Source organism: Pseudomonas sp. NFACC25 (assembly GCF_900100935.1).
Taxonomy (GTDB): Bacteria; Pseudomonadota; Gammaproteobacteria; order Pseudomonadales; family Pseudomonadaceae; genus Aquipseudomonas; species Aquipseudomonas marginalis.
Genome location: NZ_FMUC01000008.1, coordinates 56,123 through 110,344, shown reverse-complemented (window position 1 = coordinate 110,344; position 54,222 = coordinate 56,123). Strand labels below are relative to the sequence as shown.

Here is a 54,222-nt window from a genome sequence, read left to right as displayed (position 1 = left end):
TGATCCCCACATGCTTGAGCTGCGGCGGCAAGGTGCGCTTGGACAGGTACCAGGCGATCGTCGCCGGCATCAGGATCTTCATGAATTCCGACGGCTGGAAGCGAATCACCCCCGGAATATTGATCCAGCGGGTCGCGCCCATGGCGTTGTGGCCCATGACGTCCACCACCACCAGCAGCAACACCCCGGCCACATAGCCAAGCGGCACCCAGCGCGCCATGAAACGCGGCTCCAGCTGGGCGATCACCACCATGGACAGCAGGCCCAGGCCAAACGACGAAGCCTGCTTGATCAGCAAGTCCCAGTTCTTGCCGCTGGCCGAATACAGCACGAACAGGCTGCCGGCCGCCAGGGTCAGCAGCAGGATCAGCAACGGGCCATCAATGTGCATGCGCTGCAACAAAGTCGCGCGGCGACGCATCACATCCTCGCTGGAGAGGATGCGGTCAAAATTACTCTTCACTGGCCGTAACCTCGGGGGTTGAAGGGGGGCCGCCATATTCGGGCTTGAGCCTGCCGTCGTCGGCCAGCAACCAGGCGTCCATCACCTGGCGTACTACAGGCGCCGCCACACCGGAGCCGGACTCGCCGTTCTCGACCATCACCGCCACCACGATTTTCGGGTCGTCGGCCGGGGCAAAGCCCACAAACAAGGCGTGGTCGCGGTGGCGTTCCTGGACCTTGGAGCGGTCGTATTTCTCGCCCTGCTTGATCGCCACCACCTGGGCGGTACCACTCTTGCCGGCGATACGGTATTGCGCACCGATCGCCGCCTTGCGCGCGGTCCCGCGTGCACCGTGCATCACCTGTTGCATGCCGTGGTTGACCTTGGTCCAGTCGGACGGATCGCGCAGTACGATGTCGGGGATCGGGTTTTCATCCACAGGCTTTTCGCCTTCGATGGTCCGGGCCAGGTGCGGGCGGTTCCAGATGCCTTTGTTGGCCACCAGCGCCGTGGCCTGGGCCAGTTGCAAAGGCGTGGCCTGCATATAGCCCTGGCCGATGCCGAGGATCAGGGTTTCGCCCGGGAACCATGCCTGGCGGCGGGTCGCACGCTTCCACTCCCGCGATGGCATCAGGCCAGGGGACTCTTCGAACATATCCAGGGAGACTTTCTGACCGAGGCCGAACTTGCCCATGTAGGCGGACAAGCGGTCGATCCCCAGCTTGTGGGCCAGGTCGTAAAAATAGGTGTCGTTGGAACGCATGATCGCGGTATCCAGGTCGACATAGCCGTCACCGGTACGGTTCCAGTTGCGGTATTTGTGGTCGTAGTTGGGCAGCATGTAGTAGCCCGGGTCGAATACCCGGCTGGAAGCCGTGACCACACCCGCATCCAGGCCGGCAATCGCCACCGCCGGCTTGATCGTCGAACCCGGCGGGTACAGGCCGCGCAACACACGGTTGAACAGCGGCCGGTCGATGGAGTCGCGCAACTCGGCGTAGGCCTTGAAGCTGATCCCGGTCACGAACAGGTTGGGGTCGAAGCTCGGCTGGCTGACCATGGCCAGCACTTCGCCGGTCTTCGGGTCCAACGCCACCACTGCACCACGCCGGCCGCCCAGGGCCATCTCGGCCGCTTCCTGCAGCTTGATGTCCAGGCTCAGCACAATGTCCTTGCCCGGCACCGGGTCGGTACGCTTGAGCACCCGCAGCACACGGCCGCGAGCGTTGGTCTCGACTTCTTCGTAACCCACCTGGCCGTGCAGTTCGGGCTCGTAGAAACGCTCGATGCCGGTCTTGCCGATATGGTGGGTGCCGCTGTAATTGACGGGATCGAGGCTTTTCAGCTCTTTCTCGTTGATCCGCCCCATATAGCCGACGGAGTGGGCAAAGTGCGGCCCTTGGGGATAGTGGCGTACCAGCTGCGCCACCACTTCCACACCCGGCAGGCGGAACTGGTTCACCGCGATCCGCGCAATCTGCTCTTCGGTCAGCTCGAACAGGATCGGCACCGGTTCGAAAGGCCGACGCCCCTGCTTCATGCGTTTCTCGAAGATCACCCGGTCTTCCGGGGTCAACTGCAGCACCTCGACGATGACATCGAGGACCTGCTGCCAATCGCCGGAACGCTCACGGGTCATGCTCAGGCTGAAGCTGGGCCGGTTATCCGCCACCACCACGCCATTACGGTCGAAGATCAGCCCACGGGTCGGCGGAATCGGCTGCACATGCACGCGGTTGTTTTCCGACAGCGTGGAGTGGTAGTCGTACTGGATCACCTGCAGGAAATACAGGCGCGCAATCAGCACCCCGATCAGCGCCACCACCATGATCGCGCCAAACACCACCCGCGCGCGTACCAGACGTGCGTCTTTCTCGTGGTCCTTGATGCGGATCGGCTGGGTCATCGGGAGAGGCGCAGATTATTTGTGATAAGGGTGCCCGGACAGAACTGTCCAGGCGCGATACAGCTGTTCACCGATCAGGATCCTTACCAACGGGTGCGGCAGCGTCAGCGCCGACAGCGACCAGCGCTGGTCCGCCCGCGCGCAGACTTCCGGCGCCAGCCCTTCGGGGCCGCCGACCATGAAGTTGACGGTGCGCGAGTCCAGGCGCCAGCGATCCAGTTCCACCGCCAGTTGCTCGGTGCTCCAGGGTTTGCCGTGCACTTCGAGGGTGACGATGCGCTCGTTGGGGCCGACCTTGGCCAGCATGGCTTCGCCTTCCTGACGGATGAAGCGCGCCACGTCGGCATTCTTGCCCCGGGTGTTGAGCGGTATCTCCACCAGTTCCAGCGACAGCTCGGCGGGCAGACGCTTGCCATACTCGTGCCAGCCTTCTTCCACCCACTTGGGCATGCGTGAACCGACAGCAATCAGACGCAGGCGCACAGCCGTTCCTTATTCCTGGTCTTTGTTGAGCTTGTCGAAGTGCGCGTGGCCCACTTCCGGGCTGTGGTGCTTGCCATCGGCGGCACGGCTCTGCTCGGCGCCTTTCCACAGACGCTCCAGGTCGTAGAACTGACGGGCATTGCTGGTCATCATGTGAACGATCACGTCGTCCATGTCCAGCAGCACCCAGTCGCTGTCGCCCTTGCCTTCTTCACCCAGTGGCTTCACGCCTTGGGCTTTGACGGCTTCGCGAACCTTGTCCAGCATCGCGCCGATCTGGCGGTTGGAGGTACCGGTGGCGATGATCATGAAGTCGGTGATGCTCTGCTTGTCGCGTACGTCCAGGACCTGGATGTCCTGGGCCTTCACGTCTTCCAGGGCGGCAACGGCGACTTTCACCAGCTCTTCGCCAGCCAGTTCCGGGCCAACATGGGCTTCAACCGGCAGCGGGGCGCTTTTGAACGTACCTTTGCGTTTTACTTTGCTTACGTCTTTGTTCGTCATAAAAAACTCGTTTTGCTCATATGTTCGGGCGCTCGCTGCACGAGTGTTCGTGCGTTCAAGCGCGCCTTTTCAGTTCGACGCACGGTAAAGCCCGTGCGCATCGATGTAGGCCAGGACCGCGTCAGGCACCAGGAAACGTACCGACTTCCCGCTGGCCAGCAGTTGACGGATCTGGGTGGCGGACACCGCAAGCGGGGTCTGCCAGACGAATGCAATATTCCCGTTCGGCCCGGTCAGGGCCAAGGGGTCACTTACCGACCGCGCGGCCAGCAGGTTGCGCAAGGCATCCGGCGGTTCGCTGTCGGCATCCGGGCGTTGCAAAACCAGGATGTGGCAGTGCTGGAGGAGTTCCTCCCAGCGATGCCAAGAGGGCAGGCCGCAAAATGCGTCCCAGCCCAAAAGCAGAAACAACTGGTCATCCGCGGCCAACTCAACGCGCATCAGCTCCAGGGTGTCGACAGTGTAGGACGGTTTATCGCGCTTGAGCTCACGATCATCCACCACCAGCGGCGGTATGCCTTCTACGGCCAGGCGCACCATTTCCAGGCGCTGCTGCGGCGACACCTGCGGGGTGTCGCGATGGGGCGGCCGGAAGTTAGGGATCAGGCGCAGCTCATCCAGCGCCAAGGCATCCGCGACTTCCAGGGCACTGCGCAAATGGCCGATGTGCACGGGGTCGAAGGTACCGCCGAGCAGCCCGATGCGTTTAGCCATCAAGTGCGCACATGACCGTCGCCGAACACCACGTACTTCTCGCTGGTCAGGCCTTCCAGGCCAACCGGGCCGCGTGCGTGGAGCTTGTCGGTGGAGATGCCGATCTCCGCCCCCAGGCCGTACTCGAAGCCGTCGGCAAAGCGCGTCGAGGCGTTGATCATCACCGAAGCGGAATCCACTTCGGTGAGGAAACGCCGGGCATCGCTGAAATGCTCGGAGACAATGGCGTCGGTGTGCTTGGAGCCGTACGTGTTGATGTGTTCGATGGCCTGGTCCAGGTCGTCGACGATGCGGATCGACAGGATCGGCGCCGTGTACTCGGTGTACCAGTCCTGCTCGGTGGCTTCGATCACGTCCGCGCCCAACAGCGCACGGGTGCGTTCGCAACCGCGCAGCTCCACGCCCTTGTCACGGTAGATGGCAGCCAGCGGCGGCAGCACGCGCTCGGCAATGCCGACGTGCACCAGCAGGGTTTCCATGGTGTTGCACGGCGCGTAGCGGTGGGTCTTGGCGTTGTCGGCGATGCGGATCGCCTTGTCGATGTCGGCGGCGATGTCGATATACACGTGGCAGACGCCGTCCAGGTGCTTGATCACTGGCACCTTGGCATCGCGGCTGACGCGCTCGATCAGGCTCTTGCCACCGCGCGGCACGATCACGTCGACGAATTCCGGCATGGTGATCAGCGCGCCGACAGCGGCGCGGTCGGTGGTTTCCACCACTTGCACCACTTCGGCCGGCAACTCGGCCACGGCCAGGCCCTGCTGGATGCAGGCGGCGATGGCGCGGTTGGAATTGATCGCCTCGGAACCGCCACGCAGGATGGTGGCATTGCCCGACTTGAGGCACAGGCTCGCGGCGTCGATGGTCACGTTCGGGCGCGACTCATAGATGATGCCGATCACGCCCAGGGGCACGCGCATCTTGCCGACCTGGATGCCGGACGGCAGGTAACGCATATCGCGAATTTCACCGATGGGGTCAGGCAGCTTGGCCACCTGACGCAACCCTTCGATCATGTCGTCGATACGTGCCGGCGTCAGCGCCAGGCGGTCCAGCAGGGCGGGCTCGAGGCCATTGGCGCGGCCGTTGGCCAGGTCCAGTTCGTTGGCGGCAGTCAGCTCGGAGCGCGAAGCGTCCAGAGCATCGGCGGCGGCCAGCAGGGCACGGTTCTTCTGCGCGGTGCTCGCACGGGCGATCAACCGCGAGGCCTGACGGGCAGCGCGACCCAGGCGGGTCATGTAGTCAAGAACGGACTCAGTCATGGTCAGGGAGTCTTGGCAAAGAGGAAAGCGGCAGATTATAGCTGTGACGCCGCCCGACTGACAGCGGTGAGGGGCGGATGGTCGAAATGAACTGTAAAAACCTGGGGTTCAGCCGTAATTAAGGTGGGAGTTGTTATTATTCCGTCACATTTAGCCGTATTAACCCCAGGCCACCATGCCCAGTTCTTCGCCCCAACTCCCCGCCAGCGCCCTGCCCGACAGCTTCTTCGACCGTGACGCGCAAATACTCGCGCGAGATTTGCTTGGAAAAGTCATCCGCCATCGCGTCGGCGATAGCTGGCTTTCGGCGCGAATTATTGAAACCGAAGCCTATTACGTGGCCGAAAAAGGCAGCCACGCCTCACTCGGCTACACAGAAAAGCGTAAGGCTTTGTTTCTGGATGGCGGGCATATCTATATGTACTACGCCCGTGGCGGCGATTCGCTGAACTTCAGCGCGCAGGGGCCGGGCAATGCCGTGCTGATCAAATCGGCCTATCCCTGGGTCGATGAAACCTCCGGACCCGCCAGCCTGGCGCAGATGCTGCTGAACAACCCGAATGCCGACGGCAGCCCGCGCTCGTCGCAAAAGCTGTGTGCCGGCCAGACGTTGCTGTGCAAGGCGCTGGGCCTGAAGGTGCCGATGTGGGATGCCAAGCGCTTTGATCAAGAATTGCTCTATGTGGAAGACGTCGGCCAGACACCGACACAGATCATCCAGACCACCCGCCTGGGCATCCCCAGCGGCCGTGACGAGCACTTGATGTACCGCTTCGTCGATGCCGGCTATGCGCCCTACTGCACGCGGAACCCGCTGCGCCGGGGCCAGGTCGAAGGCCGCGACTATTTCCTGATTTGAATCTGTGGCGATGGAGTAACGATTTATGGGCCAATGGCTCGATGGCATTACCGGCTGGCTGACCCTCAACCCGCAATGGCTGGCGGCGGCGGTGTTTATCGTCGCGTGCGTGGAATGCCTGGCCATTGCCGGGCTGATCGTGCCGGGCACGGTACTGCTGTTTGCCATTGCGGCAATGGCTGGCAGCGGCGCCTTGTCCCTGAGTGAAACCCTGCTGCTGGGATTCCTGGGAGGCTTGTTGGGCGACGGGGTTTCCTACTTCCTCGGCCGACACTTCCATCAGAACATCCGCCGCCTGCCCGGCCTGCGCCACCACCCGGAATGGATGAACGGCGCGGAAACCTACTTTCACAAATACGGCATCGCCAGTCTGCTGGTGGGACGTTTCATCGGGCCATTGCGGCCGATGCTGCCGATGGTGGCCGGGATGTGCGACATGCCGTTCCCGCGTTTCGCCCTGGTCAGCCTTCTGGCGGCAGCCGGTTGGTCGGTCGCCTACCTGCTGCCGGGCTGGGCAACCGGCGCTGCGTTCCGCCTGCCATTGCCGGAAGGGTTCTGGCCTGAGGCGGGGGTTGTTACAGCCTGCCTGGCAGCCATGCTGGGACTGAGCCTGCACACCAGCGTGCGCGGCCATCGTCGCGCGACCTTGTGGATAGGGGGCGCCAGCCTGACATTATTGATCGCTCTGTTTATCGGCTATACCCACCTGGATGACTTTGACCAGGGCCTGAGCGCGCTGGTACAGGAACATCGCAGCCCCTGGCTGGACCAGACCATGGTGATGGTGACCCAATTGGGTGAGTTCAAGAAAATGTTCTTCGCCAGCGCCGTATTCACCGCGCTGCTGCTACTGGCGCGGCAATGGCGTCATGCCATGTTTGTCGGTGCAACACTGGCCGGGGCGGCGGTGATCAATACCGGGACCAAACTGTTTTTCGCCCGTGGCCGCCCGGAAATCCTCACCGACCCATTGACCAGCTTCAGCATGCCCAGCGGCCACGCCTCCGGTGCGTTTGCGTTTTTCCTGGCGTTGGCGGTGCTGGCCGGTCGCGGACAACCCACGCGCCTGCGCCTGACCTGGATGTTGCTGGGCTGTATTCCTGCGGCCTTCATCGCGCTGTCACGGGTCTACCTTGGCGCCCATTGGCCCACCGACATCCTGGCTGGCACGCTGCTGGCAATGACCGTGTGTGCATTCAGCCTCACCGTCTGCCAGTACCGCAGCCCTTTGCCGCCGATGCCGCAGAAGGCCTGGTGGCTGGTATTACCCGCTGTGGTGGCGGTGCTCGGCTTCATTGCCTTTACCGGCACCCCACACGCGCTGCTCAGGTATGCCTACTGACCCTGGGTCGGGCCGAGCCAATGGATTGGCGCGGCGCGGCGTTCAACACAACGCTCACGTCGCTCCAGCATCATCTCATCGGCGATTTCCGCGGCGCGTTCAGCGATGTATTCCGGGCCCCGCTTGGCATCCAGCGGCAGCAGCTGCACGGCAATACTGACAAAAAAAACGTCCCAGGCGGCCTGTTCCGATTGCGCTAGCCGAATCATGTTCACCCCCAATCATTGTTGTGTGATCGGTGACTATTTCAGGCGACGCGCAGGGAACAACGAGGAAACCTCTGAAAACCGCGCAGGACAGATCCGAGGCTCAGGCAAACAACTCACCCTGAAGCTCATCGAGCAGCATCTGGATCGCATCCAGCCGCTGCTGCGGGTCGTCGAGTTGCAGCAGGTCGATCTTGTCGGCCTCAGTGAACGGCAAGAGATAAGCCAGTTGATTGCCCAAGGCTTGCTGGCCATCGGCGTGAGTGTCCATGTCCAGCGACGCGACCATCGGGTGTTCGGCCAGGGCCTGGAGCAAGGCCAGCAGGTCGGCATCCTCTTCTTCCAGCGCCTGGTCCGGCAGTTCTTCCAGCCATTGCACCTCGGCCACCAGCAATTGGTCCTTCTGCACGCCGGCGTCTCGCACGCGGAAGCGCCGCCCGCCTTCGACGCGAATCCCCAGCAGGCCGTTGTCCTGCTGCTTGAAGTCGCGAATCAACGCTTCGCAGCCGATCAAGGCATAGCCATCCGGGGCCATGCCCACCTCCTTGCCATCGAGGATGCACACCACGCCGAAGCTTTCGCCCTTTTTCATGCAGCGGCTGATCATGTCCAGGTAGCGCGCCTCGAACAGTTGCAGGTCGAGGATGCAGCCAGGGAACAGCACGGTATTGAGGGGGAACAGCGCCAGACTCATAAAGGCTTCCTTAAACCCGGTTTAAACAATCACTGACACGGCCAGCGGCAGGAACACCGCTGTGGCTACGCCCATCAGACTCATGGCCAGCGCCGCAAAGGCGCCACACTCTTCGCTTTCCTGCAGGGCCACCGAGGTGCCGACGGCGTGTGCGGTCATGCCCAGCGCCATGCCGCGCGCCTCGGGGCTGTGCACCCCAAGACGCGAGAGTAACGCCGGGCCAACCATCGCGCCCACCACCCCGGTAATCAGCACAAACACCGCCGCCAAGGCTGCCACACCGCCGATCTGTTCGGCCACCAGCATGGCAATCGGCGAGGTCACCGACTTCGGCGCCATGGTCATCAACATCCTGTGTTCGGCGCCGAACCACCAGCCCAGCAGTACGCACAGGCCGGTGGCCAACACGCCGCCTATCACCAGCGTAGTAAAAATCGGCCAGAACAATTGCCGAATCCGCCGCAGGTTCAGATAGAGCGGCACCGCCAGGGCCACCGTCGCCGGGCCCAGCAGGATCCCCATGATCTCCGTGCTCTTGCGGTACTCGGCGTAGCTCAGGCCGCACGTGAGCAACACGCCGATCACCAGCAGCATGGAGACCAGCACCGGTTGCAGGAAAATCCAGCGGGTTTTCTCGAAACCCGCCAGCACCAGCTGATAGGCGCCCAGGGTGATCCCGATACCGAACAGCGGGTGATGAATCACCGCCGTCCATGCGCCGTGCCAGTCGAAGATCATTGATCCTGCTCCTTGCGCTTGACCATGCGTTCCATCAACAGCCCGACAAAGCCCATGGCGATCACCAGCGACAACACCAGTGCACCGACGATGGCCCAGAAATCGGCGGCAATATCCCTGGCATACACCATCACCCCCACCGCCGGCGGCACCAGCAGCAACGGCAAGTAGCGCAGCAGGCTGCTGGCCGCCAGGCTCAGGGGCTCGCCGACTTCGCCACGCCAGATCAGGAACCCGAGCATCAACAGCAGGCCGATGATCGGCCCCGGCAGTACCGGCAGCAGCAAATGATTGATCGCCGTGCCGATCAATTGAAACAGCACCAGCCATGTCAGACCGCGTAACAGCATCCGTCCTCTCCCCCCTCAAGACCCGCCCGCATTATAAGCATGCCCGTCCTATGCTCCGGCATTCGCCAAAAGCATGGTGGGTTGACCGGGCTGGTTGGCCATGATGATCTACATTGGTTCTCTGTACCCCATAACAACAGCACCGATGAACCAAGGAGAGACGCAATGCCCTATGTACCCGTAGCGCAGCTCAAAGATTATGTCGGCAAGGAACTGGGACGTTCCGAATGGCTCACCATCGACCAGGCACGTATCAACCTGTTCGCCGAGGCCACTGGCGATCATCAGTTCATCCACGTCGACCCGGTCAAGGCCGCGCAAACCCCGTTCGGCAGCACCATTGCCCACGGTTTCCTGTCGCTGTCGCTGATGCCCAAGTTGATGGAAGACATCCTGATCGTGCCCGAAGGCCTGAAGATGGCCGTCAACTATGGCCTGGACAGCGTGCGCTTTATCCAGCCGGTGAAAGTCAATTCCAAGGTGCGCCTGAACGTGACCCTCACCGACGTCACCGAGAAAAAGCCCGGCCAATGGCTGCTCAAGGCCACCGCCACCCTGGAAATCGATGGCCAGGAAAAACCCGCTTACGTCGCCGAGTCGTTGTCGCTCTACTTCGTGTAAGCCCATCCCTGTGGCGAGCCACTGAAACTCGCCACAGGGTATGTAAATTTATGTATGAATCTCGCAGCTGCGGCATACTCGGCGCTCAATTATCCGGATCCCGCTATGCGCCCACTCGCTCCCCTTGCCCTTGCCCTGTTGCTCACCGCTTGCGGAGACGGCGAATCGCTGTTGCCGCCCGATGCGCGCCTGCCCGATGGCGGTCGTTACCGGGGCGATGTGGTCAATGGTCTGCTGCAAGGCCAGGGCCGCGTGGATTATCCCAACGGCAGCTGGTACGCCGGGCAGTTCGACAAAGGCCAGTGGCACGGCCAGGGCGAATGGCATGGCAGCAACGGCGAAGTCTATAAAGGCCAGTTCCAGCAAGGTCTGTTCGATGGCCAGGGCAGCCTGACCACGGCCGGCAGCCACTATGTGGGCGGGTTCAAGAACGGTCGGCGCAACGGCGAAGGCACCCTCAAAGAAGGGCAGATGACCTATCGCGGCGAATTCAAGGACGACCAGTATTCCGGCCTCGGCCGCCTGGAACTGGCGGATGGCAGCCAGTATCAGGGCCAGTTCGCCCACGGCAAGCCGAACGGTGAAGGCCAGCGCAATGACGACAGCGGCAACCAATTCAGCGGCCACTTCGTCGACGGCCAGCTGGAGGGCAACGGTACATTCAACAGCGCCGACGGCGACATCTATGTCGGCCAGTTCAAGCAGAACCAGCTCAACGGCAAGGGCCGTTATGAAAACGCCGATGGCGACGTGTGGATCGGCCAGTTCAAGGAAGGCGCACTCAGCGGCAAGGGCGAGTTGATCGGCGTCGACGGCAGCCACTACGTCGGCCAGTTCAGCGACTGGCGCTTTACCGGCGAAGGCCGCCTGAACCTGACCGACGGCAGCTTCTATATCGGCGGCTTCGACAGCGACAACTATCAAGGTCGCGGCACCCTGGTACTCACCGACGGCACGGTGCAGGCCGGTACCTGGGTCAACGGCATGCGCGTGCGTGATGCCGACGGCAAGCTGTTGCCCGACCCGCTGGAAATCGGCGTACTGGCCCAGGGCCGCCTGCTGGACACCGCCCTCGCCGCCGTGCCCGCCTCCACCTCGGCCGTGGAGCTGTACACCCTGGCCGTGGCCGGCGACGGTAAACAAAGCGTGTTCCTGCGCGAAGCCGATTACGTCAGCAATATGCTCGCCACCCGCTTCGGCGCCCGTGGGCAGATCCGCCTGGTCAACCACCGCGACCATATCGCCGACCGGCCACTGGCCACCCGCGAAAGCCTGCGCCGGGCCGTGCAGACCCTGGCCGAGCGCACCGGGCCGGAAGACCTGGTGTTTATCTACATGACCAGCCACGGCACCCACGAACACGAACTGGTGCTGGACCAACCGCGCATGGAACTGGCCGACCTGCCCGCCGATGAACTGGCCGCCGTGCTCGCGCCGCTGAAAAACCGCGACAAGATCGTGGTGATTTCAGCCTGCTACTCCGGCGGCTTCATCCCGGCGCTCAAAGACGAACGCACCCTGATCATGACCGCCTCGCGCGCCGACCGCGTGTCCTTCGGCTGTTCTGAAGAGGCCGACTTCACCTACTTCGGCGACGCCCTCTTCGCCCAAGCCTTCAACCAGACCGACGATCTGCAGCAAGCCTTCAAGCTGGCGCAGCTGCATGTGAGCGAACGCGAACAGGCAGACAACTTCGAAGCGTCCGAACCGCAGATCTGGGCCCCCAAAGGCGTGATCGCCCATTGGCAATTATTACGCAAGCAGCAGGCACGAAAGGCGCTGGAAAGCGTCTCAATGAATAGCAAGGAAGCCAAAGGCAACTAAGCTGTAACGTGTAACAAGGGGGGAAACACCATGTACCTGACACCTCAGCATATCCTGCTCGCTGGCGCCTCTGGCCTGACCGGCGAACACCTGCTCGACCGCCTGCTCAACGAACCCACCGTGACCCGCGTGCTGGCGCCCAGCCGCAAGCCACTGGCCGAGCATCCGCACCTGGAAAACCCGGTGGGCGACCCGGCGGTGTTCCTGCCGCAACTGAGCGGCCAGGTGGATATTGCCTTCTGCTGCCTGGGTACCACCATCAAGAAAGCCGGTTCGGAAGAAGCTTTTCGTGCCGTCGACCTGGATATGGTCGTAGCCTTTGCCAAGCGCGCGCGGGAGATGGGCGCGCGGCACCTGATCGTGATCAGTGCGATTGGCGCCGATCCGAAATCCTCGGTGTTCTACAACCGGGTCAAAGGGGAAATGGAACAGGCACTCAAGGCCCAGGACTGGCCGCAATTGACCATCGTGCGGCCTTCGTTGCTGCTGGGGGAACGGCTGGAGCCCCGCTTGGCCGAGCAACTGGCCGGGCCGCTGTCACGGTTGATTCCGGGGAAATACCACGGCATTGAAGTCTGCGAACTGGCCCGGGCCATGTGGCGCCTGGCGCTGGAAGAGCAGGACGGGGTGCGGGTGGTGGAGTCGGATGAACTGCGCAAGCTCGGTAAGTAACGCCTCCCACATTAGTTTTGTGGTGCCCAGGTCAGCGCTAGAGCCCGCCCGTGGCGTTAAATCCCACACCGAGCACCGTCAACACTGACAGCGGCAATAAAAGCGTGTCGAGCAACGCGCTGGCCGGCAGGTCGACGCCGGGATAGCTGGGCGCCTCGGCACCGAACCGGTCCTTGGCGCAGCAACCTCCGTTCATTGCATACAAATCCAATCGCGTGCCGGCATACACCACCGGCGCGCCGGGCTGCGCGGCGTCCAGGGTACGCGCGGTGGCGCAGCCGGCCAGTTGCAGCGCCAGTATCACCAACAGCGCCTTATTCATCGCTGCTCAAATGGTGTTCGCCCCAACGCGGCAGCATGTCCTGGGGGATATTCAACAGGTTGAGAATGCGCGCCACCACGAAATCCACCAGGTCATCGATGGTCTGCGGCTGGTGATAGAAGCCGGGCGACGCCGGCAGGATGGTCACCCCCAGGTTCGACAGCTTGAGCATGTGCTCCAGATGAATGCTCGAGTACGGCGCCTCACGCGGCACCAGGATCAACTGGCGGCGCTCCTTCAACGTCACGTCGGCGGCGCGTTCGATCAGGTTGTTGCAAGCGCCGGTGGCAATCGCCGACAGCGTACCGGTGGAGCACGGCACCACGACCATTGCCGCCGGCGCACCGGAGCCCGAAGCCACCGGCGACATCCAGTCTTCCTTGCCGTAGACCTTGATCTGCCCCGCCGCCGCACCGGTGTACTCGGTGAGGAAGGCTTGCATCATCTGCACCTTGGCTGGCAGCGCGACATCAGTCTCGGTGGCCATCACCAACTGCGCGGCCTTGGAGATCAGAAAGTGCACCTCGCGGTCTTCACGCACCAGGCAATCGAGCAGGCGCAAGCCATAGGGCGCGCCGGATGCGCCGGTCATCGCCAGGGTGACGCGCTCCGGGCCACTCATTTCAGGGCCTCGGCCAGTTTGCCGTGCAAGCCGCCGAAGCCGCCGTTGCTCATCACCACCACATGGGTGCCAGGCTTGGCCTGGTGCTTGACGAACGCAATGATGCCCTCGATGGAATCACAGACTTTCGACGGCACCGTGCATTGCGCCGCAATCGCCGGCAGGTCCCAGCCGAGATTGGCCGGGGCATACCACACCACCTGGTCGGCATCGTTAACGCTTTCCGGCAGGCCGTCGCGGTGTGCGCCGAGCTTCATGGAGTTTGAACGCGGCTCGACAATCGCAATGATCGGGGCATCGCCAACACGTTTGCGCAGGCCGTCGAGGGTGGTAGCAATGGCCGTTGGGTGGTGGGCAAAGTCGTCGTAGATAGTAATCCCATTCACGTCGGCGACCTTTTCCATACGGCGCTTCACGCTCTTGAATGCGCTCAACGCAGCAATGCCCATGGACGGCACCACGCCCACATGCCGCGCGGCCGCCAGGGTCACAAGGGCATTGGCGACGTTGTGCTGGCCAGTCATGTCCCACTCGACGATGCCTTGGGCCTCGCCTTCAAACAGCACTTCAAACCGGGAACCGTCTTCACTGAGCAACTTCACCTGCCATTGCCCGCCCGCACCGGTGGTTTGCACCGGGGTCCAGCAGCCCATCTCGATCACGCGTTGCAAGGCCGGCTCGGTGGTCGGGTGGATGACCAGGCCTTCGCTCGGAATGGTGCGTACCAAATGGTGGAACTGCCGCTCGATGGCCGCCAGGTCGGGGAAGATGTCGGCGTGATCGAACTCAAGGTTGTTGAGGATCGCGGTGCGTGGACGGTAGTGGACGAACTTGGAGCGCTTGTCGAAGAACGCACTGTCGTACTCGTCGGCTTCGATCACGAAGAACGGCGTATCACCCAGGCGCGCCGACACCGAGAAGTTCTGCGGCACGCCGCCGATCAGGAAGCCCGGGCTCATGCCCGCGTGTTCCAGCACCCAGGCGAGCATGCTGCTGGTGGTGGTCTTGCCGTGGGTGCCGGCGACGGCCAATACCCAGCGACCTTGCAGCACATGGTCGGCCAGCCACTGTGGGCCGGACACGTAAGGCAAGCCTTTGTTGAGGACGTATTCGACCGCCGGATTGCCCCGGGACATGGCATTGCCGATCACCACCAGGTCCGGCACCGGGTCGAATTGCGCCGGGTCGTAACCCTGGGTCAGCTCAATGCCCTGGGCCTCGAGTTGCGTGCTCATGGGTGGGTAAACATTGGCATCGGAGCCCGTTACGTGATGGCCCAGTTCTTTGGCCAGAACCGCCATCGAACCCATGAAGGTGCCGCAGATACCAAGAATATGAATGTGCATAGTCGACCTCGTAAACATCGAGGCAGGTTAGCGCAGGGGGGCGAAAATCGCACTCTTTAGCTGTAGGACCGATCTATGGCACAGCCCGTGCAATACCGTGCCGGCGCAGCTTTCTATACAGCGTGTTACGGCTGACACCCAGCTGCTCCGCCGTGTGGGTCATGTGCCAGCGCTGTTGCTCCAGGGCCGTGAGCAGGGCGAGTCGCTCGGCGTCGCCCAGGGGCGAGTCGGCAAGCCTGGCCTCGGCCACTGCTTGCGGCCGTGCCTGGCGAATCAACGCGGGCAAATCCTCAAGGCCGACCCGCCCGTCGTCGCACAGCGCCGCCAGCGTACGCAACACCGTGCGCAGTTGCCGGACGTTGCCGGGCCAGGGGTAGGTCAGCAGCGCCGAGCGCGCCGCCGGGTCGAGTTGTAGACTCTGCCCGCCCGCCTCCTGCGCCAGCAGGAAATCCAGCAACTGAGGCTTATCGCTGCGTTCACGCAACGCTGGCAAACCGACTTCCAGGCCATTGAGGCGGTAATACAGGTCTTCCCGAAAACTTCCGTCCTGCACGCGCTCCAGCAAATTTCGGTGAGTCGCGCTGATAATTCTGACATCAACCGCCTGGGGCTCACCGCCGATGGGCACCACCATGCGGTCCTCCAGCACCCTTAACAGGCGCGTCTGCAGCGCCAACGGCATATCGCCGATTTCATCGAGGAACAGCGTGCCGCCGTCGGCCTGTTGCAACTTGCCCTGCATGCCGTCCTTGCGCGCGCCGGTAAAGCTGCCGCCGCGATAGCCGAACAGTTCGCTTTCGATCAGGCTTTCCGGGATGGCGGCGCAGTTGAGGGCAACGAACGCCTTGTCGGCACGCTGGCTGGCGTGATGCACCGCCTTGGCGAAGGCCTCTTTGCCGGAGCCGGTTTCGCCGTTGATCAGCAAGGGCACATCGCGCTCGAATACCCGCAGCGCTTTGCGGAAGTCACTCTGCAGCGCCGGGTCGCCGAGGCAGATACCGGCCAGGCGCACGGGCTCAGGCTTGGCGATGGGCGCAGGCACACTGCGCGATTGACCACGCAAGGCCGCGAACAAGTGCCGGCCATCCCGCGTGCGCAATGGCCAACTGGCGGTGGCATTGGCACTGGCGCGACCGAGCAGTTGGTCCAGGGAACACTCGAACAACGCCTCCACCGGTTGCCCCAGCAACCCGCCACGCACCTGCCCCAGCAGGTTGAGTGCGCTCTGGTTGACGGCACAAATCCGCCCTTCGCCGTCAAACGCCAACAACCCTTCGCTGAACAGGCCCACCGACTCGGCCTGCAGGTGAAAGCGCAGCAGCCAATGGTTTTCGAAGTGACGCAGGAAGTAGCAACTCTCGATCATCTTCGCCGACAGGTTGACCAGCGCCATGGTGTGGAACTGGCTCTGGCGCGACACCTCCTCCCGGGCCGACGACACGTCCAGCACCGCCAAGAGGTTGCCGTGGGGGTCGAACACCGGGCTCGCCGAACAGGTCAGCCCGGTGTGGCGCCCACGAAAATGTTCATCGCGATGAATGGTCAACGACTGGCGTTCCACCAGGCAGGTGCCGATGCCGTTGGTGCCCTCGCACGCTTCGCTCCAATCGGCACCGAGCCACAGCCCGGCGCGTTCGAAAATCTTGCGCTCGGACGGCGCTGTGACACAGTTGAGGATCACCCCACGGGCATCGGTCAGCAGCACCGCATGGCCAGCGCCCGACAGCTGCTGGTGCAGGCTGTTCATCTCGCTGCCGGCGATATGCAGCACCTGTTGCAGGCGTTCGCGGCTTTCCAGCAGGCGGCCGTGCTCAAGCACCGTAGGGGCGATGGTCTGGGCAGGATCGAGGTGGTAGTCCTCCAGGCAGCGCAGCCAGGAGCGGGCGATGGACGGGTCGCTCGACGGGTCGCGCCCACGGGCCACAGTGAGGACTTGCTGGGCATGGCGACTGAAATGATCGTTGTGCATGTTCTTATTATTCTCCCTGCGTGAGAACCACCAGCATCCCCCAGGCACCCAGCCAATGCAATCCCGGACCGACCCGTCGGTCACGGCCTGTACCGTTTATGGCACAAACTGTCACAGCGCCTGTGCCAGCCGTGTCACAGCAACGCCTTGCAACAAACCCCAAGCCCTTGATTTTCCTGGCCTGCAAAGCAGTGGCCCAACCTTTGCTCTACGCTTTATCAAGCGCTTGCGCGCTGCACTCCAATAAACATAAAAGCCAGGAGATACCCACCATGCGTTACGCACACCCCGGTACTGAAGGCGCGATCGTTTCGTTCAAGGCCAAGTACGGCAACTACATTGGTGGCGAATTCGTTGCCCCGGTCGATGGCAACTATTTCACCAACACCTCGCCGGTCAACGGCAAGCCTATCGCCGAATTCCCGCGCTCCACTGCCAAAGACATCGACAAGGCGCTGGACGCCGCCCACGCTGCCGCTGACGCCTGGGGCAAGACCTCGGCCCAGGACCGCTCGCTGGTACTGCTGAAAATCGCCGACCGCATCGAACAGAACCTCGAACTGCTGGCCATCACCGAAACCTGGGACAACGGCAAGGCCGTGCGTGAAACCCTCAACGCCGACATCCCGCTGGCCGCCGACCACTTCCGCTACTTCGCCGGTTGCATCCGCGCCCAGGAAGGCACCAGCGCCGAGATCAACGAACACACCGCGTCCTATCACTTCCACGAGCCGCTGGGCGTGGTCGGCCAGATCATCCCGTGGAACTTCCCGCTGCTGATGGCCGCGTGGAAACTCGCCCCGGCCCTGGCCGCCGGCAACTGTGTGGTGCTCAAGCCTGCCGAGCAAACACCGCTGGGCATCAACGTGCTGCTGGAAGTCATCGGCGACCTGCTGCCACCGGGCGTGCTGAACGTGGTGCACGGCTTCGGCAAGGAAGCCGGCGAAGCCCTGGCCACCAGCAAGCGTATCGCCAAGATCGCCTTCACCGGCTCCACCCCGGTGGGCTCGCACATCATGCATGCGGCGGCCGAGAACATCATTCCGTCCACCGTCGAGCTGGGCGGCAAGTCGCCGAACATCTTCTTCGCCGACATCATGAAAGCCGAACCGTCGTTCATCGAGAAAGCCGCCGAAGGCCTGGTGCTGGCGTTCTTCAACCAGGGCGAAGTGTGCACCTGCCCATCCCGCGCGCTGGTGGAAGAGTCGATCTACGACGATTTCATGAAAGTAGTGATGAAGAAAGTCGAGCAGATCAAGCGCGGCGACCCGCTGGACACCGACACCATGGTCGGCGCCCAGGCGTCCGAGCAGCAGTTCGACAAGATCCTGTCCTACCTGGAAATCGCCAAGGGCGAAGGCGCGCAATTGCTCACCGGCGGCAAGGTCGAGCAACTCACCGGCGATATGGCCGGCGGCTATTACATCCAGCCGACCCTGCTCAAGGGCACCAATGAAATGCGCGTGTTCCAGGAAGAAATCTTCGGCCCGGTGGTGAGCATCACCACCTTCAAGGACGAAGCCGAAGCCCTGGCGATTGCCAACGACACCGAGTTCGGCCTGGGCGCCGGTGTGTGGACCCGCGACATCAACCGCGCCTACCGCATGGGCCGCGCGATCAAGGCGGGCCGCGTGTGGACCAACTGCTACCACCTGTACCCGGCGCATGCCGCGTTTGGCGGTTACAAGAAGTCCGGCGTGGGCCGTGAGACGCACAAGATGATGTTGGATCATTACCAGCAGACCAAGAACCTGCTGGTGAGTTACGACATTAATCCGCTGGGTTTCTTCTAACTAACCCCTCCTCCCACAGTTGAAATGCACTCAAATGTGGGAGGGGCTTGCCCTCTCCCACACTTAGCTCTCCACAAGTACTTGCCAATTGCATTCGGCACACAGAGGCCGAGTTAAAAAACAATAACAATGAAAGGTACTTTCCCATGCCTAGCGAACCGACTGGATCTTCTGTCGACTTCGAAAAAGTCGACTCCCAATACTTCCAACAACGCGAACTGAAAAAAGGCGCCGCCGGCTGGGTCCTGCTGGTTGGCCTTGGCGTTGCCTACGTGATCTCCGGCGACTACGCCGGCTGGAACTTCGGCCTGGCCCAGGGTGGCTGGGGCGGGATGTTCCTCGCCACATTGCTGATGGCCACCATGTACCTGTGCATGTGCTTTTCCCTGGCCGAACTGTCTTCCATGATCCCCACCGCCGGCGGTGGCTACGGTTTTGCCCGCAGTGCCTTCGGGCCCTGGGGCGGGTTCCTGACGGGCACCGCCATCCTGATCGAATACGCCATCGCCCCCGCCGCCATCGCGGTATTTATCGGCGCCTATTGCGAGTCGCTGTTCGGCATCGGCGGCTGGATGATCTACCTGGCGTTCTACATCATCTTTATCGGCATCCATATCTTTGGCGTCGGCGAAGCCTTGAAGCTGATGTTCGTGATCACCGCCATTGCCGCGATTGCGCTGGGCGTGTTCCTGGTGTCGATGGTGCCGCACTTCAATGTCGCCAACCTGCTGGATATTCCGGTGACCGAGGCCAAGGGCGCCAGCACCTTCCTGCCATTTGGCTATGTCGGCGTGTGGGCGGCGATCCCTTATGCGATCTGGTTTTTCCTCGCCGTAGAGGGCGTGCCCCTGGCCGCCGAAGAAACCAAGAACCCCAAGCGCGACCTGCCCCGGGGCCTGATCGGCGCCATTGTGGTGCTGACCAGCTTTGCCCTGTTGATCCTGGTGATCGCACCGGGCGGCGCGGGCACCTACGCGCTGGTCAAATCCGGTAACCCGCTGGTGGAAGCGCTGGCGCTGTCCTATGGCGGTTCGACCTGGATGGGCAGTTTCGTCAACCTGGTCGGCCTGGCCGGCTTGATCGCGAGCTTTTTCTCGATTATCTACGCCTATTCGCGGCAGATCTTCGCCTTGTCCCGTGCCGGCTACCTGCCGCGCAAACTGTCCCAGACCAACAAGAGCAAGGCACCGGTACTGGCGCTGGTGATCCCCGGCATTATCGGTTTCGGCCTGTCGCTGACCGGCCAAGGGGATTTGTTGATTCTTGTGGCCGTGTTTGGCGCGACCATTTCCTACGTGCTGATGATGGCCGCGCACATCACCCTGCGCATCCGTCGCCCCAAAATGGACCGGCCTTATCGCACGCCAGGTGGCATCTTCACCTCCGGTGTCGCCCTGGTACTGGCCTGCGTGGCCGTGGTGGCGGGCTTTCTGGTGGATCCACGGGTGGTGATTGGCGCCGCGATCATCTATGGAGTATTAATTGCTTACTTTGCTTTCTACAGCCGGCATCACTTGGTAGCAGGCACGCCCGAAGAAGAATTCGCCGCGATCCAGGCCGCAGAGGCCGCCTTGCACTAACTGCCGTAAACCTCGACGCGGGTTCTCTCCTGCCCGCGTCGTCAAGGAGACACTGTATGGCAAGCTTTTCCCACGCGGTGGGTGCACAGACCTACCGCTTCGACAGCCTCAAGGACGTGATGGCCAAGGCCAGCCCCGCCCGCTCCGGGGACTTTCTCGCCGGCGTCGCCGCGCAGAACGACGGTGAGCGGGTGGCGGCGCAAATGGCCTTGGCCAATATTCCGCTCAAGCACTTCCTCGAAGAAGCGCTGATCCCCTATGAAAGCGATGAAGTCACGCGGCTGATCATCGACACCCACGACAAGCAGGCTTTCGCCGTGGTCAGCCACCTGACCGTCGGCGGCCTGCGCGACTGGCTGCTGAGTGACGCCGCCGATGAACAATCCCTACGCGCATTGGCGCCGGGGCTGACACCTGAAATGGCAGCGGCGGTGTCGAAGATCATGCGCGTGCAGGACCTGGTCCTGGTGGCGCAGAAGATCCGGGTGGTCACCCGGTTTCGCGGCACCCTGGGCCTGCGCGGACGCCTGTCGACCCGCCTGCAACCCAACCACCCGACCGACGAGCCGGCGGGTATCGCTGCGAGCATTCTCGACGGCCTGCTCTACGGCAACGGCGACGCCATGATCGGCATCAACCCGGCCACCGACAGCATCGCCTCGATCTGCGCCATGCTGGAGATGCTCGACGCAATCATCCAGCGCTACGAAATCCCCACCCAGGCCTGTGTACTGACCCACGTCACCACGTCCATCGAAGCCATCAACCGCGGCGTGCCGCTGGACCTGGTGTTCCAGTCGATTGCCGGCACCGAGGCGGCCAACGCCAGTTTCGGCATCAGCCTGAGCGTGCTGCAGGAAGGTTACGAGGCGGGCTTGAGCCTGAACCGGGGCACCTTGGGCCAGAACCTGATGTATTTCGAAACCGGCCAGGGCAGCGCCTTGTCGGCCAACGCGCATTTTGGCGTCGACCAGCAAACCTGCGAAACCCGCGCCTATGCGGTGGCCCGGCATTTCAAGCCGTTTCTGGTCAACACCGTGGTCGGTTTTATCGGCCCCGAGTACCTGTACAACGGCAAGCAGATCATCCGCGCCGGCCTTGAAGACCACTTCTGCGGCAAGCTGCTGGGCGTGCCCATGGGCTGCGACATCTGCTACACCAACCACGCCGAAGCCGACCAGGACGACATGGACACCCTGCTGACCCTGCTGGGTGTCGCAGGGATCAACTTCATCATGGGCATCCCCGGCTCCGACGACATCATGCTCAACTACCAGACCACCTCGTTCCACGACGCCTTGTACGCTCGCCAGACATTGGGTTTAAAGCCGGCGCCGGAGTTTGAACAGTGGCTGGCCAAAATGGGCATCTTTACGCAAGCCGACGGCAAGGTGCGCTTCGGCAACAGCCTGCCACCGGCGTTTCGCCACGCCCTGGCGCAACTGGGATGAAGGAGCCGCCTGTGCAACTCGACCTGCCTGAAAACCCGTGGCTGGAACTGCGCCGCCTGACCCCGGCGCGAATTGCCCTGGGCCGCACCGGCACCAGCATTCCCACCAACGCCCAACTTGATTTCCAATTTGCCCACGCCCAGGCACGGGACGCGGTGCACCTGCCCTTCGACCACGGCGGCCTGAGCAGTCAGTTGGCCGAGCGTGGGCGCGATAGCCTGTTGCTGCACAGCGCGGCAACCGACCGGCACAGCTATCTGCAACGTCCGGATCTGGGGCGGCGTTTGAGTGACGAATCGGCCCAAAGCCTGCGGGATTACGCGGCTGCGCATCCGGGCGGCATGGACCTGGCGGTCGTGGTGGCGGACGGTCTGTCGGCGCTGGCAGTGCATAAACATACGTTGCCGTTTCTGACGCGCATGGAAGAACAGACCCACGCCGAAGGGTGGTCCTTGTCGCCGGTGATCCTGGTGGAACAGGGCCGCGTGGCGGTCGCGGATGAAATCGGGCAACTGCTCGGCGCCAAGATGGTGGTGATCCTCATCGGTGAACGGCCGGGGCTCAGTTCGCCGGACAGTTTGGGGCTGTACTTCACCTACAACCCCAAGGTCGGCCTCACCGATGCCTATCGCAACTGCATCTCCAATGTACGTTTGGAAGGCCTGAGCTATGGCATGGCGGCCCATCGCCTGCTGTACTTGATGCGAGAGGCGTGTCGCCGGCAGCTGTCGGGGGTCAACCTGAAGGACGAGGCGCAGGTTCAGACCCTTGAATCCGACAACCCGGACCTGATGAAGGGCAATTTCCTGCTCAGCCCACCCACCGACTGATCCCGGCACGATTGCGCTTTTTCGCGCCTTTAGGCAGCATCAAGTCACGGCCGCTCGTGTGGTCATACCCCATTTGGAAGTTGAGGCCTGGCATGCGGATTACTCAAGCGACCCTGGAACACCTGGACCTGTTGACCCCGTTGTTTGTCAAGTACCGCGAGTTCTACGGGGCCCTGCCCTTTCCGGATTCGTCACGGGCCTTCCTGGAAAAGCGCCTGCGCCGCAAGGAGTCGGTGATCTACCTGGCCCTCGCCGATGACGACGACAAACGCGTGCTCGGGTTTTGCCAGCTTTACCCGAGCTTTTCCTCGCTGTCGCTTAAACGCGTGTGGATCCTCAACGACATCTATGTGGCCGAAGACGCGCGCCGGCAACTGGTGGCGGATAACCTGATGCGCACGGCGAAGAAGATGGCCAAGGAAACCCACGCGGTGCGGCTGCGGGTATCGACCAGCAGTGATAACCAGGTGGCGCAGAAGACGTACGAGTCCATCGGGTTTCGTGAAGACACCGAGTTCAAGAACTATACCTTGCCGATCAGCGAAGACTGACGCCCTGACACCATGGACACCTTGTGGGAGGGGGCTTGCCCCCGATAGCGGTTTGTCAGTCAGACTATTTATAACTGACACACCGCTTTCGCGAGCAAGCCCGCTCCCACATTGAATTTCTGGCGATCTTCAGACCTCACGCCACGACATCCCCCGCTACAAAACCAACAGGCTTTTCACCTCTCAATCCGTATAATGCGGACCTTTCAGGGTTGTAAGAAACACTACATAAACGTGTAGCCTTATTACCCGAGCTTCCGCACAGGCCTGCCGAGTCGGGCCGTTCACACAGGTGCCATCCATGGATTTCAACCCGCTCGACCTTATCCTGCATCTCGACGTGTACCTCGACATGCTGGTAACCAACTACGGTCCGTGGATATACGCCATTCTGTTCCTGGTCATCTTTTGCGAAACCGGCCTGGTGGTCATGCCGTTCCTGCCGGGTGATTCGCTGCTGTTTATCGCCGGTGCGGTCGCTGCAGGCGGCGGCATGGACCCGGTATTGCTGGGCGGGCTGCTGATGCTGGCGGCAATCCTCGGCGACAGTACCAATTACGTGATCGGGCGAACGGCGGGAGAACGCCTGTTCAGCAACCCGAACTCGAAAATCTTCCGCCGCGACTACCTGCAAAAAACCCACGACTTCTACGACAGGCACGGCGGCAAGACCGTGACCCTGGCGCGCTTCCTGCCGATCCTGCGCACCTTTGCGCCGTTCGTTGCCGGCATCGCGAAAATGCCCTATGCACGCTTCTTCGGTTTCAGCGTGCTGGGCACCATCCTCTGGGTCGGCGGCCTGGTGACCCTGGGCTACTTCTTCGGCAACGTGCCATTTATCAAGAAAAACCTCTCGCTGCTGGTGGTGTTCATCATCCTGCTGTCGCTGGTGCCGATGATCATTGGCGTGTTCCGCAGCCGCTTTGGTCGCACGTCTTCAGAAGCCAAGTCGCAGTAACCCGCCATGTGGTCCCTCAGTGCCTGGCGGCGCCGGCGCCTGCTGGCCAAGCACCCGATTGCCGATGACACCTGGCAGCGGGTGCGCGACCACCTGACCTTCCTCGACGGCATCAGTGCCGAGCAGGACCAGTGGCTGCGCGAAGCCTGCGTGGTGTTCCTCGCCGAAAAACACCTCACCGCACTGCCCGGCGTCGAGCTGCACCAGGAACAACGCCTGCTGCTCGCCGCCCAGGCGCAATTGCCGTTGATGAACCTGGGCGACCTCGACTGGTACCAGGGTTTCCATGAAATCGTGCTGTACCCCGACGACTTCCTCAGCCCCCAGCGCCATCGCGACAGCAGCGGCATCGAACACGAGTGGGACGGCGAACACAGCGGCGAAGCCTGGCAGCAAGGCCCGGTGATCCTTGCCTGGCCCGGCGTACTGGCCAGCGGTCAGTGGGAAGGCTACAACCTGGTGATCCACGAACTGGCCCACAAGCTCGACATGCTCAACGGCGACGCCAACGGCCTGCCGCCGCTGCACCACGACATGCGCGTGCGGGAGTGGGCCAGCGTGATGCAGGGTGCTTATGACGACCTCAATCGCCAGCTGGACGCCAACCCCGATGCAGAGACGGAGATAGACCCCTACGCGGCGGAAAACCCGGCGGAGTTCTTTGCGGTCACCAGCGAATATTTTTTCAGCGCCCCGGATTTACTCGTCAACAGTTATCCACAGGTGTACGCCCAACTCAGCCGCTTTTACCGCCAGGATCCCTTGGCCCGCCTGACCCGACTGCAAGCGCACGACCCGCGTTATCAGCCACAAGGCGAATGACCGTACGACGTCTGGCGCATGGCATCGCCGTCAGAATATGCCTATAATCGCCGCCACTTTTAGGCCAATCCGGCCATGTCATATGGCCAACTACGGGGGCAACGCCCAATGAGCTACAGCAAGATTCCGGCTGGCAAAGACCTGCCGAACGACATCTACGTCGCCATCGAGATTCCGGCCAACCACGCGCCGATCAAATACGAAATCGACAAAGACAGCGACTGCCTGTTCGTTGACCGTTTCATGGCCACCCCGATGTTCTACCCGGCCAACTACGGTTTTATCCCGAACACCCTGGCCGACGACGGCGACCCCCTCGACGTGCTGGTCGTAACCCCTTACCCGGTTACCCCAGGCTCGGTCATCCGCGCTCGCCCGGTCGGCATCCTGAACATGACCGACGACGGTGGTGGCGATGCCAAAGTGATCGCCGTGCCACACGACAAGCTGTCCCAGCTGTACGTGGACGTGAAGGAATACACCGACCTGCCGCCACTGCTGCTGGAACAGATCAAGCACTTCTTCGAGAACTACAAAGACCTCGAAAAAGGCAAATGGGTGAAGATCGACGGTTGGGGCAACGCAGACGCCGCCCGCGCCGAAATCATGAAGTCGGTCGCTGCCTACAAAGGCTGATACCTGCTACTCATTGCCTCGGCAATTGAAAAAGCCCCGATTATTCGGGGCTTTTTTTGTGGGAAAAATTAAACGACCAGTTCAATGCTTTATAAACTTAGTTTAACCACAGTTCAAATCCGAACTAACAAGCTACAACTAAGCAAAAACCTACAGGCCTAACTCAACGCATGGTTTATTTGATGTGTTTTCTCGGCCAGTAAACTCTGCGTTTATGAATACATCAGGTGATCGCTTAAAAGCGCTATTACGGGAAGTTCATCTTTCCGCCTCCGACTTCGCCAAGAACCGTGGTGTCACGCCTCAACACGTGAACAACTGGTTCAAACGCGGTGTACCCATGGGCCGACTCAACGAGATCGCAGAACTGCTGTGCATCTCCAGCCGTTGGCTACGCACCGGCGAAGGCCCCAAACACCCACCGGCCAACTTCCTGCTGGAAGGCCCCGGCACCAGGAAAGGACTCCCCGCCCGCGAAGAAACTGGCAAATACCTCACAGGCCCCGCCTGCCGCCCGGAAAAAATCGACGTGGAGATCCCCCTCCACCCCACCTTCACCTCAACCGAACGCATCCGCGTTTCCCTGCACACCCTCGAAACCCTCAACGTCAACCCCGACCGCGCGCTGGGCGCCTACATGGTCGACAACAGCATGATCGACATCATCCAACAAGGCGCCACCCTCGCCATCGACAAAGGCCGCACCCAAATCATCGACGGCGAAATCTACGCGGTCGAACACGACGGAATGCTCCGCATCAAATACCTCTACAACCGCCCTGGAGGTGGCTTGCGCATGCGCAGCCACAATGCCGGTGAACATCCGGACGAATACCTGACCCACGAACAACGGTTTGAGCAGAACTTCCAGATCGTGGGGTGGGTGTTCTGGTGGTCTACCCTCAATAACCGCCGCCCACCCGTGCCGCTGGATGAGCATCTTTTGGGCTGGGAAGGCTCTAAATCGGATCCGGAGGTGGGCAACTGAGGTGAATGTGGGTATCATGCGCCGCACATTTGGCAGGGGGTGGCTTTGCGCTATCCACCCTGCTCGGCGATGCGGAGGATTTCCCGCAGATGCCCCTACTATTCAGCCCGACGCAATGTGGGCTGAGCGATTTGAAGGCTGCTGAGGTTTGTCAAAAACAAGCTGAGGCGGTCACAGAGAAGCCGGCCACAAGCCGGCTTTTTAATGCTCACAAAAACCACAAACCAAATTTATCCAACAGCTGTTGGATCATTGAATAGCCAAAGCGGGCAAGACTATCGCCTCGCCTGTCTCTCAGCGGCACTATCTATGCTGCATGCCCCTGGAGCACGATCCGCCACCAACTGCGTCATGTCTACAATAAAGGCAATACGGCCACCCAAGGCGCACCATCGATTCAATGCGCACTGAGAGATCAGCCCTGCTGGCCCTTTAAGCGCCAGCCTCAATCCAATATCAAATGCGGCAAAAACCGGCTCGAATCCTTGGTAATCAAACTATTATCCTCCCGCACCCCAATTCCCGCCGCTTGGTCCCCAATCACCCAAGACCCAATCAACGTGTAGCTGTCCCCAAACCGCGGCAACGGCGCAAACTCCTGGAGAATAAACGGCGCATCCGTGTAGGGTCCGTCCTCTTTCACGATCAGCCCATCAGCCGTTTGCAACTCGATGTTCGCCCCTTCCCGCGAGAAGAATGGCTTGCGCACCCAGCCCTTTGGTACGGCTTTACCCGGTTCGGTATCCAGGTGGGCCGCGAGCAGATTCGGGTGGCCTTTGTTGAATTCCCACAGCAGCGGCAGGATGCCTTTATTGGAAATGATGGATTTCCAGGCAGGCTCGAAAAACTGGGTGTCGCTCTCGGCAATCGCGGCGCCGAAGGGTTCGTGGAAGATGAATTCCCAGGCGTGCAGTTTGAACAGGTGGGGAATCCAGCGGTCCTGGAGATCGACGAAGCGGCCTTCGCTGGTCAGGCCGATGTCTTCGATGTCGATGTGGCGTGATTCGATGCCGACTTTTTCCGCGACGAGGCGCAGGTAGTCGGTGGTGCCTTTGTCTTCGACCGAGTCTTTCATCGAGGCGAAGTAGAACGGCTGGTTGATCTGCAGTTGGGCGAAGGCCTGGTGCAGTTTGGTGTCGATGCTGTTGAACTGGTCGGCATGCTTGGGCAGCAGGCCGCGTTCGATGCATTGCTCCAGCCAGCCCCACTGGAACGCCGCGGCCTCGTAGAGGCTGGTCGGTGTGTCGTAGTTGAGTTCCAGCAGCTTGGCGGGGCCGGTGCCGTTGTAGGAGAAGTCCATGCGCCCGTACAGGTGCGGGTGGCCTTCGAGCCATGAGGTTTTGATCATGTCGAAGAAGGGCGCGGGGATGCTCAGGCGTTCGAGCAGTTCTTCGCTCTGGACCACGCGGGCGACGAGGTCCATGCACATGTCATGGATCTCGGTGGTCGGGTCTTCGAGGTCGTGCTCGATTTGCTTGAGCGTGAACTGGTAATAAGCGCGCTCGTCCCAGTAGGGTTCGTTGTCGATGGTATGGAACAGAAAGCCGAGGTTTTCAGCCGTCTGTTTCCAGTCATGACGCTCTGCGCAATGGATTTTCTTCATGGCCCGGTTTCCTTAACTGCTCGACCCGCCGCCGCCCCAGCCGCTGCGTGCGCTGGCCTTGCTGCCGAAGCCGCCACGGGAGGTGGCCGACGCTACGGAGCTCGACTGGCTGGAGGTGCGCAGCGTGTTGGTGTAATTGCTGCTGCCGTACCGGGCTTGATTCGAGCGGCCAAACGTCGCGCCACTGGAGACGCGCTGGTTGAGCGTGGAGTTGCCGTAGTTACCGCGATCATCGCGATAGCGATACACCGGCTCGGAGCGGTAGCTGTTGCGATTACTGCTCAGCATGTTGCCGATCAGCAGACCGGTCAGCAGGCTGCTGGTGGAGAAGCCGGAGCCGCCGCTTGCCTGAGCGTTGCCCGCCTGGGCGTTGGCCGCGTCGACCTGGGATTGTGTCACCTGGCCTTCGGCGGTCAGTTCGAAACCGCCCAGCTTGGGAATGAACTGGCCATTGGAGTCCAGTTGGCACCAGCCGGCGACAAAGTCGGCATCGCAATCGGCCTGGCTGGCGTATACCGGGGCGATGCGGCGATGCTCGGCCATGGCCGTCATGTAGGCATCCGAACAGACGTCCACCGGAAGCTTTTCATCGGCACATTGCTGCACCGACTGGAAGTTGTACTTCTTCTGCAAATCGTAGGTTTTTTCCGTCGGCCCGCAACCGGATATCGCCATGGCGACCGACGCTGCCAGCGAAAGCTGGACGTACTTGCTTCGTTTCATCGGGAGCTCCGTGCGCAATCAGTTCTGGGTAGGTGTCATGCAGGCGGCATTCAACATGCCGACGCTGATGGCCACCGCCGCCACGTAGATGCCCGCTGCAAGCTCGCCTCTCTTGATGCGCTCGGAAGTGCCCTTGAGCACGAGACTGGTGAGCAGAAACGCCAGGAGTTGGACGACGGCTGCGATCACCGCCCAGACGACGAAGTCGAGGATGCTGATCGAGTAGGCAATCACGTTGCTGGCCGGAATGGCGAAACCGACGATGGCGCCGCCCAGGGCGACCGCTGCGGAAACGTTGCCCGCCCGGATCAGCTCGAACTCCTTGTGCGGGGTGACGCGGGTGTAGATGAACTGGAACAGCGCAAACAGTACGGCAGCCCCCAGGATGTAGGTGACAAACCCGAGCACGGCGGCTTTGTTCAGGGAGATGGAGAGAGCTTCTAGCATGGACTTCTTCCTTTTTTAGAGCGCATTCAAGTCGGTTGTGTACAGCGAAATGCCCAGGGAGGTGCTCAGGCTGACGGTGCCTTCAGCGTCTTCTTCGACAGAGAACAGCAGAAACTCGCGGCGATCGGTCAGGCCGGTGTCACGGGCATATAGCATCGAGCGGTGTTCGACGCTGTAGGAGTCCTCGGGGTTTATCACGTGCTCGCTCATGGCCACCAATTCTGTCTGGCCAGCCTCGCTGCCCCACACGCGCGTGTATTCGACGCCGTTGTGGGTGTAGGTCGGCAACCCGATCGGACTCTGCGGCCCCGCCAGCCGGCGCAATTCAGCTTCGCTGCTGATAGTGACGTAGCTCAGGTAGTTGAACAGGATCACAGACTCGACCTGCCCGGCGATGTCGCCCGTGGTGTGCACCTGCAGCCAGTAATCCTCGTCGTTCATGTAGTAGCGCGACAGCCAGGTCGACTGCCCGAGGTCAACGGTGCCGTTACTCCAGATTTCCTGGGAGCCGGGGATAACCACCGTGGTCTTCCCGTCGAGCAACAACTTCAGGGTCGTGTCGAATATCACGCCTTTGCCCGGTGCCAGGCCAAGCGGCCCGGTGGTCGGCAGCGGTTCGGCAGCGCCTTTCGAGTGTGTATTCGCTTGCGGGGCCTCAAGCCCCATCAACTGTTTAAACCATCCCATTGGAGATTTCCTTGAGGCGGGTGGAGGCAATGTAGAAGAGCTCGCCGCCTTCAACGCGCGTGGCACTGGGCGGGTTGATCGACGGTTGCGGGGCACCTTTGGCGCGATAGCCGATGAGGGTGGCGTTGTGGCGCTCTTTCATCTGGGTGTACAGATCGCCGAACGTGGCTTCAAACGCCTCGGGCAATCTCATCAGGTATTGGGTGGCGCCCTGCCCCACGCACAGCAGCTCATTAATGACCACCGACGAGCCCGGGTCCTGAGAGGCGCGCACCAGCATTTCGATGGCCATGCTTGAGGTGCATTCCAGGCTGGGGGCGTAGGAACTGGCCAGGGCGGCGATCTCACTTGCATTGAAGTGGGCGACCACGTGCCCGACCGGATTCAATTGATTCACCGCCAGCACGGTGGCCAGCGTCAGATCGTCAGACGGGGTTCGCACCAGCACACGCTCGGCACCGGGCACACCGGCACGCAGCAACAGCGCTGTGGAGGACAAGCTCTCACCACGGATAAAGGCCGCCTTGCCCGGCATCGGGTTTTCTTCAAGGGTGCAATCGCAGATGACGATCAGGTTGTCGTTCGAGGTTTCGTCTTGCAGCAACAACTCGATGACCCGTTCACTGGACGCGCCCTCCCAGCCAATGAGCACGGTATGGCCGATTTTGCCGGTGAAATCGCCTTTGCCCTTCATGCCTTTTCTCCATGCATCGATGACAGTGCTGGTGGTTTTGCCGATCGCCGCCGTCAGCAGCGCAATGCCCCCGAGCATGACCCAGGTCGCCACGAACAAGCGTCCCAAAGAGGTCTGCGGCGATAGATCGCCATAGCCGACGGTCAGCGTGGTGGTGAGATAGAAGTAAACGAACGTGGCGGGCGCGGTGAGGTGTTGTTCGCCCAGAACCACCAGGCCCAGATAAGCCGTGCTCAGGTGTACCGCCAAGGCAACGACCAGGCCCGCCCAGCCAAAGCGGTGAAAGAGGGACGCGGCGTACCTGCGCAACAAAAGAAAAATCGGCATTGCGTCCCTGACTCCCTGGGTGCTCAAGTGCGTTCAGCCGGCATTAAACCTGCTGCGTGGTTGAGAGAGAAGTACCTTGGCGGCAATAAATCCGGCGAAGGCACCAAACAGATGCCCTTCGAAGGAAACGCCTTGGCGAGGCAGGAAGCCAAGGACCAGTCCGCCATACAGTACCGCCACCACACCGGCCGTGATCAGGTTGCTCCAGCTCCTGTGGAACCAGGCGCGAGACAACAGGTAGGCCCATAACCCGAATACCCAGCCGCTGGCCCCCACGTGCACACCCGCAAAACCGAACAGCCAGACCAGCGAACCGCCCAGCAGGATAATGATCGCGCTGACGGTCACAAACCGATTGAGTCCTTCGATCATCACCAGGCTGCCCAGGATCACAAAGGCAATCAGGTTGGCGCTCAGGTGGGCAAACGACCCGTGCAAAAACGGTGAGGTGAGGATGCCGGGCAGGCCCTGCAGCGTTCTCGGGATCAGGCCGAACGCCATGAGGCTGTAACCGGTAGCGGCATTGAGCAGTTGCAGCGCGACCATGAACAGCGCCAGGCCTGCGATTGTCTTGAAACCCTTCAGGGCATCCATCCTGACCTCGAGGTAAAAAAGAAGGGCAGACACTGCCCTTCCTGCGGCGACGTTGCTTACTCGGCCGATTTTTGCTTCAGACGCTCCAGAATCGCATTGGCGCTGCCTTCGTTCGGCGTGATGCCGGCGTCGCGCAGCTTGCGCTCCAGGTCGGTCCCGGTCGATGCATCTGCCAGTTCATCCTGGGCTTGCAGTTCAGCGGCGCGTTGCTGCTGCTTGGCCTGCAAGCGATTCAGCGTACCGACGGCGGTTTCCAGCTTGCCGTTGGCACCGCCGCTGGCGATGGAAGCGCTGACCTGGGCCTTCTGTACGCTGTCGCGCGCCTTGGCCATGTCCACTTGCTGGCGCAGGCTTTTGATCCGGCTTTCGGCCTTGGTGATGTCCTTGCGCATGCCTTCCGCATAGCCACCGAACTCGGTGGCTTGCTTATGCTCGACATCCCGCTCGTTGGTCAGGGTCGAGATGGCTTCGGCGACTTCCAGGGCGAGGTCTTCACGATTGGCCTGCAGGGCAGCCACGGCCTTGGACTCCAGGTCCTTGATCTTGGCGTCGTACTCGTTGACGCGATCAGTCGCCAGTTTGTGCTTGGCCATGATGCTCACCAGCTCACGCTTGGCGTTGGCCAGCGCGGTGTCGGCATCGCGGATTTCCTGATCGAGGATGCGCAGGGCCTGTTGGTCGACGATCGATTCGCCGACTTCGTTGGCACCGCCACGCAGCGCGGTGAACAATTTGCTCCAGATGGACTGAGTCATTGGATACTCCCGAATACTTAATTGAAGAAACGTTCGAAGGCTTCGCTGGCGCGCTGCACGTTGTCGACCAGGGTTTTCACCTCGGTGACGATATTGGTCAGGCTGGAATCGGAGCTCAATGCACCGAACATGTTGTAGACCACTTGCCCGTTAGGCATGGACTCGATGCCGATTGAGGACAGCGGGAACATTTCCCGGCTGCGCAACACCGCGTCATTGAATTTTGCGACATCGTTGATGGACTCGACATCGACCAGCACGGTGTCGACGATGATCTGCTCGCCCACCACCGCGATGTAAATCGGCAGGCCACCGAAGTCGTTCATTTCCAGCTTGATGCTGGACTCGGAGCCTTGAACCAGAGAAAGCGTAATGTCCTTGGACACCACGTCATCCAGGGCCTGAAGAGCGGTGAAGAGGCGATCGATATTCCAGTTGGTACCTGCGCTCATGAAATTCTCCGACATGAATGAGCCAGCCAGAATCGGCTGGCGAAGCTGTTTCTCCATCTGCTTGAGCAGGCTTCGGTTTTCGGGAAGCACCCAAGTCTCGTGTTTCACATAGCCGGCGGCCGCCAGGCCTGCACGCATCTGCTTCATGTAAAAGCTCGATGGCTTTTTGGCGGACGGCTTCAAGCGCTCTCCCTTGAGGCTTGCTGAATCGGTATCGGGCCCTCTAGGCGGACTCGATGGAGAGCTGCTTTCCATGGTACTGACCTCGCTGTGAAAAACTCACGCGTGAGAAAATCTACAGGCATTTTTTGCCACACTCAATAGCTCACGCGTGAGATTTTTTGACTTACTTTTTCGATCATCAAAAGGACAAATCCTGCTGACAACCCATGAATTGTCTCCTTTTAGTTGACGGTATTACCCATTCCAGCCGATTTATCCCCCAGCATCCACCCATTAATCTGTGCCCATGTTGAACGCAACGCCCAACCAACCTGAACAAAAAAGGATTCAACCATGAGCACTCCAACCTACAACCGCTTGAACAAAGACGACGCCGTAGTCCTGCTGGTCGACCACCAGACCGGCCTGATTTCCCTGGTGCAGGACTTCTCGCCCAACGAGTTCAAGAACAACGTGCTGGCCCTGGCCGACCTGGCCAAGTTCTTCAACCTGCCGACCATCCTCACCACCAGCTTCGAACAAGGCCCCAACGGCCCGCTGGTACCGGAGTTGAAAGAGATGTTCCCGGACGCGCCGTACATCGCCCGCCCCGGCCAGATCAATGCCTGGGACAACGAAGACTTCGTCAAGGCAATCAAGGCCACCGGCCGCAAGCAGATCATCATCGCCGGCGTGGTCACGGATGTATGCGTAGCGTTCCCGACCTTGTCGGCGCTGGCGGAAGGGTTTGAGGTGTTTGTGGTGACCGATGCCTCCGGCACGTTCAACACCACGGTGCAGCAGGCGGCGTGGAGCCGGATGACGCAGGCCGGTGCACAGTTGATGAATTGGTTTTCGGTAGCCTGTGAGCTGCACCGCGACTGGCGCAACGATATCGAAGGCCTGGGGAATTTGTTGTCCCAGCGCATTCCTAACTATCGCAACTTGATGAATGGGTATGCGGCGCTGACGGCTCATCAGAAGTAAGTCAGCCGAGATTCGCGATAAGCCTGCCCTGAAAAGCAGGCTTTCGTTATTCAACCGAGCGTCCAACTCGAGTGGTTCCTTAAAACCCTGTTACGCAGCGTGGAGCAGGTATCCAAGGCGACAGCGACGCGACACCTGGCGGACCTGCTGGAAAAAAACTGCCTGGTCCGTCTCCCCGGAGGCGGCCGCAGCACGCGTTATCAGGTCAATACAGGGGGCGAGTGACACTCCACTCATTTGCCCGCTCATTTGCCCAGAATCCCCATGTCTGCTAGTGTCGCGCCGGTTTACCGTCTACCGGAATAGCCGCCATGGCCCGCAAAAAAGTTGCACTCGATTTCGAACAATCCCTCGCCGACCTGCAAACATTGGTCGAGCGTCTGGAGAACGGCGAGTTGTCGCTGGAGGACTCGCTGACGGCGTTTGAGCAAGGCATCGGCCTGACCCGTGACTGCCAGAGCGCGTTGGCGCAGGCGGAGCAGAAGGTCCAGGTATTGCTGGAGCGTGACGGAGAGTTGGCCGAAGAACCTTTCGACGCGGAACAGCCGGAATGATCGACGCGTATCAGGCCAGTAGCCAAGCCCGGGTGAATGCGGCGCTGGAGCCCTTGTTTGTTGCGCCAAGCCCGGAAATGAAGCGTCTGTATGAAGCCATGCGCTACAGCGTGATGAATGGCGGCAAGCGCGTGCGCCCGTTGCTGGCGTATGCGGCCTGTGAAGCGCTGGGCGCGCCGGCCGAGCAGGCCAACGGTGCCGCCTGTGCGGTCGAGCTGATTCACGCCTATTCCCTGGTACACGACGATTTGCCGGCCATGGACGACGACGATCTGCGTCGCGGCCAGCCCACCACCCATAAAGCCTTTGATGAAGCCTATGCGATCCTCGCCGGCGATGGCTTGCAGAGCCTGGCGTTCAGCGCGTTGCTGGACCCACGCCTGAGCAGCGTCAACGCCGAGATCCGCCTGCGCATGGTCACCGCACTGGCCCTGGCTGCCGGCCCTGCGGGCATGGTGGGCGGGCAGGCGATCGACATGGGTTCGGTCAGCGTCAAGCTGGATCAAAAAGCCCTTGAGCACATGCACCGCCACAAGACCGGCGCACTGATCGAAGCCGCCGTGCACTTGGGCGCCCTGGCCAGCGGGCGTGCCGAAACCGCGCAATTGGCGGCCCTGCAGACCTATTCCCGGGCCATTGGCCTGGCGTTCCAGGTGCAGGACGACATTCTCGACGTGGAAAGCGATACCGCCACCCTGGGCAAACGCCAGGGCGCCGATATCGCACGGGACAAACCGACTTATCCTGCGCTGCTCGGGCTGCAAGCCGCCAAGGGCTACGCCGTGGAACTACGCGATCAAGCGTTGGACGCCCTGCGACCTTTCGACGCGGCGGCCGAGCCGCTGCGTGACCTGGCGCGGTATATCGTCGAACGCCGCCACTGATTACGGCGGCCATTGCAGCCGCATATCGGCCAAGTTCGGCGCTCTGCGTGGGCAGTTTGCGATGCTTGAGGTAAACTGCCGCCTCTTCTATACCTATAACGATTCGCCTGATGCCCACGACGTTTCAAGAGATTCCCCGCAAGCGCCCGTCCACGCCCCTGCTCGACCGTGCTGCCACGCCGGACGGCCTGCGTCGTCTGGGTGAAGCCGAGCTGGAAACCCTGGCCGATGAGTTGCGCCTGGAATTGCTCTACACGGTCGGCCAGACCGGTGGGCATTTCGGTGCCGGCCTGGGCGTCATCGAGCTGACCATCGCGTTGCACTACGTGTTCGACACCCCGGATGACCGGCTGGTGTGGGACGTGGGCCATCAGGCGTATCCGCACAAGATCCTCACGGGCCGTCGCGAGCGCATGGGCACGCTGCGCCAGAAGGACGGCGTTGCCGCCTTCCCGCGCCGCGCCGAAAGCGAGTACGACACCTTTGGCGTCGGCCACTCCAGTACCTCGATCAGCGCAGCGCTGGGCATGGCGATTGCCGCCCGCCTGCAAGGCAGCGACCGCAAGGCAATCGCCGTGATCGGTGATGGCGCGCTGACTGCCGGCATGGCCTTCGAAGCGCTGAACCATGCGCCGGAAGTGAACGCCAACATGCTGGTGATCCTCAACGACAACGACATGTCGATCTCGCGCAATGTCGGTGGTCTGTCCAATTACCTGGCCAAGATTCTCTCCAGCCGCACCTACGCCAGCATGCGTGAAGGCAGCAAGAAGGTGCTCTCGCGCCTGCCTGGCGCCTGGGAAATTGCCCGGCGCACCGAAGAATATGCCAAGGGCATGCTGGTCCCCGGCACGCTGTTCGAAGAGCTGGGCTGGAACTACATCGGCCCCATCGACGGCCATGACCTGCCCACGCTGATCGCCACGCTGCGCAATATGCGTGACCTCAAGGGCCCGCAGTTCCTGCACATCGTCACCAAGAAAGGCAAAGGCTTCGCGCCGGCGGAAGTCGACCCGATCGGCTACCACGCGATCACCAAGCTGGAACCCCTGGACGCCCCCGCCGCTGCGCCGAAAAAAGCCAGCGGGCCGAAGTACTCCGGTGTGTTCGGCGAATGGCTGTGTGACATGGCCGCCGTCGACCCACGCCTGGTGGGCATTACCCCGGCGATGAAGGAAGGCTCCGACCTGGTGGCGTTCAGCGAGCGTTTCCCGCTGCGCTATTTCGACGTGGCCATTGCCGAGCAGCACGCGGTGACCTTCGCCGCCGGCATGGCCTGTGAAGGCGCCAAGCCTGTCGTGGCGATCTACTCCACCTTCCTGCAGCGCGGTTATGATCAGTTGGTGCATGACGTCGCGGTGCAGAACCTCGACGTGCTGTTTGCCATCGACCGCGCCGGTCTAGTCGGTGAAGACGGCCCGACTCACGCGGGCAGCTTCGACCTGTCATACTTGCGTTGCATCCCCGGCATGCTGGTGATGACGCCGAGCGACGAAAACGAACTGCGCAAGATGCTCAGCACCGGCCACCTGTATAACGGCCCGGCCGCCGTACGTTACCCACGGGGCAACGGCCCCAACGCGCTGATCGAGAAGGATCTGGAGCCTATCGAAATCGGCAAGGGCATTGTGCGTCGCCAGGGCAGCAGGACCGCGTTCCTCGTGTTTGGCGTGCAACTGGCCGAAGCCCTCAAGGTGGCCGAGAAGATCGACGCCACCGTGGTCGACATGCGCTTCGTCAAGCCGCTGGATGAAGCCCTGGTGCGCGACATCGCCGACAGTCATGAGCTGCTGGTGACCGTCGAGGAAAACGCCATCATGGGCGGTGCCGGTGCGGCGGTCAGTGAGTTCCTGGCGCGGGAAAACATCCTCAGGTCGGTGCTGCACTTGGGCTTGCCGGATACCTACGTCGAACACGCCAAGCCGGCGCAGATGCTGGCTGAATGCGGGCTGGATGAAGCAGGGATCGAGGCTTCGGTGCGCGAGCGCCTGGCGCTGCTGGCCCTGTAGAAACCGGAACCAAAATGTGGGAGGGGGCTTGCCCCCGATAGCGGTGGATCAGTTACAGCTACTGAGACTGACACACTGCAATCGGGGGCAAGCCCCCTCCCACATTTGATTGTGCCATCTTCAAACGCTATGGACAGCCCATGAAACACCTGTACCTTGCCTTGCCGCTTCTTTTGCCCTCCCCTGAATTGCTCGCCGACACCCGCGACAACGCCCTGAAACTCCCCGACGTCGTCATCAGCGCCAACCGCCAGGTCCAGGCACGCAACGACAGCAGCGCCGCCAACACCGTATTCACCCGCGACGACATCGACCGCCTGCAACCCACCAGCCTCACCGACCTGCTCAGCCGTGTGCCCGGCGTACAAGTCGCCCCCTCCGGTGGCCGTGGCAGTTTGCCGGGCATCTACCTGCGGGGCACCAAGTCCGCCCAAAGCCTGGTGTTGGTCGACGGCCAGCGCATCGCCAACACCACCTCCGGCGACAGCGGCCTGCAATACCTCAGCGTCGACCAGATTGAGCGGGTGGAAGTGCTGCGCGGCTCGCGCTCGGTGATCTACGGCAGCGACGCGATCGGCGGCGTGATCCAGGTATTCACCCGGCGCAATGCCGCGCAAGGCGTGCAACCGCGGGTGAAACTCGGGTTCGGCAGCCACAACACCTGGGAGCGCAGCCTTGGCCTTTCGGGCGGTGACACACAGACGCGCTTCAACCTGGGCGCGAGCCTGGATGACACGGCCGGCATCAACTCAACCCGCCAGTCGTTCCCCAGCGACGGCGACCATGATGCTTATCGCAACCAGTCCGTGAGCCTGAACCTCAGCCACTCCTTCAGCGATGAACTGGAGGTGGGCTTCAATCTGTTGGATAACCGTGGCAAGTCGGAGTACGACAACAGCTTCGGCCGCTACGCCGCCGCCACCGGGCAAACCGTCGGCCAGAAACCCTACACCGACTACGCCGTGAGCAGCGCCAGCGGCTATGTCGACGCCACGCTCAATGAGCACTGGCAATCGCGCCTGGAGCTGGGCCACAGCGAGAATCGCGACACCAAGCGCGACACCCTCAGCGATGATTTCAGCGTATTCAACACCTACCGCGACTCGGTCAACTGGCAGAACGACCTGACCCTGGACGATCAAAACAACCTGATCCTCGGCGGCGACTGGTGCGAAGACCGCTTCCACGGCTCCACCACCTTTACCGAAAACAGCCGCTGGAACCGCGCCGCCTTTGTGCAGCATCGCTTTCACAGCGCGTGGTTTTCCACCGAACTGGGCCTGCGTCACGACCAGAACCAGCAGTTCGGCGGGCAGAACAGCTGGAGCGGCACCCTGACCTTGCCGGTCAACCCCGACAATGACCTGCTGCTGAGCTACAGCGAAAGCTTCCGCGCGCCGACCTTCAACGACCTCTATTATCCGGACACGAAGTACAGCAACCCCCACCTGCAGCCCGAAACATCAAAGAGCTACGAACTGCAGTGGCGCAGCCAGTTGAGTGACAGCACGCGCCTGGAAGCTTCGCTGTACCGCACTGATTTGAGCGATGCGATCATTCTCGACCAAACCGGCAAGCCGCAGAATGTGGCGTCGGCACGCATCAACGGTGTTGAGGCGGCGCTCAAGCAGGACCTGTTCGGCTGGCAAGGCAACCTCGGGCTGTCGATCATCGACCCCCGCGACCGCGACAGTGGCCACACCCTGGCCCGCCGGGCGCGGCGGACGTTGAGCCTGGACCTCGACCGGCAATTCGACCAGGTGGGCGTGGGCGCCAGTTGGCAGGCGATCAGCCACAGCTATGACGATGAAGCCAACACCCAGCGCCTGGGCGGCTATGGGTTGCTCGGGCTGCGCGGGAGTTGGGCGGTGACGCGGGAAGTAGGGCTGTCGCTGAAGGTCGACAACCTGCTGGACAAGTCTTATGCGCGGGCGCGCTACAGCTACAACGATCCGGCATTCGTCAACAATCACGATTACCGTGAAGAAGGCCGGATGTGGATGTTTGGCGTGACCTGGACACCTGAAATCTGATTGTGGCCTGGACCGGCCTCAGCGGCTCGGAGCAATCACCTGACACAGCCGCGCCAGCGCTTCCAGCATCTGCCCGCTGGGCCGTTCCAGGCCTTTGTCCGGAACCAGTCGCACCCGCGCGGCCATGGTTGGCCAGACCTTCCAGGCTTCCTTCTGAGCCTGATCGCCCACCAGGATCATCTCGGGATTGCGCTGCAATACCGCCTCGATGCTGACCTGCGGCGCGGGCAGCTTCAGGTCGTCAAACACATTGCGCGCACCGCACACGCTCAGCGCGTCGCTGATGATCTGGCCGCCGCCCACGGTGTACAGCGGCTGGTTCCACACCTGGTAGAACACCCGCAACGGTTCGGCCCGCTGATAACGCTGACGCAACTGCGCCAGGCGCTGGCGCAGGTGCGCGGCCAATTGCCGGCCGGCGTCGGCACGGCCCAATTGCTCCGCGATAGCCTGGACCTGGGTGGTGAGTTGTTCGAGGCTATGGGGTTCGGCGACGTACACCGGGATATTCAGGCGCTGCAGCTGCTCGCGCTGGGCGGGGCCGACGCTGCCGGGCCAGAGCAGGATCAGGTCGGGCTTGAGGCTCAGCAGGCGCTCCATGTCCAACTGCCCATAACGCCCAACCGACGGCACCTTCGCCAGCGCCGCTGGCCGCTCACCGCCATCGAGCACGCCCACCAGCAGGTCGGCAGCACCCAGCTCAGCCACGGTTTCAGAAAGTGAAGGCGCCAGACTGACGACACGTTCGACCGCCAGGCCCTGGGCACTGAATGCCAGCAGCAGCATCGCCAGCCAGCGGCGCATCATCCCAACTGACGCGGGATGCGGTAGAGGTAAAACAACACCGTCGTCGACAGCGCCAACAGGAAAAGCGGCACCGCTTCCAGCCCGACGAACACCGCCAGTGCGCCCACCCAGGCCGGCACGGCCGCCACCATCAAGGCCGTGCGCCGACGCGCCGCCAGGGTGATCCAGGCAGCCGGTTCTTCAGCGGTATCGAGGGCTTTGGAGGTGGCGATCAGGGCGTGTTTATAGCCGTTGAAGTAGCGCAGGCTGAGGAACATCGACGCCACGCCGGCGATAAAGAACGGCATGGCCAGCACTGGCAGCAAGGGCTCGGCCTGGCCAAACACCAGGTTGATCACGAACAGCGGGAGCAGCGCCAGGGCCAGATACTGCCACCAGCTGAAGGACAGTCGCCGTTTCACCTGGCCACGGGTCACGCGCGGTCGACCTCGCCTTGATGCTCATTGCCCATCATGTGGTCGAGCTTGCTGGCCTTGGTCGCCAGGTAGAGTTTGTTATGCGGGTTATGCCCGGTGTGCAGCGGTACGCGCTCGGCCACGGCGATGCCCATCTCGGTCAAGGCCTTGACCTTGCGCGGGTTGTTGGTCATCAGGCGCAGGGACTTCACGCCCAGGTGTTCCAGCATCGGCAGGCAGATCGCGTAGTCACGCTGGTCGGCGGCGAAGCCCAGGCGCTCATTGGCCTCGACGGTATCGGCGCCGCCGTCTTGCAGCTCGTAGGCGCGAATCTTGTTCAGCAGGCCAATGCCACGGCCTTCCTGACGCAAGTACAACAGCACACCACGGCCTTCACGGGCGATGGCGCGCATCGCGGCTTCCAATTGCGAGCCGCAGTCACAGCGCTGGCTGAACAGCGCATCGCCGGTCAGGCACTCGGAGTGCACGCGACCGAGAACCGGTGCGCCATCGGCGATATCGCCGAGGCTGAGCACAACGTGCTCGCGCCCGGTGGCTTCTTCGAGAAAGCCGCTCATGGTGAACGTGGCAAAAGGGGTAGGCAGCTTGGAAGCAGCGACGAAAACGACGGGCACCGTGTGCTCCTGATTTCAGATTTCACAGAGGCGGGCATTGTAACAGCAGGTTCCTACAGACGCTTAAGCTGAATTATCGCTGATAAAGATCAATCGGTTTGATTGGCCTTCGTCCCGGTTCTATGCAGGTCAGAACGGATACGGCAGTTTCCAGCGCAGGAAAATCGGCTTCAGTTCGCCGCTTTTCACCAGGACCGCCATGCGCTGGTCAAACACGGTGCGTAATGCCCGCCCACGCTCGGTATCGGCAAACCCCACGTAGAGCGGCAGGTCGATGATGTGGGTGAGCCGGAACTGGGACGGGGCGTCCGCCTGACTGAGAACGTATCGGGCTTCGGTGAGCGCATCAATGTAGAAGTCGGCACGACCATGTTGCAGCATCGGCAAGATGCCATCGCGCCGCTGGATCTGATTGAAACGGCGTACATGGGGCAAATACGCCTCGTACTTGTAGCCCCGTACCCAGGCCAGGCGATAATCCCCCAGCGTCGCGGCGCTCGGTATCGGCGAGGTCGTCAGCCCAAGGGCGTAGATGGGGTCGGAATCGAAGTTCCAGTGCGGGTAGAGCACACCCTTGACTTCATCGCGGTAGGAACCGACCCAGCCATCCACTTCACCGCGCTGGGCCAGGCCGACCGAGCGGGTATAGGGCTCAATGCGGGTTTGCAGGGTGATCCCGACCGGTTCGAAGACGTGCCGCAACACATCCCAGGCCAGGCCGCTGCCGTCGGCATTGGTGTAGTCGTCCCAGGCCTCGCTGGCCAGCATGACCTTGCCGGGCACCACCGGCACCTCCTGCGCCTGGGCCCATGCCGGAAGGACACACAGCAGCATCAGCAGCCAGCGGCGTACATCCATGGCGATGATCTCCTGCAAATCCAGCATCCGGAACGACGTAATAGAGCGTAGCGCAGCACGCGATTCAGGGTGCCGGACAAAAATGTTGATAGCCACGGATGGCCGGGGTGATGTCTTGCCCGAGAGCGTCAAGCAGCGTTACGCCCTGCCCCGCCTGGACCTGGCCGATAACATGCACCGGCCAACCGTCAGCCAGCAACGGCGCCAACTCGACGGGCGGCAGGGTGAACACCAGCACGTAGTCATCGCCGCCGCTCAATGCGGCGACCCGCGCCTCGTCATCACCGACAAACGCCAGCAACGCGTTGGACAGCGGCAGCTTCTGGCGCTCGATCAACAGGCTGACAGCCGAGGCCTTGGCGATATGCCCGCAATCGGCCAGAAGGCCGTCAGAAATATCCATCGCCGATGTGGCCTTGCCCCGTAGAGCCAGGCCCAGGGCCAACTGCGGTTGTGGCGACCAGTAATGGGCCAGCAGCGGGTCGGCAATCGCAGCATCGGCGCTGCGCTGCCCCAATACCAGCGGCAAGGCACCGGCGGCATTACCCAACTCGCCGCCGACACACAAGAGATCGCCCGGCTGTGCGCCGCTGCGGGTCAACGCTTGACCGGCCGGGACACGACCAAACACGGTCAGGGTCAGGCTCAGCGGACCGCGCGTGGTGTCGCCGCCCACCAGGCCCACACCACAGTTTTGCGCCATGGCGTTCAACCCCTGGGCATAGCGTTGCAGCCAATCGGCATCGACGGTCGGCGTAGTGAGTGCGAGGGTAAACGCGAGGGGGTGGGCGCCCATGGCGGCCAGGTCGCTGACCGCCACGGCCAGCGAGCGCTGGCCGAGCAGGAACGGGTCACAGGGGTCGGCAAAGTGCACGCCGGCCACCAAGGTATCGGTGGAAATTGCCAGCTGCTCCCCGGCGGGGAGCGCCAGCAGGGCACAGTCGTCGCCGATCCCCAGGGCAATGCCCTCGCCGCCCTGTGCGCACGGCGCGGCGGCGAAGTACTGGTGGATCAGCTCGAACTCGCCCATTCAGGACTCAAGCGCAGGTTAGCGCTTGTACGCCTTCACTTCGGCTTCACGCAGGCGCGGGGCCAGCTTGTCGAGCACGCCGTTGACGAACTTGTGACCGTCGGTCGAACCGTAGACTTTCGCCAGTTCGATGCCTTCGTTGATCACCACGCGGTACGGCACGTCGACGCGCTTGAGCAGCTCCCAGGTGGACAGGCGCAGTACGGCCAGTTCAACCGGATCCAGCTCTTCGAGGGTCAGGTCCAGGCACGGCGTCAATGCCGCATCGATCTCGGCCAGGTTGGCCGGAACGCCGTGCAGGATGTCGTGGAAGTAGCTCTGGTCGGCAAACGTGAAGTCGTTATCGACGCGAAACTGCGCTTCGATCTCGTTCAGCGAGGTGCCAGCCATGTGACGCTGGTACAGCGCCTGGGTGGCAAGCTGGCGGGCAGCACGGCGCTTTTCGCTTTTCGAAGGCTTGCCGGCGTCCGCTGGACGCTCGTCGCGTGGGTTGAAGCAATCGCTCTCGTCGGAAATCACTTGGCCTCCAACTGCGACAGCAGGCTGACCATTTCCAGGGCGGACAGGGCAGCTTCAGCGCCTTTGTTGCCGGCCTTGGTGCCGGAACGCTCGATGGCTTGCTCGATGGAATCCACGGTCAGTACGCCGAAAGCGACTGGCACGCCGAACTCCATGGACACCTGGGCCAGGCCCTTGGTGCATTCGCCGGCCACGTATTCGAAGTGCGGAGTACCGCCACGAATGACCGCGCCCAGGGCGATAATCGCCGCGTATTCACCCTGCTGAGCAACTTTTTGCGCAACCAGTGGAATTTCGAAGGCGCCAGGGGCGCGGATGATAGTGATGTCGCTCTCGCTCACACCGTGGCGAACCAGGGCATCCACGGCACCGCTTACCAGGCTTTCAACCACGAAGCTGTTGAAGCGGCCAACCACCAGGGCATAGCGGCCTTTGGGGGCGATGAAGGTACCTTCGATGGTCTTCAGGGTCATTCGACAAATCTCTTAAAGAGCCGGGACGCGAAAAGTGCGTCCCTCAGTGATGATTTAACCGCGAACAAGGGGCAAAAAGCGCCGGCCTTTATTCGGAGGGCACGTATTCTACAACTTCCAGATCGAATCCGGATATCGCATTAAATTTCATCGGTGCGCTCATCAGGCGCATTTTGCGCACACCGAGGTCACGCAGGATCTGCGAACCGGCACCGACGATGCTGTAGGTGGTCGGCGTTTTCACCTGGGTCTGCTCGGCGGTTTCGCGAATATGCGCGAGCAGCACGTCGCCATCCACCGGGTTACCCAGCAGCAGCACCACACCGCTGCCGGCCTCGGACACCGCAGCCATCGCGGCGCGCAGGCTCCAGCGGCCCGGTTGCTTGACCATCAGCAGGTCGCGCAGCGGGTCCATGTTGTGCACGCGCACCAGGGTCGGCTCGTCGGCGCAGATGGTGCCCAGGGTCAGGGCCATGTGCACGTCGCCTTCCACCGAATCACGGTAGGTCACCAAATTGAATTGGCCCAGTTCGCTGTCCAGTGGCTGCTCGGCAATCCGCTGAACGGTACGTTCGTGGATCATCCGGTAGTGAATCAGGTCGGCAATGGTGCCGACCTTGATGTTGTGTTCGGCGGCAAAGGCTTCGAGTTCGGCGCGGCGGGCCATGGTGCCGTCGTCGTTCATCACTTCGCAGATCACGCCACAGGGCTCGAAACCGGCCATGCGCGCCAGGTCGCAGGCGGCTTCGGTGTGGCCGGCGCGAGCGAGGGTGCCGCCCGGTTGAGCCATCAACGGGAAGATGTGGCCGGGGCTGACGATGTCTTCGGCCTTGGCGTCCTTGGCGGCAGCGGCTTGCACGGTGCGGGCACGGTCGGCGGCGGAAATGCCGGTGGTGACGCCGGTGGTCGCTTCAATCGATACGGTGAACTTGGTACCAAACCCTGAACCATTGCGCGGCGCCATCAACGGCAGCTTGAGCAGCTCGCAGCGCTCGCGGCTCATGGGCATGCAGATCAAGCCACGGGCGTGCTTGGCCATGAAGTTGATGTGCTCAGGCTTGCAGGCCTCGGCGGCCATGATGATATCGCCTTCGTTTTCGCGGTCTTCGTCATCCATCAGGATGACCATCTTGCCTTGGCGGATGTCTTCAACCAGTTCTTCGATGCTATTGAGCGCCACAGGGCACCCCCTTGGTCAGGATTTCAGGTAGCCGTTAGCGGCCAGAAAACTTTCGGTGATGTTACCGGCGGCAGGCTCTGCGGCCTTATCGCCCATAAGCAGGCGCTCCAGGTAACGGGCAAGCAAGTCGACCTCCAGGTTCACCCGGCGACCAGGCTGGTACGACGCCATGATGGTCTCGCTCAGGGTGTGGGGAATGATGGTCAGTTCGAATTCGGCGCCATTCACGGCGTTCACGGTCAGGCTGGTGCCGTCGACGGTGATCGAGCCTTTGTGGGCAATGTACTTGGCCAGCTCCTTGGGCGCGCGGATGCGGAATTCCACGGCGCGCGCATTTTCGCTGCGGGCCACCACTTCGCCGACGCCGTCGACGTGGCCACTGACCAGGTGGCCGCCCAGGCGAGTGGTCGGGGTCAGGGCTTTTTCCAGGTTGACCGGGCTGCCGGCCTTGAGGTCGTTCATCGCGGTGCAGTCCAGGGTTTCCCGGCTGACGTCGGCGGCAAAGCCGTTGCCCGGCAGTTCGACGACGGTCAGGCACACGCCGCTGACGGCGATGCTGTCCCCCAGCTTGACGTCGCCGAGGTCGAGCTTGCCGGTTTCAACCAGCAGGCGCACGTCGCCGCCCTTGGGGGTCATGGCGCGGATGCTGCCGATGGATTCGATAATGCCGGTGAACATGGCCTTCTCCTGGAAAACGGTGCGGGCACTTGAGCGCCCGGTCAGAATTATACGCTCGCTGCTGGCACAGGGATGGCAGTGACTCGCCAGTCGTCGCCTACAGCGCGCATTTCAGTGATCTTGAGTTGGGGCGCGTCGGCCAGCTTCTCAAGTGGCCAGTCCAGCAAAGGCCGGGCAGCGGAGCCGAGGAACTTGCCGGCGACGAAAATCACGTATTCGTCCACCAGGCCCTGCTGGGCAAACGCGCCCGCCAGGCTTGGGCCGGCTTCCACCAAGACGTCGTTGACACCACGGGCGGCCAGCGCCACCAGCGCCGAGCGCAGGTCGACCTGGCCGTCCACGCCCGGCACCACCAGGCACTCGGGGCCACGGGGGAACTGGTTTTCCGCGGTGACGCAGGTGATGACCAGCGCCGGGCCGGCCTTGAAGAACGGTGCGTTGAGCGGCACGCGCAAACGGCCGTCGATCAGCACACGCAGCGGCGGGCGCGACATGGCCAGGGCCGTGGTGGCGTCGTCCAGGCCGAGTTCGGCGGCGCGTACGGTCAGGCGTGCGCCGTCGGCCAATACGGTGTCGGCACCGGTCAGCACCACGCTGGCTTCGGCGCGCAGGCGCTGCACGGCGGCGCGGGCGGCGGGGCCGGTGATCCATTGGCTTTCGCCGCTGGCCATGGCAGTGCGGCCGTCCAAACTCATCGCCAGCTTGACCCGTACAAACGGCAGGCCATGCTCCATACGCTTAAGGAAGCCCTTATTCAGGGCCCTGGCTTCACCTTCCAGCACGCCGCTGCGCACCTCGATCCCGGCCTGGGCCAGGCGCTGCATGCCGCGCCCGGCGACTTCCGGGTTGGGGTCCTGCATCGCTGCGACCACCCGCGCCAGCCCGGCACTCACCAGCGCATCGGCGCACGGCGGGGTATGGCCGTAGTGGCTGCAGGGCTCGAGGGTTACGTACGCCGTGGCGCCGCGCGCCTTGTCACCGGCAGCCCGCAAGGCATGCACTTCCGCATGGGGCTCGCCGGTGCGCACATGCCAGCCTTCGCCGACAATCTGCCCAGCGCGGACAATCACGCAGCCCACACGCGGGTTGGGGTGGGTGGTGTACAGGCCGTTGCGCGCCAGTTCGAGGGCGCGGGCCATGTAATGGGCGTCCAGCACAGCCTGTTCAGCAGAAAGTGGGTTCATTCTTTGACCGGCTCACGGGCCAGGCGGTCGATCTCTTCGCGGAACTCGTTGAGGTCCTGGAAGCGTCGATACACCGAAGCGAAACGGATATAGGCGACTTCGTCGAGCTTTTGCAGCTCGCCCATCACCAGCTCTCCCACCACCAGGCTCTTGACCTCGCGTTCGCCGGTGGCGCGCAGCTTGTGCTTGATATGCGCCAGCGCCGCCTCCAGCCGCTCGACACTCACCGGGCGTTTTTCCAGGGCGCGCTGCATACCGGCGCGCAGTTTTTCTTCGTCGAAAGGCTGGCGGCTGCCGTCGGACTTGATCAGGCGCGGCAATACCAGTTCGGCGGTTTCGAAGGTGGTGAAACGTTCACCGCAGCCAGAGGCCAGGCATTCGCGCCGGCGACGCACTTGATCGCCCTCGGCGACCAGACGCGAGTCAATGACCTTGGTGTCGTTGGCACCGCAGAAGGGACAGTGCATGGTGGCAGGCAACAAAAAAAGGGAGGGCCATGGTAGCGCATCCCTGTGGCAAGACAAGCCATAGCCTTTACGGTATATAGGCAGGCCTATATGTTTCTTATATTTCAAGCCACGGATTTTGTCCTTTTCTGGAGCCGTACATGCAGTTACGACCACTTGTTTTGCTCACCGTGTTCAGTGTCCTGGTCGCCTGCAGCAGCGAAGCCCCCAAGCCGGCCGCCCCTCAACCGACGCCTGCACAAGAGAAAAAAGTCCCCGGCATTGAAGACCTCGGTCCCCTGCCCGCCTATCAACGCGAAATCAGCGGCAGCCTCACCAACGTACCGGCCGGCGCCGAAGTCGAGATGGCGCTGCTGGTGATCGATGACCGTTCGCGCCCGCAACAACTGTTGGCGAGCAGCGTCTTGACCGGCAACGGCAAGCCCCTGGCCTTCCGCCTGCGCTACAACCCCGAGGCGTTCCCAGCCGGTGCGCGGGTTGAATTGCGTGGCCGTGCCAGCCAATCCGGCCAGTTGATCCTGCACCTGCCTGCCGTGCGCATCACCCAGGCGATCACCCAGACCACCGGCCCTCTGGAACTCGTCAAGGCGCCATGACGCCGCCGCTGGACTTGCAGCGCGCCCTGAGCGCGCTGATCGGCGACGCCCAACTGGTGCCCTGCCCGCTGCCGGGCACCGCGCTTTCATTGTGGCTGCTGGATGCGGACAACATGAACCGCGCCTTCAGCCCCGAGGAAACCCGACGCATCCTGCATGAACCGCCCTACTGGAGTTTTTGCTGGGCCAGCGGCTTGGCGCTGGCGCGGTATCTGGCGGCGAACCCGCAATGGGTGAAAGGCAAGCGCGTGCTGGATTTCGGCGCGGGCTCCGGTGTGGCCGGGATTGCCGCGGTCAAAGCCGGCGCGCTGGAAGTGGTGGCCTGCGACCTGGACCCACTGGCGTTAGCGTCCTGCCGGGCGAATGCCGAACTCAACGGTGTGGAACTGAGTTACTCGGCGGACTTTTTCGCCGAAGCCGACCGCTTCGACCTGATCCTGGTCGCCGACGTGCTCTACGACCGCGCCAACCTGCCGTTGCTCGACCACTTCCTCAGCCGAGGCCGCGAAGCGCTGGTGGCGGACTCGCGCGTGCGGGACTTCCAGCACCCGGCTTATCAACGGCTGGAGATACTCGATGCACTGACGTTGCCGGACTTGGCCGAGCCTTGGGAGTTTCGCAAGGTGAGCCTGTACCATTCGCGGCGCCAGCCCTTATAGTTGCCCCATTCCCGCTTTATTCGAGACGCCCCATGAGTGAACCCACGCCGTACATCTTCGACGTCACCAGCGCCAATTTCGACCAGGCCGTGATCCAGAACTCCTTCGAAAAACCCGTGCTCGTGGATTTCTGGGCCGAGTGGTGCGCGCCGTGCAAGGCGTTGATGCCGATGCTGGCGCAGATTGCCCAGAGTTATCAGGGTGAGCTGCTGCTGGCCAAGGTCGATTGCGAGGCGGAGCAGGACATCGTCGCGCGCTTTGGCATTCAAAGCCTGCCGACGGTGGTGCTGTTCAAGGATGGCCAGCCGGTGGATGGGTTTGCCGGGGCGCAGCCGGAGTCGGCGGTGCGGGCGCTGCTGGAGCCTCACGTGAAGATGCCACCACCGGCGGCGGCTGACCCACTGGAGCAGGCCCAGGCGCTGTTTGCCGATGGCCGCATCAGCGACGCCGAGGCCGTGCTGGTGGCGCTGCTGGGTGAAGACAACACCAACGCCGCCGCGTTGATTCTGTACGCCCGTTGCCTGGCCGAACGCGGTGAGTTGGGTGAAGCCCAAACCGTGCTCGATGCGGTGAAGAGCGATGACCACAAAGCAGCGCTCGCCGGCGCCAAGGCGCAAATCACCTTCCTGCGCCAGGCCGCCGACCTGCCGGACGCCGCCGAGCTGAAAAGCCGCCTGGCGCAAAACCCGCAGGATGACGAAGCCGCCTATCAACTGGCGATTCAGCAACTGGCGCGCCAGCAGTACGACGCGGCGCTGGAAGGCTTGCTCAAGCTGTTTATCCGCAACCGCAGCTACAGCGAAGGCCTGCCGCACAAGACCTTGCTGCAGGTATTCGAACTGTTGGGCAATGATCACCCGCTGGTGACCGTGTACCGCCGCAAGTTGTTCGCCGCGCTGTACTAATCGCCGATCCAACTGTACAGCGGCGTATCCCCGCCGCTGGCCACCTTGACCTTGGCGCTATGGCGCAGGCGCACCAACAGGCGCTTGCCCGCCGCGGCATCCCCCGCCAAACCTTCCAGTCGATCAAGCAGTTCCAGGCCACTGAGTTGCCCGGCGTTGCGCAACAGGTCCTGGGCGTTCTGCCACAGATCATCGTTCGGCTTGACCGGCGCTGCCGGCACGGCGGTCGCGCTTGCCACTGGCGTCGCCTGCAACTGCGCGCCGAGTCGTGCCCAATCGCCGTCGTCCAGCTCCAGGGTCAAGTCCACCGGCAGGTCGCCGATGGTTCCACGAATTCGCAACATCGTCCTTACTCCTGCATTTTTTCTGACGAGCATGCTCCCATGCGGCTTGCGCAACGCCAAGCGGGCGGGCAAACTCTCGGCACTATTGTTATAAGATCACATAACAAAACTTTCATCTCTGGAGCTTTCCCATGCGCCGTCTGTTGCTTGCTTTGCCGTTTGCCCTGTTGCCACTCGCCATCGCTCAAGCTGCCGACGAGCATGACCACGATCACGAACACGGCAGCCTCGGCGCCCACGAACATGGCGTCGGCCGCCTTAACGCGGTACTCGACGGCCAGGCCCTGGAGCTTGAACTGGACAGCCCGGCGATGAACCTGGTGGGCTTCGAACACCTCGCCACCAGCGCAGCCGACAAAGCCAAGGTCGCCGCTGCACGCAAACAACTGGAGAACCCACTGGCGCTGTTCAACCTGCCCAAGGCCGCCGGTTGCGTGATCAGCTCCCAGGAACTCAACAGCCCGCTGTTCGGCGACAAACCGGAAGCCGACCACGACGACGATGATGACCACGACGCCAAAGACGGCGCCCACGAGCATCATCACGATCACAGTGAAATCCACGCCCACTACCAATTCACCTGTGCCACGCCGACCGCCCTGGGCAACCTGGACCTGACCCAGGTGTTCAAGACCTTCCCCGCCACCCAGAAAATTCAGGTACAACTGATCGGCCCGAGCGGCCAGCAAGGTGTTGAAGCAACCGCCACAGCAGCCACCCTGAAGTTCTGAGTGCCCATGACCCACCCATTGATCGAACTGTCTGACCTGGGCTTCAACTGGCCCGGTCACCCACAGTTGCTGGACATCCCCGCGTTCCGCCTGGAAGCGGGGGAAACCCTGTTTCTCAAGGGGCCGAGCGGCAGTGGCAAAACCACCTTGCTCGGCCTGCTCGGCGGTGTGCAGAAGCCCAGCCAGGGCAGCATCCGCCTGCTCGGCCAGGAGTTGACCGAACTCTCGGCCGGCGCCCGGGACCGCTTTCGCGTTGACCACACCGGCTATATCTTCCAGCAGTTCAACCTGCTGCCGTTCCTGTCGGTGCGCGAGAACGTCGAGCTGCCCTGTCACTTTTCCAAGCTGCGCGCGCAACGGGCGATCCAACGCCACGGCAGCGTCGACCAGGCCGCCGCGACCTTGCTGGCGCACCTGGGTTTGAAGGACAAAGACCTGCTGGAGCGCCGTGCCGACTCGTTGTCCATCGGCCAACAGCAACGGGTGGCCGCCGCCCGTGCACTGATCGGCCAACCGGAGTTGGTGATCGCCGACGAGCCCACTTCCGCCCTGGACTACGACGCCCGCGAAGCCTTCATTCGACTGCTGTTCGCCGAATGCCGCGAAGCCGGCGCCAGCCTGTTGTTTGTCAGCCATGACCAGAGCCTGGCGCCGCTGTTCGACCGCAACCTGTCGCTGGCCGAACTCAATCGCGCCGCCACGCCCGCAGAGGTTTGAGATGTATCTGTTTCGTCTAGCCATGGCCAGCCTGGCTAACCGCCGCTTTACCGCGATCCTCACCGCCTTCGCCATCGCCTTGTCGGTGTGCCTGCTGCTGGCGGTGGAACGCGTGCGCGTTGAGGCCCGCAACAGTTTCGCCAGCACCATCAGCGGCACCGACCTGATCGTCGGCGCGCGCTCCGGTTCGGTCAACCTGCTGCTGTACTCGGTGTTCCGCATCGGCAACGCCACCAACAACATTCGGTGGGACAGCTACGAGCACTTCGCCGCCAACCCCCAGGTGAAATGGGCCATCCCGATTTCCCTCGGCGACTCCCATCGCGGTTACCGGGTGATGGGCACCAACGAGTCGTACTTCGAGCACTACCAGTACGGGCGCAAACAGAACCTGGAACTGGCCAGCGGCCGCGCCTTCGCCACCGACCCGTTCGAAGTGGTGCTCGGCGCCGAAGTCGCCGATGCCCTGCACTACAAGCTCGGCGACAAGCTGGTGCTGGCCCACGGCGTGGCGGTGGTCAGCCTGGTAAAACACGATGACAAACCGTTCACCGTGGTCGGTATTCTCAAGCGCACCGGCACGCCGGTGGACCGCACGCTGCATATCAGCCTCGGCGGCATGGAGGCGATCCATATCGACTGGCACAACGGCGTACCGGCCCAGGGCAAAGGCCGCATCAGTGCCGACCAGGCGCGCAACATGGACCTCACCCCGCAAGCCATCACGGCCTTTATGCTCGGCCTGAACAACAAGATTTCCACCTTCGCCCTGCAGCGGGAGATCAACGAATTCCGTGGCGAACCGATGCTGGCGATCCTGCCCGGCGTGGCGCTGCAAGAGCTGTGGAGCATGATGGGCACCGCCGAAAAAGCCTTGTTCGTGATCTCGCTGTTCGTGGTGCTGACCGGTTTGATCGGCATGCTCACCGCGATCCTCACCAGCCTCAACGAACGCCGCCGCGAAATGGCGATCCTGCGCTCGGTGGGCGCGCGGCCGTGGCATATCGCAACCTTGCTGATTTTCGAAGCCTTCGCCCTGGCCCTGTCCGGGGTGATCGCAGGCGTGGGCTTGCTGTATGTGTGCATCGCCGCATCGCGCGGGTATTTGCAGGCCAATTACGGCCTCGACCTGCCGATGTCGTGGCCCAGCGAATATGAATGGACCCTGCTCGCCGGTATCCTGGCGGCAGCGCTATTGATGGGCAGCGTGCCCGCCTGGCGCGCCTACCGACAATCCCTGGCCGATGGGCTGTCCATACGTTTATGAGGAAGGCTTCGATGCGTCGCGCTCTGTTTGCGTTATTGCTGCTGGTGGCCGTGCCGGCCTGGGCGGAGGACCAGCCCAGGGATTTGTCCTGGCAGGAGATGATCCCGCCGGACGCGCCGCCGGAAATCCCCAACATGAAACCGCTGCACGACCTGTCGAACATGGCCGATGCCTTGTCCGTCGAAGCGGCGCCAGCAGCCAAGCAGGATCTGCCCAATGCGCCGGTGGTGCAGAGTCTCGATGGCCAGCACATCCGCCTGCCCGGGTATATCGTGCCGCTGGAAGTCAGTGAAGAAGGGCGCACCACCGAGTTCCTGCTGGTGCCGTACTTCGGCGCGTGCATCCATGTGCCGCCGCCGCCATCGAATCAGATCGTGCACGTGAAAAGCGAACTCGGCGTGAAGCTCGATGAGCTCTACCAGCCGTACTGGATCGAGGGGGCGATGCAGGTCAAACCGTCCACCAGTGAACTGGCCGACGCCGGCTACCAGATGGATGCCGAGAAAATTTATATCTACGAACTGCCGGAATAACGCTGATCGCCCTTTCATTGAGCTGAGTCAAAAGACCGGACGGAACGATCTTTACCATTGGACGTACAACTTCTAAACGTCCTCTGGAGCTCCCATGAACAAGTCTCTGCTCGGCGCGTCCCTCTTCGCCCTCGCACTCGCCGCCCCTGCCGTCCACGCTCACGAAGCGGGCGACATTCTGATTCGTGCCGGTGCAATCACCGTGAACCCGAAGGCAGACAGCAGCACCGTCAAAGTTGACCAGGGCCCACTGGCCGGCGCCAACCTGGGCGGCAAGGCGACCATGAGCAGCGACACCCAGCTGGGCTTGAACTTCGCCTACATGCTCACCAGCCATGTCGGTATCGAACTGCTGGCGGCCACGCCGTTCGAGCATGACGTGAAGATCAAGGGCACCGCCCTCGGCGCCGCCAACGGCAAGCTCGGTACGCTGAAACACCTGCCGCCGACCCTGAGCGTCGTGTACTACCCGCTGGACAATAAATCCCCATTCCAGCCGTATGTAGGCGCCGGTATCAACTACACCTGGATCTACGACGAACACGTCGGCAGCCGCGCCTCCGAAGCCGGCTTCAGCAACTTCAAGGCCGAGAACTCCTGGGGTTGGGCTGCGCAGATCGGCGCGGACTACATGATCAACGACAAGTGGATGATCAACGCCCAGGCCCGCTACATCGACATCAGCACCAAGGCCACCGTGGAAAACAACGCCGTGGCGCCTGGCACCCGGGCCAAGGTCAATGTGGACGTGGACCCGATGGTTTACATGGTGGGTATCGGCTACAAGTTCTAAGCAACACTGCATAACCAATGTGGGAGGGGGGTTGCTGTGGTGAGGGACA

General features: G+C 62.2%; 61 protein-coding genes and 1 pseudogene (1 of these 62 running past the window's edge). 28 read left to right on the top strand and 34 right to left on the bottom strand.

What is annotated here, in order from left to right; all coding sequences use genetic code 11:
* The 6 genes from rodA to BLQ09_RS18950 form a co-directional block, all read right to left on the bottom strand.
* A protein-coding gene (rodA, locus tag BLQ09_RS18975; RefSeq protein WP_051429342.1) for a rod shape-determining protein RodA crosses the window boundary here: on the bottom strand, nt 1–421 show its 5' end (the start). The gene continues 683 nt to the left of window position 1, outside the view; 421 of the gene's 1,104 nt are visible here — the first part of the coding sequence; the start codon lies at nt 419–421; its stop codon lies off the left edge, out of view.
* Nucleotides 422–452: 31 nt separating this feature from the next.
* On the bottom strand, nt 453–2,351 hold the full coding sequence (gene mrdA, locus BLQ09_RS18970; protein ID WP_027605235.1) for a penicillin-binding protein 2: 1,899 nt from the start codon (nt 2,349–2,351) through the stop codon (nt 453–455).
* 15 nt (nt 2,352–2,366) lie between these two features.
* The gene (gene rlmH, locus BLQ09_RS18965; protein ID WP_092358222.1) at nt 2,367–2,834 is read right to left on the bottom strand and encodes a 23S rRNA (pseudouridine(1915)-N(3))-methyltransferase RlmH; all 468 of its coding nucleotides are present in this window, start codon (nt 2,832–2,834) and stop codon (nt 2,367–2,369) included.
* Nucleotides 2,835–2,843: 9 nt separating this feature from the next.
* On the bottom strand, nt 2,844–3,338 hold the full coding sequence (gene rsfS, locus BLQ09_RS18960; protein ID WP_003176298.1) for a ribosome silencing factor: 495 nt from the start codon (nt 3,336–3,338) through the stop codon (nt 2,844–2,846).
* A gap of 69 nt (nt 3,339–3,407) precedes the next feature.
* Nucleotides 3,408–4,052: a nicotinate-nucleotide adenylyltransferase gene (nadD, locus tag BLQ09_RS18955; RefSeq protein ID WP_027605234.1), complete on the bottom strand. Its 645-nt coding sequence runs from the start codon at nt 4,050–4,052 to the stop codon at nt 3,408–3,410.
* Nucleotides 4,052–5,317 (bottom strand): glutamate-5-semialdehyde dehydrogenase, encoded by a 1,266-nt coding sequence (locus BLQ09_RS18950; RefSeq protein ID WP_065938368.1) that lies wholly within the window; start codon nt 5,315–5,317, stop codon nt 4,052–4,054. The genes nadD and BLQ09_RS18950 overlap by 1 nt, the downstream gene beginning before the upstream one ends.
* Before the next feature lie 175 nt (nt 5,318–5,492).
* On the opposite strand from BLQ09_RS18950, the gene BLQ09_RS18945 reads away from it, so the two are divergent.
* A complete protein-coding gene (locus BLQ09_RS18945; RefSeq protein WP_092358220.1) occupies nt 5,493–6,176 on the top strand; it encodes a DNA-3-methyladenine glycosylase in 684 nt (227 codons plus the stop codon).
* Nucleotides 6,177–6,201: 25 nt separating this feature from the next.
* Nucleotides 6,202–7,518, top strand: a complete 1,317-nt coding sequence (locus BLQ09_RS18940; RefSeq protein ID WP_092358218.1) for a bifunctional DedA family/phosphatase PAP2 family protein — start codon at nt 6,202–6,204, stop codon at nt 7,516–7,518.
* Here the strand turns inward: BLQ09_RS18940 and BLQ09_RS18935 are convergent.
* The 4 genes from BLQ09_RS18935 to BLQ09_RS18920 all read right to left on the bottom strand — a co-directional run bounded on the left by BLQ09_RS18935 (nt 7,512) and on the right by BLQ09_RS18920 (nt 9,506).
* The gene (locus BLQ09_RS18935) at nt 7,512–7,727 is read right to left on the bottom strand and encodes a hypothetical protein (RefSeq protein ID WP_092358216.1); all 216 of its coding nucleotides are present in this window, start codon (nt 7,725–7,727) and stop codon (nt 7,512–7,514) included. The genes BLQ09_RS18940 and BLQ09_RS18935 overlap by 7 nt on opposite strands.
* 100 nt (nt 7,728–7,827) lie before the next feature.
* Nucleotides 7,828–8,418: an LON peptidase substrate-binding domain-containing protein gene (locus BLQ09_RS18930; protein ID WP_027605229.1), complete on the bottom strand. Its 591-nt coding sequence runs from the start codon at nt 8,416–8,418 to the stop codon at nt 7,828–7,830.
* Between the two features lie 21 nt (nt 8,419–8,439).
* The gene (locus BLQ09_RS18925) at nt 8,440–9,156 is read right to left on the bottom strand and encodes an LrgB family protein (protein ID WP_027605228.1); all 717 of its coding nucleotides are present in this window, start codon (nt 9,154–9,156) and stop codon (nt 8,440–8,442) included.
* Nucleotides 9,153–9,506 (bottom strand): CidA/LrgA family protein, encoded by a 354-nt coding sequence (locus BLQ09_RS18920; protein WP_092358214.1) that lies wholly within the window; start codon nt 9,504–9,506, stop codon nt 9,153–9,155. Before BLQ09_RS18920 ends, BLQ09_RS18925 begins: the two co-directional genes overlap by 4 nt.
* Before the next feature lie 165 nt (nt 9,507–9,671).
* Here BLQ09_RS18920 and BLQ09_RS18915 point away from each other — a divergent pair, with 165 nt between their 5' ends.
* From BLQ09_RS18915 to BLQ09_RS18905, 3 genes are all read left to right on the top strand, one after another.
* Nucleotides 9,672–10,127, top strand: a complete 456-nt coding sequence (locus BLQ09_RS18915; RefSeq protein ID WP_027605226.1) for a MaoC family dehydratase — start codon at nt 9,672–9,674, stop codon at nt 10,125–10,127.
* Nucleotides 10,128–10,232: 105 nt separating this feature from the next.
* Nucleotides 10,233–11,951, top strand: a complete 1,719-nt coding sequence (locus tag BLQ09_RS18910; RefSeq protein WP_027605225.1) for a C13 family peptidase — start codon at nt 10,233–10,235, stop codon at nt 11,949–11,951.
* A 30-nt stretch (nt 11,952–11,981) separates the two neighbouring features.
* Nucleotides 11,982–12,623: an oxidoreductase gene (locus BLQ09_RS18905; RefSeq protein WP_027605224.1), complete on the top strand. Its 642-nt coding sequence runs from the start codon at nt 11,982–11,984 to the stop codon at nt 12,621–12,623.
* A 37-nt stretch (nt 12,624–12,660) separates the two neighbouring features.
* Here BLQ09_RS18905 and BLQ09_RS18900 read toward each other — a convergent pair whose 3' ends face one another.
* The 4 genes from BLQ09_RS18900 to BLQ09_RS18885 form a co-directional block, all read right to left on the bottom strand.
* Nucleotides 12,661–12,945 (bottom strand): YceK/YidQ family lipoprotein, encoded by a 285-nt coding sequence (locus BLQ09_RS18900; RefSeq protein WP_027605223.1) that lies wholly within the window; start codon nt 12,943–12,945, stop codon nt 12,661–12,663.
* The gene (gene ubiX / locus BLQ09_RS18895; RefSeq protein ID WP_027605222.1) at nt 12,938–13,567 is read right to left on the bottom strand and encodes a flavin prenyltransferase UbiX; all 630 of its coding nucleotides are present in this window, start codon (nt 13,565–13,567) and stop codon (nt 12,938–12,940) included. Before ubiX ends, BLQ09_RS18900 begins: the two co-directional genes overlap by 8 nt.
* Nucleotides 13,564–14,913 carry a UDP-N-acetylmuramate:L-alanyl-gamma-D-glutamyl-meso-diaminopimelate ligase gene (gene mpl, locus BLQ09_RS18890; protein ID WP_053138137.1) on the bottom strand — a complete coding sequence of 450 codons (1,350 nt, stop codon included), beginning with the start codon at nt 14,911–14,913 and terminating at the stop codon, nt 13,564–13,566. The genes ubiX and mpl overlap by 4 nt, the downstream gene beginning before the upstream one ends.
* 73 nt (nt 14,914–14,986) lie before the next feature.
* Nucleotides 14,987–16,882: a sigma-54-dependent Fis family transcriptional regulator gene (locus tag BLQ09_RS18885; protein WP_027605220.1), complete on the bottom strand. Its 1,896-nt coding sequence runs from the start codon at nt 16,880–16,882 to the stop codon at nt 14,987–14,989.
* Between the two features lie 272 nt (nt 16,883–17,154).
* Between BLQ09_RS18885 and BLQ09_RS18880 the strand changes: the two genes are divergently transcribed.
* The 9 genes from BLQ09_RS18880 (at nt 17,155) to BLQ09_RS18840 (ending at nt 26,491) form a co-directional block, all read left to right on the top strand.
* On the top strand, nt 17,155–18,675 hold the full coding sequence (locus BLQ09_RS18880; RefSeq protein ID WP_027605219.1) for an acetaldehyde dehydrogenase ExaC: 1,521 nt from the start codon (nt 17,155–17,157) through the stop codon (nt 18,673–18,675).
* A gap of 146 nt (nt 18,676–18,821) precedes the next feature.
* Nucleotides 18,822–20,255: an ethanolamine permease gene (gene eat / locus BLQ09_RS18875; protein WP_024077594.1), complete on the top strand. Its 1,434-nt coding sequence runs from the start codon at nt 18,822–18,824 to the stop codon at nt 20,253–20,255.
* A 56-nt stretch (nt 20,256–20,311) separates the two neighbouring features.
* A complete protein-coding gene (locus BLQ09_RS18870; RefSeq protein WP_027605218.1) occupies nt 20,312–21,706 on the top strand; it encodes an ethanolamine ammonia-lyase subunit EutB in 1,395 nt (464 codons plus the stop codon).
* On the top strand, nt 21,703–22,536 hold the full coding sequence (gene eutC / locus BLQ09_RS18865; RefSeq protein ID WP_027605217.1) for an ethanolamine ammonia-lyase subunit EutC: 834 nt from the start codon (nt 21,703–21,705) through the stop codon (nt 22,534–22,536). Before BLQ09_RS18870 ends, eutC begins: the two co-directional genes overlap by 4 nt.
* 92 nt (nt 22,537–22,628) lie before the next feature.
* On the top strand, nt 22,629–23,087 hold the full coding sequence (locus tag BLQ09_RS18860; RefSeq protein ID WP_027605216.1) for a GNAT family N-acetyltransferase: 459 nt from the start codon (nt 22,629–22,631) through the stop codon (nt 23,085–23,087).
* Nucleotides 23,088–23,388: 301 nt separating this feature from the next.
* On the top strand, nt 23,389–24,045 hold the full coding sequence (locus BLQ09_RS18855; protein WP_027605215.1) for a DedA family protein: 657 nt from the start codon (nt 23,389–23,391) through the stop codon (nt 24,043–24,045).
* A gap of 6 nt (nt 24,046–24,051) precedes the next feature.
* Nucleotides 24,052–24,867 (top strand): M90 family metallopeptidase, encoded by an 816-nt coding sequence (locus tag BLQ09_RS18850; protein ID WP_027605214.1) that lies wholly within the window; start codon nt 24,052–24,054, stop codon nt 24,865–24,867.
* Between the two features lie 108 nt (nt 24,868–24,975).
* On the top strand, nt 24,976–25,503 hold the full coding sequence (gene ppa, locus BLQ09_RS18845) for an inorganic diphosphatase (protein WP_003176323.1): 528 nt from the start codon (nt 24,976–24,978) through the stop codon (nt 25,501–25,503).
* Between the two features lie 214 nt (nt 25,504–25,717).
* On the top strand, nt 25,718–26,491 hold the full coding sequence (locus BLQ09_RS18840; protein WP_027605213.1) for a LexA family transcriptional regulator: 774 nt from the start codon (nt 25,718–25,720) through the stop codon (nt 26,489–26,491).
* 445 nt (nt 26,492–26,936) lie between these two features.
* Here BLQ09_RS18840 and BLQ09_RS18830 read toward each other — a convergent pair whose 3' ends face one another.
* From BLQ09_RS18830 to BLQ09_RS18795, 8 genes are read right to left on the bottom strand one after another with little or no spacing between them, the layout of a single operon-like run.
* Entirely contained in the window at nt 26,937–28,094 is a 1,158-nt protein-coding gene (locus tag BLQ09_RS18830) for a glutathionylspermidine synthase family protein (protein ID WP_065924894.1), read from the bottom strand.
* Between the two features lie 12 nt (nt 28,095–28,106).
* Complete coding sequence (locus BLQ09_RS18825; RefSeq protein ID WP_027605211.1) at nt 28,107–28,817, bottom strand: DUF1190 domain-containing protein; 711 nt, start codon at nt 28,815–28,817, stop codon at nt 28,107–28,109.
* An 18-nt stretch (nt 28,818–28,835) separates the two neighbouring features.
* Nucleotides 28,836–29,264, bottom strand: coding sequence for a DUF350 domain-containing protein (locus BLQ09_RS18820; protein WP_027605210.1), 429 nt, complete (start codon nt 29,262–29,264; stop codon nt 28,836–28,838).
* Between the two features lie 15 nt (nt 29,265–29,279).
* Entirely contained in the window at nt 29,280–29,951 is a 672-nt protein-coding gene (locus tag BLQ09_RS18815; protein WP_092358212.1) for a DUF2491 family protein, read from the bottom strand.
* Entirely contained in the window at nt 29,938–30,972 is a 1,035-nt protein-coding gene (locus tag BLQ09_RS18810; protein WP_027605208.1) for an ion channel, read from the bottom strand. Before BLQ09_RS18810 ends, BLQ09_RS18815 begins: the two co-directional genes overlap by 14 nt.
* Before the next feature lie 33 nt (nt 30,973–31,005).
* Nucleotides 31,006–31,566: a rhomboid family intramembrane serine protease gene (locus BLQ09_RS18805; protein WP_092358210.1), complete on the bottom strand. Its 561-nt coding sequence runs from the start codon at nt 31,564–31,566 to the stop codon at nt 31,006–31,008.
* 56 nt (nt 31,567–31,622) lie between these two features.
* Nucleotides 31,623–32,321 (bottom strand): PspA/IM30 family protein, encoded by a 699-nt coding sequence (locus tag BLQ09_RS18800; RefSeq protein WP_027605206.1) that lies wholly within the window; start codon nt 32,319–32,321, stop codon nt 31,623–31,625.
* A gap of 17 nt (nt 32,322–32,338) precedes the next feature.
* Nucleotides 32,339–32,920 (bottom strand): YjfI family protein, encoded by a 582-nt coding sequence (locus tag BLQ09_RS18795; RefSeq protein WP_027605205.1) that lies wholly within the window; start codon nt 32,918–32,920, stop codon nt 32,339–32,341.
* Nucleotides 32,921–33,289: 369 nt separating this feature from the next.
* Here BLQ09_RS18795 and ycaC point away from each other — a divergent pair, with 369 nt between their 5' ends.
* The 6 genes and pseudogenes from ycaC (at nt 33,290) to BLQ09_RS18770 (ending at nt 39,402) form a co-directional block, all read left to right on the top strand.
* Complete coding sequence (ycaC, locus tag BLQ09_RS18790; protein WP_027605204.1) at nt 33,290–33,922, top strand: isochorismate family cysteine hydrolase YcaC; 633 nt, start codon at nt 33,290–33,292, stop codon at nt 33,920–33,922.
* 93 nt (nt 33,923–34,015) lie between these two features.
* Nucleotides 34,016–34,147, top strand: a pseudogene (locus tag BLQ09_RS31665) (DUF4172 domain-containing protein); the annotation flags it as partial.
* Between the two features lie 86 nt (nt 34,148–34,233).
* Nucleotides 34,234–34,476 carry an exodeoxyribonuclease VII small subunit gene (locus BLQ09_RS18785; RefSeq protein WP_003176346.1) on the top strand — a complete coding sequence of 81 codons (243 nt, stop codon included), beginning with the start codon at nt 34,234–34,236 and terminating at the stop codon, nt 34,474–34,476.
* Nucleotides 34,473–35,360, top strand: coding sequence for a (2E,6E)-farnesyl diphosphate synthase (gene ispA, locus BLQ09_RS18780; RefSeq protein ID WP_027605202.1), 888 nt, complete (start codon nt 34,473–34,475; stop codon nt 35,358–35,360). The genes BLQ09_RS18785 and ispA overlap by 4 nt, the downstream gene beginning before the upstream one ends.
* A 110-nt stretch (nt 35,361–35,470) precedes the next feature.
* Nucleotides 35,471–37,369, top strand: coding sequence for a 1-deoxy-D-xylulose-5-phosphate synthase (dxs, locus tag BLQ09_RS18775; protein WP_092358208.1), 1,899 nt, complete (start codon nt 35,471–35,473; stop codon nt 37,367–37,369).
* A 140-nt stretch (nt 37,370–37,509) separates the two neighbouring features.
* Nucleotides 37,510–39,402 (top strand): TonB-dependent receptor domain-containing protein, encoded by a 1,893-nt coding sequence (locus tag BLQ09_RS18770; RefSeq protein ID WP_092358206.1) that lies wholly within the window; start codon nt 37,510–37,512, stop codon nt 39,400–39,402.
* Nucleotides 39,403–39,420: 18 nt separating this feature from the next.
* On the opposite strand, the gene BLQ09_RS18765 is transcribed toward BLQ09_RS18770, so the two are convergent.
* The 11 genes from BLQ09_RS18765 to nrdR all read right to left on the bottom strand — a co-directional run bounded on the left by BLQ09_RS18765 (nt 39,421) and on the right by nrdR (nt 47,628).
* The gene (locus BLQ09_RS18765; protein ID WP_092358204.1) at nt 39,421–40,209 is read right to left on the bottom strand and encodes a cobalamin-binding protein; all 789 of its coding nucleotides are present in this window, start codon (nt 40,207–40,209) and stop codon (nt 39,421–39,423) included.
* Nucleotides 40,206–40,625 carry a hypothetical protein gene (locus BLQ09_RS18760; protein WP_027605198.1) on the bottom strand — a complete coding sequence of 140 codons (420 nt, stop codon included), beginning with the start codon at nt 40,623–40,625 and terminating at the stop codon, nt 40,206–40,208. Before BLQ09_RS18760 ends, BLQ09_RS18765 begins: the two co-directional genes overlap by 4 nt.
* Nucleotides 40,622–41,239 (bottom strand): GTP cyclohydrolase II, encoded by a 618-nt coding sequence (ribA, locus tag BLQ09_RS18755; RefSeq protein WP_027605197.1) that lies wholly within the window; start codon nt 41,237–41,239, stop codon nt 40,622–40,624. The genes BLQ09_RS18760 and ribA overlap by 4 nt, the downstream gene beginning before the upstream one ends.
* A gap of 129 nt (nt 41,240–41,368) precedes the next feature.
* Nucleotides 41,369–42,097 carry a substrate-binding periplasmic protein gene (locus BLQ09_RS18750; RefSeq protein ID WP_092358310.1) on the bottom strand — a complete coding sequence of 243 codons (729 nt, stop codon included), beginning with the start codon at nt 42,095–42,097 and terminating at the stop codon, nt 41,369–41,371.
* Between the two features lie 64 nt (nt 42,098–42,161).
* Nucleotides 42,162–43,127, bottom strand: coding sequence for a thiamine-phosphate kinase (gene thiL / locus BLQ09_RS18745; protein ID WP_027605195.1), 966 nt, complete (start codon nt 43,125–43,127; stop codon nt 42,162–42,164).
* Between the two features lie 18 nt (nt 43,128–43,145).
* A complete protein-coding gene (gene nusB, locus BLQ09_RS18740; protein WP_027605194.1) occupies nt 43,146–43,646 on the bottom strand; it encodes a transcription antitermination factor NusB in 501 nt (166 codons plus the stop codon).
* Nucleotides 43,643–44,119, bottom strand: coding sequence for a 6,7-dimethyl-8-ribityllumazine synthase (ribE, locus tag BLQ09_RS18735; protein ID WP_003176356.1), 477 nt, complete (start codon nt 44,117–44,119; stop codon nt 43,643–43,645). Before ribE ends, nusB begins: the two co-directional genes overlap by 4 nt.
* A gap of 88 nt (nt 44,120–44,207) precedes the next feature.
* Nucleotides 44,208–45,299 carry a bifunctional 3,4-dihydroxy-2-butanone-4-phosphate synthase/GTP cyclohydrolase II gene (gene ribBA, locus BLQ09_RS18730; RefSeq protein WP_027605193.1) on the bottom strand — a complete coding sequence of 364 codons (1,092 nt, stop codon included), beginning with the start codon at nt 45,297–45,299 and terminating at the stop codon, nt 44,208–44,210.
* 15 nt (nt 45,300–45,314) lie between these two features.
* Nucleotides 45,315–45,977, bottom strand: coding sequence for a riboflavin synthase (locus BLQ09_RS18725; RefSeq protein WP_065946586.1), 663 nt, complete (start codon nt 45,975–45,977; stop codon nt 45,315–45,317).
* Between the two features lie 47 nt (nt 45,978–46,024).
* On the bottom strand, nt 46,025–47,161 hold the full coding sequence (gene ribD, locus BLQ09_RS18720) for a bifunctional diaminohydroxyphosphoribosylaminopyrimidine deaminase/5-amino-6-(5-phosphoribosylamino)uracil reductase RibD (RefSeq protein ID WP_065942243.1): 1,137 nt from the start codon (nt 47,159–47,161) through the stop codon (nt 46,025–46,027).
* Nucleotides 47,158–47,628, bottom strand: a complete 471-nt coding sequence (gene nrdR / locus BLQ09_RS18715) for a transcriptional regulator NrdR (RefSeq protein ID WP_027605190.1) — start codon at nt 47,626–47,628, stop codon at nt 47,158–47,160. Before nrdR ends, ribD begins: the two co-directional genes overlap by 4 nt.
* Before the next feature lie 140 nt (nt 47,629–47,768).
* Between nrdR and BLQ09_RS18710 the strand changes: the two genes are divergently transcribed.
* From BLQ09_RS18710 to trxA, 3 genes are read left to right on the top strand one after another with little or no spacing between them, the layout of a single operon-like run.
* On the top strand, nt 47,769–48,224 hold the full coding sequence (locus BLQ09_RS18710; protein ID WP_027605189.1) for a YbaY family lipoprotein: 456 nt from the start codon (nt 47,769–47,771) through the stop codon (nt 48,222–48,224).
* Nucleotides 48,221–48,883, top strand: coding sequence for a class I SAM-dependent methyltransferase (locus BLQ09_RS18705; RefSeq protein WP_092358202.1), 663 nt, complete (start codon nt 48,221–48,223; stop codon nt 48,881–48,883). Before BLQ09_RS18710 ends, BLQ09_RS18705 begins: the two co-directional genes overlap by 4 nt.
* Nucleotides 48,884–48,915: 32 nt before the next feature.
* Entirely contained in the window at nt 48,916–49,788 is an 873-nt protein-coding gene (gene trxA / locus BLQ09_RS18700) for a thioredoxin (protein WP_092358200.1), read from the top strand.
* Here trxA and BLQ09_RS18695 read toward each other — a convergent pair.
* Nucleotides 49,785–50,132 (bottom strand): hypothetical protein, encoded by a 348-nt coding sequence (locus BLQ09_RS18695; protein ID WP_092358198.1) that lies wholly within the window; start codon nt 50,130–50,132, stop codon nt 49,785–49,787. The two genes, trxA and BLQ09_RS18695, sit on opposite strands and share 4 nt — an antisense overlap.
* 131 nt (nt 50,133–50,263) lie before the next feature.
* On the opposite strand from BLQ09_RS18695, the gene BLQ09_RS18690 reads away from it, so the two are divergent.
* The 5 genes from BLQ09_RS18690 to BLQ09_RS18670 all read left to right on the top strand — a co-directional run bounded on the left by BLQ09_RS18690 (nt 50,264) and on the right by BLQ09_RS18670 (nt 54,173).
* Nucleotides 50,264–50,863: a DUF2796 domain-containing protein gene (locus BLQ09_RS18690; RefSeq protein ID WP_092358196.1), complete on the top strand. Its 600-nt coding sequence runs from the start codon at nt 50,264–50,266 to the stop codon at nt 50,861–50,863.
* A gap of 6 nt (nt 50,864–50,869) precedes the next feature.
* On the top strand, nt 50,870–51,580 hold the full coding sequence (locus BLQ09_RS18685; protein WP_027605184.1) for an ABC transporter ATP-binding protein: 711 nt from the start codon (nt 50,870–50,872) through the stop codon (nt 51,578–51,580).
* A gap of 1 nt (nt 51,581) precedes the next feature.
* A complete protein-coding gene (locus tag BLQ09_RS18680) occupies nt 51,582–52,847 on the top strand; it encodes an ABC transporter permease (RefSeq protein WP_092358194.1) in 1,266 nt (421 codons plus the stop codon).
* An 11-nt stretch (nt 52,848–52,858) separates the two neighbouring features.
* A complete protein-coding gene (locus tag BLQ09_RS18675) occupies nt 52,859–53,380 on the top strand; it encodes a DUF3299 domain-containing protein (RefSeq protein WP_074847751.1) in 522 nt (173 codons plus the stop codon).
* 94 nt (nt 53,381–53,474) lie between these two features.
* Nucleotides 53,475–54,173, top strand: coding sequence for an OmpW/AlkL family protein (locus tag BLQ09_RS18670; protein WP_027605181.1), 699 nt, complete (start codon nt 53,475–53,477; stop codon nt 54,171–54,173).
* Nucleotides 54,174–54,222: the final 49 nt, after the last annotated feature.

What these genes read in the sequence shown, in the direction of transcription:
- mrdA (WP_027605235.1), bottom strand. Translation starts at nt 2,351, where the DNA reads ATGACCCAGCCGATCCGCATCAAGGACCACGAGAAAGACGCACGTCTG.
- rsfS (WP_003176298.1), bottom strand. Translation starts at nt 3,338, where the DNA reads ATGACGAACAAAGACGTAAGCAAAGTAAAACGCAAAGGTACGTTCAAA.
- nadD (WP_027605234.1), bottom strand. Translation starts at nt 4,052, where the DNA reads ATGGCTAAACGCATCGGGCTGCTCGGCGGTACCTTCGACCCCGTGCAC.
- BLQ09_RS18950 (WP_065938368.1), bottom strand. Translation starts at nt 5,317, where the DNA reads ATGACTGAGTCCGTTCTTGACTACATGACCCGCCTGGGTCGCGCTGCC.
- BLQ09_RS18945 (WP_092358220.1), top strand. Translation starts at nt 5,493, where the DNA reads ATGCCCAGTTCTTCGCCCCAACTCCCCGCCAGCGCCCTGCCCGACAGC.
- BLQ09_RS18940 (WP_092358218.1), top strand. Translation starts at nt 6,202, where the DNA reads ATGGGCCAATGGCTCGATGGCATTACCGGCTGGCTGACCCTCAACCCG.
- BLQ09_RS18935 (WP_092358216.1), bottom strand. Translation starts at nt 7,727, where the DNA reads ATGATTCGGCTAGCGCAATCGGAACAGGCCGCCTGGGACGTTTTTTTT.
- BLQ09_RS18930 (WP_027605229.1), bottom strand. Translation starts at nt 8,418, where the DNA reads ATGAGTCTGGCGCTGTTCCCCCTCAATACCGTGCTGTTCCCTGGCTGC.
- BLQ09_RS18925 (WP_027605228.1), bottom strand. Translation starts at nt 9,156, where the DNA reads ATGATCTTCGACTGGCACGGCGCATGGACGGCGGTGATTCATCACCCG.
- BLQ09_RS18920 (WP_092358214.1), bottom strand. Translation starts at nt 9,506, where the DNA reads ATGCTGTTACGCGGTCTGACATGGCTGGTGCTGTTTCAATTGATCGGC.
- BLQ09_RS18915 (WP_027605226.1), top strand. Translation starts at nt 9,672, where the DNA reads ATGCCCTATGTACCCGTAGCGCAGCTCAAAGATTATGTCGGCAAGGAA.
- BLQ09_RS18910 (WP_027605225.1), top strand. Translation starts at nt 10,233, where the DNA reads ATGCGCCCACTCGCTCCCCTTGCCCTTGCCCTGTTGCTCACCGCTTGC.
- BLQ09_RS18905 (WP_027605224.1), top strand. Translation starts at nt 11,982, where the DNA reads ATGTACCTGACACCTCAGCATATCCTGCTCGCTGGCGCCTCTGGCCTG.
- BLQ09_RS18900 (WP_027605223.1), bottom strand. Translation starts at nt 12,945, where the DNA reads ATGAATAAGGCGCTGTTGGTGATACTGGCGCTGCAACTGGCCGGCTGC.
- ubiX (WP_027605222.1), bottom strand. Translation starts at nt 13,567, where the DNA reads ATGAGTGGCCCGGAGCGCGTCACCCTGGCGATGACCGGCGCATCCGGC.
- mpl (WP_053138137.1), bottom strand. Translation starts at nt 14,913, where the DNA reads ATGCACATTCATATTCTTGGTATCTGCGGCACCTTCATGGGTTCGATG.
- BLQ09_RS18885 (WP_027605220.1), bottom strand. Translation starts at nt 16,882, where the DNA reads ATGCACAACGATCATTTCAGTCGCCATGCCCAGCAAGTCCTCACTGTG.
- BLQ09_RS18880 (WP_027605219.1), top strand. Translation starts at nt 17,155, where the DNA reads ATGCGTTACGCACACCCCGGTACTGAAGGCGCGATCGTTTCGTTCAAG.
- eat (WP_024077594.1), top strand. Translation starts at nt 18,822, where the DNA reads ATGCCTAGCGAACCGACTGGATCTTCTGTCGACTTCGAAAAAGTCGAC.
- BLQ09_RS18870 (WP_027605218.1), top strand. Translation starts at nt 20,312, where the DNA reads ATGGCAAGCTTTTCCCACGCGGTGGGTGCACAGACCTACCGCTTCGAC.
- eutC (WP_027605217.1), top strand. Translation starts at nt 21,703, where the DNA reads ATGAAGGAGCCGCCTGTGCAACTCGACCTGCCTGAAAACCCGTGGCTG.
- BLQ09_RS18860 (WP_027605216.1), top strand. Translation starts at nt 22,629, where the DNA reads ATGCGGATTACTCAAGCGACCCTGGAACACCTGGACCTGTTGACCCCG.
- BLQ09_RS18855 (WP_027605215.1), top strand. Translation starts at nt 23,389, where the DNA reads ATGGATTTCAACCCGCTCGACCTTATCCTGCATCTCGACGTGTACCTC.
- BLQ09_RS18850 (WP_027605214.1), top strand. Translation starts at nt 24,052, where the DNA reads ATGTGGTCCCTCAGTGCCTGGCGGCGCCGGCGCCTGCTGGCCAAGCAC.
- ppa (WP_003176323.1), top strand. Translation starts at nt 24,976, where the DNA reads ATGAGCTACAGCAAGATTCCGGCTGGCAAAGACCTGCCGAACGACATC.
- BLQ09_RS18840 (WP_027605213.1), top strand. Translation starts at nt 25,718, where the DNA reads ATGAATACATCAGGTGATCGCTTAAAAGCGCTATTACGGGAAGTTCAT.
- BLQ09_RS18830 (WP_065924894.1), bottom strand. Translation starts at nt 28,094, where the DNA reads ATGAAGAAAATCCATTGCGCAGAGCGTCATGACTGGAAACAGACGGCT.
- BLQ09_RS18825 (WP_027605211.1), bottom strand. Translation starts at nt 28,817, where the DNA reads ATGAAACGAAGCAAGTACGTCCAGCTTTCGCTGGCAGCGTCGGTCGCC.
- BLQ09_RS18820 (WP_027605210.1), bottom strand. Translation starts at nt 29,264, where the DNA reads ATGCTAGAAGCTCTCTCCATCTCCCTGAACAAAGCCGCCGTGCTCGGG.
- BLQ09_RS18815 (WP_092358212.1), bottom strand. Translation starts at nt 29,951, where the DNA reads ATGGGATGGTTTAAACAGTTGATGGGGCTTGAGGCCCCGCAAGCGAAT.
- BLQ09_RS18810 (WP_027605208.1), bottom strand. Translation starts at nt 30,972, where the DNA reads ATGCCGATTTTTCTTTTGTTGCGCAGGTACGCCGCGTCCCTCTTTCAC.
- BLQ09_RS18805 (WP_092358210.1), bottom strand. Translation starts at nt 31,566, where the DNA reads ATGGATGCCCTGAAGGGTTTCAAGACAATCGCAGGCCTGGCGCTGTTC.
- BLQ09_RS18800 (WP_027605206.1), bottom strand. Translation starts at nt 32,321, where the DNA reads ATGACTCAGTCCATCTGGAGCAAATTGTTCACCGCGCTGCGTGGCGGT.
- BLQ09_RS18795 (WP_027605205.1), bottom strand. Translation starts at nt 32,920, where the DNA reads ATGAAGCAGATGCGTGCAGGCCTGGCGGCCGCCGGCTATGTGAAACAC.
- ycaC (WP_027605204.1), top strand. Translation starts at nt 33,290, where the DNA reads ATGAGCACTCCAACCTACAACCGCTTGAACAAAGACGACGCCGTAGTC.
- BLQ09_RS18785 (WP_003176346.1), top strand. Translation starts at nt 34,234, where the DNA reads ATGGCCCGCAAAAAAGTTGCACTCGATTTCGAACAATCCCTCGCCGAC.
- ispA (WP_027605202.1), top strand. Translation starts at nt 34,473, where the DNA reads ATGATCGACGCGTATCAGGCCAGTAGCCAAGCCCGGGTGAATGCGGCG.
- dxs (WP_092358208.1), top strand. Translation starts at nt 35,471, where the DNA reads ATGCCCACGACGTTTCAAGAGATTCCCCGCAAGCGCCCGTCCACGCCC.
- BLQ09_RS18770 (WP_092358206.1), top strand. Translation starts at nt 37,510, where the DNA reads ATGAAACACCTGTACCTTGCCTTGCCGCTTCTTTTGCCCTCCCCTGAA.
- BLQ09_RS18765 (WP_092358204.1), bottom strand. Translation starts at nt 40,209, where the DNA reads ATGATGCGCCGCTGGCTGGCGATGCTGCTGCTGGCATTCAGTGCCCAG.
- BLQ09_RS18750 (WP_092358310.1), bottom strand. Translation starts at nt 42,097, where the DNA reads ATGGATGTACGCCGCTGGCTGCTGATGCTGCTGTGTGTCCTTCCGGCA.
- thiL (WP_027605195.1), bottom strand. Translation starts at nt 43,127, where the DNA reads ATGGGCGAGTTCGAGCTGATCCACCAGTACTTCGCCGCCGCGCCGTGC.
- ribE (WP_003176356.1), bottom strand. Translation starts at nt 44,119, where the DNA reads ATGACCCTGAAGACCATCGAAGGTACCTTCATCGCCCCCAAAGGCCGC.
- BLQ09_RS18725 (WP_065946586.1), bottom strand. Translation starts at nt 45,977, where the DNA reads ATGTTCACCGGCATTATCGAATCCATCGGCAGCATCCGCGCCATGACC.
- ribD (WP_065942243.1), bottom strand. Translation starts at nt 47,161, where the DNA reads ATGAACCCACTTTCTGCTGAACAGGCTGTGCTGGACGCCCATTACATG.
- nrdR (WP_027605190.1), bottom strand. Translation starts at nt 47,628, where the DNA reads ATGCACTGTCCCTTCTGCGGTGCCAACGACACCAAGGTCATTGACTCG.
- BLQ09_RS18710 (WP_027605189.1), top strand. Translation starts at nt 47,769, where the DNA reads ATGCAGTTACGACCACTTGTTTTGCTCACCGTGTTCAGTGTCCTGGTC.
- BLQ09_RS18705 (WP_092358202.1), top strand. Translation starts at nt 48,221, where the DNA reads ATGACGCCGCCGCTGGACTTGCAGCGCGCCCTGAGCGCGCTGATCGGC.
- trxA (WP_092358200.1), top strand. Translation starts at nt 48,916, where the DNA reads ATGAGTGAACCCACGCCGTACATCTTCGACGTCACCAGCGCCAATTTC.
- BLQ09_RS18695 (WP_092358198.1), bottom strand. Translation starts at nt 50,132, where the DNA reads ATGTTGCGAATTCGTGGAACCATCGGCGACCTGCCGGTGGACTTGACC.
- BLQ09_RS18690 (WP_092358196.1), top strand. Translation starts at nt 50,264, where the DNA reads ATGCGCCGTCTGTTGCTTGCTTTGCCGTTTGCCCTGTTGCCACTCGCC.
- BLQ09_RS18685 (WP_027605184.1), top strand. Translation starts at nt 50,870, where the DNA reads ATGACCCACCCATTGATCGAACTGTCTGACCTGGGCTTCAACTGGCCC.
- BLQ09_RS18680 (WP_092358194.1), top strand. Translation starts at nt 51,582, where the DNA reads ATGTATCTGTTTCGTCTAGCCATGGCCAGCCTGGCTAACCGCCGCTTT.
- BLQ09_RS18675 (WP_074847751.1), top strand. Translation starts at nt 52,859, where the DNA reads ATGCGTCGCGCTCTGTTTGCGTTATTGCTGCTGGTGGCCGTGCCGGCC.
- BLQ09_RS18670 (WP_027605181.1), top strand. Translation starts at nt 53,475, where the DNA reads ATGAACAAGTCTCTGCTCGGCGCGTCCCTCTTCGCCCTCGCACTCGCC.